This is a genomic window from Brevibacillus panacihumi W25 (assembly GCF_000503775.1).
GTDB classification, from domain to species: domain Bacteria; phylum Bacillota; class Bacilli; order Brevibacillales; family Brevibacillaceae; genus Brevibacillus; species Brevibacillus panacihumi_A.
Genome location: NZ_KI629782.1, coordinates 1,578,073 through 1,635,743, shown reverse-complemented (window position 1 = coordinate 1,635,743; position 57,671 = coordinate 1,578,073). Strand labels below are relative to the sequence as shown.

55 protein-coding genes, 1 pseudogene, 2 riboswitches and 1 other annotated feature (1 of these 59 running past the window's edge) are annotated in these 57,671 nt (G+C 50.1%); of the genes and pseudogenes, 39 read left to right on the top strand and 17 right to left on the bottom strand.

Going from position 1 to position 57,671, the window contains the following annotated elements; translation table 11 throughout:
• Positions 1–134: 134 nt before the first annotated feature.
• Together T458_RS37150 and T458_RS37145 are read left to right on the top strand one after the other, a co-directional pair.
• Positions 135–425 carry a YiaA/YiaB family inner membrane protein gene (locus T458_RS37150; protein ID WP_023556111.1) on the top strand — a complete coding sequence of 97 codons (291 nt, stop codon included), beginning with the start codon at positions 135–137 and terminating at the stop codon, positions 423–425.
• A gap of 43 nt (positions 426–468) precedes the next feature.
• Positions 469–750, top strand: a complete 282-nt coding sequence (locus tag T458_RS37145) for a hypothetical protein (protein ID WP_171819361.1) — start codon at positions 469–471, stop codon at positions 748–750.
• A 49-nt stretch (positions 751–799) separates the two neighbouring features.
• Here T458_RS37145 and T458_RS37140 read toward each other — a convergent pair whose 3' ends face one another.
• The 3 genes from T458_RS37140 to T458_RS37130 all read right to left on the bottom strand — a co-directional run bounded on the left by T458_RS37140 (position 800) and on the right by T458_RS37130 (position 2,922).
• A complete protein-coding gene (locus T458_RS37140) occupies positions 800–1,498 on the bottom strand; it encodes a L,D-transpeptidase family protein (protein ID WP_023556109.1) in 699 nt (232 codons plus the stop codon).
• Between the two features lie 123 nt (positions 1,499–1,621).
• Positions 1,622–1,981: a VOC family protein gene (locus tag T458_RS37135; RefSeq protein WP_023556108.1), complete on the bottom strand. Its 360-nt coding sequence runs from the start codon at positions 1,979–1,981 to the stop codon at positions 1,622–1,624.
• A gap of 104 nt (positions 1,982–2,085) precedes the next feature.
• Positions 2,086–2,922 carry an MBL fold metallo-hydrolase gene (locus T458_RS37130; protein ID WP_023556107.1) on the bottom strand — a complete coding sequence of 279 codons (837 nt, stop codon included), beginning with the start codon at positions 2,920–2,922 and terminating at the stop codon, positions 2,086–2,088.
• 201 nt (positions 2,923–3,123) lie between these two features.
• Here T458_RS37130 and T458_RS37125 point away from each other — a divergent pair, with 201 nt between their 5' ends.
• Entirely contained in the window at positions 3,124–3,870 is a 747-nt protein-coding gene (locus tag T458_RS37125) for a hypothetical protein (protein WP_023556106.1), read from the top strand.
• A gap of 33 nt (positions 3,871–3,903) precedes the next feature.
• Here the strand turns inward: T458_RS37125 and T458_RS37120 are convergent, their stop codons facing one another.
• On the bottom strand, positions 3,904–4,722 hold the full coding sequence (locus T458_RS37120; RefSeq protein WP_031305564.1) for an SPL family radical SAM protein: 819 nt from the start codon (positions 4,720–4,722) through the stop codon (positions 3,904–3,906).
• Positions 4,723–4,735: 13 nt separating this feature from the next.
• Positions 4,736–5,314, bottom strand: a complete 579-nt coding sequence (locus T458_RS37115; protein ID WP_023556104.1) for a bifunctional transcriptional activator/DNA repair enzyme AdaA — start codon at positions 5,312–5,314, stop codon at positions 4,736–4,738.
• A 193-nt stretch (positions 5,315–5,507) separates the two neighbouring features.
• Here T458_RS37115 and T458_RS37110 point away from each other — a divergent pair, with 193 nt between their 5' ends.
• From T458_RS37110 to T458_RS37100, 3 genes are all read left to right on the top strand, one after another.
• Positions 5,508–6,329: an amino acid ABC transporter substrate-binding protein gene (locus tag T458_RS37110; protein ID WP_023556103.1), complete on the top strand. Its 822-nt coding sequence runs from the start codon at positions 5,508–5,510 to the stop codon at positions 6,327–6,329.
• Positions 6,330–6,469: 140 nt separating this feature from the next.
• Entirely contained in the window at positions 6,470–7,129 is a 660-nt protein-coding gene (locus T458_RS37105) for an amino acid ABC transporter permease (RefSeq protein ID WP_023556102.1), read from the top strand.
• Between the two features lie 14 nt (positions 7,130–7,143).
• Positions 7,144–7,890: an amino acid ABC transporter ATP-binding protein gene (locus T458_RS37100; protein WP_023556101.1), complete on the top strand. Its 747-nt coding sequence runs from the start codon at positions 7,144–7,146 to the stop codon at positions 7,888–7,890.
• Positions 7,891–7,995: 105 nt separating this feature from the next.
• On the opposite strand, the gene T458_RS37095 is transcribed toward T458_RS37100, so the two are convergent.
• Positions 7,996–8,847 carry a transporter substrate-binding domain-containing protein gene (locus T458_RS37095; RefSeq protein ID WP_023556100.1) on the bottom strand — a complete coding sequence of 284 codons (852 nt, stop codon included), beginning with the start codon at positions 8,845–8,847 and terminating at the stop codon, positions 7,996–7,998.
• 95 nt (positions 8,848–8,942) lie between these two features.
• The gene (locus tag T458_RS37090; RefSeq protein ID WP_023556099.1) at positions 8,943–10,916 is read right to left on the bottom strand and encodes a methyl-accepting chemotaxis protein; all 1,974 of its coding nucleotides are present in this window, start codon (positions 10,914–10,916) and stop codon (positions 8,943–8,945) included.
• Between the two features lie 72 nt (positions 10,917–10,988).
• Positions 10,989–11,089, bottom strand: a riboswitch (cyclic di-GMP riboswitch).
• A 278-nt stretch (positions 11,090–11,367) separates the two neighbouring features.
• On the opposite strand from T458_RS37090, the gene T458_RS37080 reads away from it, so the two are divergent.
• From T458_RS37080 to T458_RS37060, 6 genes and pseudogenes are all read left to right on the top strand, one after another.
• Positions 11,368–12,516, top strand: coding sequence for an alpha-hydroxy-acid oxidizing protein (locus tag T458_RS37080; RefSeq protein ID WP_023556097.1), 1,149 nt, complete (start codon positions 11,368–11,370; stop codon positions 12,514–12,516).
• A 49-nt stretch (positions 12,517–12,565) separates the two neighbouring features.
• Positions 12,566–13,012, top strand: a pseudogene (locus T458_RS57570) (GNAT family N-acetyltransferase); the annotation flags it as partial.
• Entirely contained in the window at positions 13,001–13,480 is a 480-nt protein-coding gene (locus T458_RS57565) for a GNAT family N-acetyltransferase (RefSeq protein WP_354702687.1), read from the top strand. The pseudogene T458_RS57570 and the gene T458_RS57565, both read left to right, overlap by 12 nt.
• Before the next feature lie 398 nt (positions 13,481–13,878).
• A complete protein-coding gene (gene ybaK, locus T458_RS37070) occupies positions 13,879–14,334 on the top strand; it encodes a Cys-tRNA(Pro) deacylase (protein ID WP_023556094.1) in 456 nt (151 codons plus the stop codon).
• Positions 14,335–14,338: 4 nt separating this feature from the next.
• A complete protein-coding gene (locus T458_RS37065) occupies positions 14,339–15,082 on the top strand; it encodes a hypothetical protein (RefSeq protein ID WP_144083820.1) in 744 nt (247 codons plus the stop codon).
• 168 nt (positions 15,083–15,250) lie between these two features.
• Positions 15,251–17,368 carry a sensor domain-containing protein gene (locus tag T458_RS37060; protein ID WP_023556092.1) on the top strand — a complete coding sequence of 706 codons (2,118 nt, stop codon included), beginning with the start codon at positions 15,251–15,253 and terminating at the stop codon, positions 17,366–17,368.
• A gap of 59 nt (positions 17,369–17,427) precedes the next feature.
• On the opposite strand, the gene nadD is transcribed toward T458_RS37060, so the two are convergent.
• On the bottom strand, positions 17,428–18,069 hold the full coding sequence (nadD, locus tag T458_RS37055; protein WP_023556091.1) for a nicotinate-nucleotide adenylyltransferase: 642 nt from the start codon (positions 18,067–18,069) through the stop codon (positions 17,428–17,430).
• A gap of 19 nt (positions 18,070–18,088) precedes the next feature.
• Complete coding sequence (locus T458_RS37050) at positions 18,089–18,994, bottom strand: cysteine hydrolase family protein (RefSeq protein ID WP_023556090.1); 906 nt, start codon at positions 18,992–18,994, stop codon at positions 18,089–18,091.
• A gap of 184 nt (positions 18,995–19,178) precedes the next feature.
• Here T458_RS37050 and T458_RS0128610 point away from each other — a divergent pair, with 184 nt between their 5' ends.
• The 17 genes from T458_RS0128610 to T458_RS36975 all read left to right on the top strand — a co-directional run bounded on the left by T458_RS0128610 (position 19,179) and on the right by T458_RS36975 (position 40,620).
• A complete protein-coding gene (locus T458_RS0128610; RefSeq protein WP_144083819.1) occupies positions 19,179–20,318 on the top strand; it encodes a glycosyl hydrolase family 8 in 1,140 nt (379 codons plus the stop codon).
• A complete protein-coding gene (locus tag T458_RS37045) occupies positions 20,299–21,168 on the top strand; it encodes a GGDEF domain-containing protein (protein WP_023556088.1) in 870 nt (289 codons plus the stop codon). Before T458_RS0128610 ends, T458_RS37045 begins: the two co-directional genes overlap by 20 nt.
• Positions 21,134–22,906, top strand: coding sequence for a polysaccharide deacetylase family protein (locus tag T458_RS0128605; RefSeq protein WP_023556087.1), 1,773 nt, complete (start codon positions 21,134–21,136; stop codon positions 22,904–22,906). The genes T458_RS37045 and T458_RS0128605 overlap by 35 nt, the downstream gene beginning before the upstream one ends.
• The gene (locus tag T458_RS37040) at positions 22,899–24,185 is read left to right on the top strand and encodes a glycosyltransferase family 2 protein (RefSeq protein ID WP_023556086.1); all 1,287 of its coding nucleotides are present in this window, start codon (positions 22,899–22,901) and stop codon (positions 24,183–24,185) included. Before T458_RS0128605 ends, T458_RS37040 begins: the two co-directional genes overlap by 8 nt.
• Positions 24,186–24,191: 6 nt before the next feature.
• The gene (locus tag T458_RS37035) at positions 24,192–26,438 is read left to right on the top strand and encodes a cellulose biosynthesis cyclic di-GMP-binding regulatory protein BcsB (protein ID WP_023556085.1); all 2,247 of its coding nucleotides are present in this window, start codon (positions 24,192–24,194) and stop codon (positions 26,436–26,438) included.
• A gap of 121 nt (positions 26,439–26,559) precedes the next feature.
• Positions 26,560–28,014, top strand: coding sequence for a DHA2 family efflux MFS transporter permease subunit (locus T458_RS37030; RefSeq protein WP_023556084.1), 1,455 nt, complete (start codon positions 26,560–26,562; stop codon positions 28,012–28,014).
• Positions 28,015–28,184: 170 nt separating this feature from the next.
• The gene (locus T458_RS37025; RefSeq protein ID WP_023556083.1) at positions 28,185–29,489 is read left to right on the top strand and encodes a hypothetical protein; all 1,305 of its coding nucleotides are present in this window, start codon (positions 28,185–28,187) and stop codon (positions 29,487–29,489) included.
• 343 nt (positions 29,490–29,832) lie between these two features.
• Positions 29,833–31,371, top strand: coding sequence for an AbgT family transporter (locus T458_RS37020; RefSeq protein WP_023556082.1), 1,539 nt, complete (start codon positions 29,833–29,835; stop codon positions 31,369–31,371).
• 39 nt (positions 31,372–31,410) lie between these two features.
• On the top strand, positions 31,411–32,670 hold the full coding sequence (locus T458_RS37015; protein WP_023556081.1) for an amidohydrolase: 1,260 nt from the start codon (positions 31,411–31,413) through the stop codon (positions 32,668–32,670).
• A 59-nt stretch (positions 32,671–32,729) separates the two neighbouring features.
• The gene (locus tag T458_RS37010) at positions 32,730–34,133 is read left to right on the top strand and encodes a M20 family metallopeptidase (RefSeq protein WP_023556080.1); all 1,404 of its coding nucleotides are present in this window, start codon (positions 32,730–32,732) and stop codon (positions 34,131–34,133) included.
• 80 nt (positions 34,134–34,213) lie between these two features.
• Positions 34,214–34,460 (top strand) — a binding site (T-box leader).
• Positions 34,461–34,534: 74 nt separating this feature from the next.
• Entirely contained in the window at positions 34,535–35,035 is a 501-nt protein-coding gene (locus tag T458_RS37005) for an Lrp/AsnC family transcriptional regulator (RefSeq protein ID WP_031305559.1), read from the top strand.
• Positions 35,032–36,216, top strand: a complete 1,185-nt coding sequence (locus tag T458_RS37000) for an aminotransferase (protein WP_023556078.1) — start codon at positions 35,032–35,034, stop codon at positions 36,214–36,216. The genes T458_RS37005 and T458_RS37000 overlap by 4 nt, the downstream gene beginning before the upstream one ends.
• A gap of 419 nt (positions 36,217–36,635) precedes the next feature.
• Positions 36,636–37,490 (top strand): aminoglycoside 6-adenylyltransferase, encoded by an 855-nt coding sequence (locus tag T458_RS36995; protein ID WP_023556077.1) that lies wholly within the window; start codon positions 36,636–36,638, stop codon positions 37,488–37,490.
• Positions 37,491–37,524: 34 nt separating this feature from the next.
• Positions 37,525–37,965 carry an NlpC/P60 family protein gene (locus T458_RS36990; protein WP_023556076.1) on the top strand — a complete coding sequence of 147 codons (441 nt, stop codon included), beginning with the start codon at positions 37,525–37,527 and terminating at the stop codon, positions 37,963–37,965.
• 197 nt (positions 37,966–38,162) lie between these two features.
• Positions 38,163–38,702, top strand: a complete 540-nt coding sequence (locus T458_RS36985) for a sigma-70 family RNA polymerase sigma factor (protein WP_023556075.1) — start codon at positions 38,163–38,165, stop codon at positions 38,700–38,702.
• Positions 38,695–39,762, top strand: a complete 1,068-nt coding sequence (locus T458_RS36980; protein WP_023556074.1) for a DUF4179 domain-containing protein — start codon at positions 38,695–38,697, stop codon at positions 39,760–39,762. The genes T458_RS36985 and T458_RS36980 overlap by 8 nt, the downstream gene beginning before the upstream one ends.
• A gap of 399 nt (positions 39,763–40,161) precedes the next feature.
• Positions 40,162–40,620, top strand: a complete 459-nt coding sequence (locus tag T458_RS36975; protein ID WP_023556072.1) for a DinB family protein — start codon at positions 40,162–40,164, stop codon at positions 40,618–40,620.
• Positions 40,621–40,695: 75 nt separating this feature from the next.
• Here the strand turns inward: T458_RS36975 and T458_RS36970 are convergent, their stop codons facing one another.
• From T458_RS36970 to T458_RS36950, 5 genes are all read right to left on the bottom strand, one after another.
• The gene (locus T458_RS36970) at positions 40,696–41,613 is read right to left on the bottom strand and encodes an amidoligase family protein (protein WP_023556071.1); all 918 of its coding nucleotides are present in this window, start codon (positions 41,611–41,613) and stop codon (positions 40,696–40,698) included.
• 198 nt (positions 41,614–41,811) lie between these two features.
• On the bottom strand, positions 41,812–42,738 hold the full coding sequence (locus T458_RS36965) for a macrolide 2'-phosphotransferase (RefSeq protein WP_023556070.1): 927 nt from the start codon (positions 42,736–42,738) through the stop codon (positions 41,812–41,814).
• 335 nt (positions 42,739–43,073) lie between these two features.
• A complete protein-coding gene (locus tag T458_RS36960) occupies positions 43,074–44,513 on the bottom strand; it encodes an amino acid permease (RefSeq protein WP_023556069.1) in 1,440 nt (479 codons plus the stop codon).
• Positions 44,514–44,636: 123 nt separating this feature from the next.
• Positions 44,637–44,825: riboswitch (Lysine riboswitch) on the bottom strand.
• Between the two features lie 81 nt (positions 44,826–44,906).
• Positions 44,907–45,257, bottom strand: coding sequence for a VOC family protein (locus T458_RS36955; protein ID WP_023556068.1), 351 nt, complete (start codon positions 45,255–45,257; stop codon positions 44,907–44,909).
• Positions 45,258–45,335: 78 nt separating this feature from the next.
• Entirely contained in the window at positions 45,336–45,824 is a 489-nt protein-coding gene (locus tag T458_RS36950) for a DinB family protein (protein WP_023556067.1), read from the bottom strand.
• A gap of 150 nt (positions 45,825–45,974) precedes the next feature.
• On the opposite strand from T458_RS36950, the gene T458_RS36945 reads away from it, so the two are divergent.
• From T458_RS36945 to T458_RS36920, 6 genes are all read left to right on the top strand, one after another.
• A complete protein-coding gene (locus T458_RS36945; RefSeq protein ID WP_023556066.1) occupies positions 45,975–46,532 on the top strand; it encodes a CGNR zinc finger domain-containing protein in 558 nt (185 codons plus the stop codon).
• Positions 46,533–46,724: 192 nt separating this feature from the next.
• The gene (locus T458_RS36940; protein WP_023556065.1) at positions 46,725–47,465 is read left to right on the top strand and encodes an alpha/beta fold hydrolase; all 741 of its coding nucleotides are present in this window, start codon (positions 46,725–46,727) and stop codon (positions 47,463–47,465) included.
• 109 nt (positions 47,466–47,574) lie between these two features.
• The gene (locus tag T458_RS36935) at positions 47,575–48,189 is read left to right on the top strand and encodes an RNA polymerase sigma factor (protein WP_023556064.1); all 615 of its coding nucleotides are present in this window, start codon (positions 47,575–47,577) and stop codon (positions 48,187–48,189) included.
• Positions 48,146–48,730 carry a hypothetical protein gene (locus tag T458_RS36930; RefSeq protein ID WP_023556063.1) on the top strand — a complete coding sequence of 195 codons (585 nt, stop codon included), beginning with the start codon at positions 48,146–48,148 and terminating at the stop codon, positions 48,728–48,730. Before T458_RS36935 ends, T458_RS36930 begins: the two co-directional genes overlap by 44 nt.
• Before the next feature lie 158 nt (positions 48,731–48,888).
• The gene (locus T458_RS36925; protein WP_023556062.1) at positions 48,889–49,677 is read left to right on the top strand and encodes a hypothetical protein; all 789 of its coding nucleotides are present in this window, start codon (positions 48,889–48,891) and stop codon (positions 49,675–49,677) included.
• A 344-nt stretch (positions 49,678–50,021) separates the two neighbouring features.
• Entirely contained in the window at positions 50,022–50,486 is a 465-nt protein-coding gene (locus T458_RS36920) for a hypothetical protein (protein WP_023556061.1), read from the top strand.
• A 56-nt stretch (positions 50,487–50,542) separates the two neighbouring features.
• Here T458_RS36920 and T458_RS36915 read toward each other — a convergent pair whose 3' ends face one another.
• The gene (locus T458_RS36915; protein ID WP_023556060.1) at positions 50,543–50,980 is read right to left on the bottom strand and encodes a Dps family protein; all 438 of its coding nucleotides are present in this window, start codon (positions 50,978–50,980) and stop codon (positions 50,543–50,545) included.
• A gap of 88 nt (positions 50,981–51,068) precedes the next feature.
• On the opposite strand from T458_RS36915, the gene mobA reads away from it, so the two are divergent.
• Positions 51,069–51,692: a molybdenum cofactor guanylyltransferase gene (gene mobA, locus T458_RS36910; protein WP_023556059.1), complete on the top strand. Its 624-nt coding sequence runs from the start codon at positions 51,069–51,071 to the stop codon at positions 51,690–51,692.
• A 63-nt stretch (positions 51,693–51,755) separates the two neighbouring features.
• Here the strand turns inward: mobA and T458_RS36905 are convergent, their stop codons facing one another.
• Together T458_RS36905 and fdhD are read right to left on the bottom strand one after the other, a co-directional pair.
• Positions 51,756–52,229 carry a GNAT family N-acetyltransferase gene (locus T458_RS36905; RefSeq protein ID WP_023556058.1) on the bottom strand — a complete coding sequence of 158 codons (474 nt, stop codon included), beginning with the start codon at positions 52,227–52,229 and terminating at the stop codon, positions 51,756–51,758.
• 20 nt (positions 52,230–52,249) lie between these two features.
• Entirely contained in the window at positions 52,250–53,065 is an 816-nt protein-coding gene (gene fdhD / locus T458_RS36900) for a formate dehydrogenase accessory sulfurtransferase FdhD (protein WP_023556057.1), read from the bottom strand.
• A 413-nt stretch (positions 53,066–53,478) separates the two neighbouring features.
• Between fdhD and T458_RS36895 the strand changes: the two genes are divergently transcribed.
• From T458_RS36895 to T458_RS36885, 3 genes are all read left to right on the top strand, one after another.
• A complete protein-coding gene (locus tag T458_RS36895) occupies positions 53,479–54,753 on the top strand; it encodes an L-lactate MFS transporter (protein ID WP_023556056.1) in 1,275 nt (424 codons plus the stop codon).
• Between the two features lie 50 nt (positions 54,754–54,803).
• Positions 54,804–55,169 (top strand): Na-translocating system protein MpsC family protein, encoded by a 366-nt coding sequence (locus T458_RS36890; RefSeq protein ID WP_023556055.1) that lies wholly within the window; start codon positions 54,804–54,806, stop codon positions 55,167–55,169.
• A 216-nt stretch (positions 55,170–55,385) separates the two neighbouring features.
• Positions 55,386–57,671, top strand: the 5' portion of a protein-coding gene (locus T458_RS36885; protein ID WP_023556054.1) for an FdhF/YdeP family oxidoreductase. The gene runs 63 nt beyond the window's last position; 2,286 of the gene's 2,349 nt are visible here — the first part of the coding sequence; it begins with the start codon at positions 55,386–55,388; its stop codon lies off the right edge, out of view.

Genomic DNA, 57,671 nt, shown 5'->3' with positions numbered 1-57,671 from the left:
TCAACCGGACGAGCCAATCGTCCAGTTGATTTATGGAACGAAAGGCCTTGTTGTGTAAAAAATGGGAAAATATTAAAATGTAGGAATATGCACTTTGCGTTTCATAATAGAAATAAACCAAAAGGAGGTTTACGATGTATCCACAAAAGCATCGCAAGCGCAACACCGCAGCCTTCACCTTCTTGGCCTATTTTACTTTAGGTGCAGGCGTACTTCTGTTTTCGATCGGTCTTTACAATGCAAGCACGCTTGAATTGAATGAGAAGGGGTACTATATCGCATGCATGCTGCTTGTTGCAGTCGGGGCGATTCTGACGCAAAAGGTAGTGAGGGATAACGAAGAAGATAAAGCCATCATTGAGGAGCAGGAAAGAGAATTCAACTTGAAGGTATCGAAAGTGGAGAAGGAGACTTCTTCGAAATAGCAATCATTCGGTTTTACTAATGGAAAGATATATGGGAGTATTTATGATGGGAACACCAGACAAATGCGGTTATGAAAGATACCTGGTGAAGACGTTTCGATTTCTTTCACCATGGAATGATGATCATGTGCAAGATTTTGAATGGCAAACGGAGTCTTTAGAGGAAGCTATGCAAGCGGCCCATCAACAAGCTGAATTACATAAAGGTGACAAAGATAAATATGTAGTTTGTATTCATGCTTATGTAGCTGATGAGCGGTGTGGATATGTACATGTTGACGGCCAGCGAAAGAAGGAAATTCAAAACTGGGTAGAAGTGTTATAAAAAACGCCTGAAACCGCTTGGCTGCCTCAAAGCCCAAGCGGTTTCTCTGTCATTCCACCAGTCCAAACTCCCGGTACATCCTCAGTGATACCACGCCATTCTCCGGAAGGCCGCGGTCACGTTGAAATTTTTTGAGGGCGGCCGTGGTGCTGGAACGAAATTTTCCATCGCAATCTCCGTGGAAATATCCTGCACTTTTCAAACGAGATTGGATCAACTGCACATCTCCACCGACGTCGCCCTCTGCTAAATTCCTCGGGTGATGGCTGGGATGCCCCAAAATATGCCCATAGATCGTGACTATTGTTTCGACCGGAATCATATCGAATAGCTCCATCACATCCCGGTTGTGCATGCGTATACAGCCATGGCTGAGGTGTTGTCCGATGGAATAGGGCTTGTTCGTTCCATGTATGCCGTAAATACCCCAAGGAACGTTTAATCCTAACCACCGCGGGCCAAAGGAAGGACCCCAATCTTTCCCTTTGTAGATGATTTTGTATTCCCCTACAGGTGTTGGTGTGGACGGGTTGCCGACCGCGACTGTATACGTTTTTACTTTTTGACCATGTTTTAGCACGATTAATTGGTGTTTTAAAGGATAAATCTCTATCGAGAAGATCCCCTGCTCATCGACAATAGGCAGCGACGTATCCGCATAAGCGAGTCCCGGCCTTATGCTAAATAGGAGCAAAAAAATGGTGGCAGCCCAAAAGGTAAGGAAATGCAGCCTGCGATTTGGATTCATTTTTCATACCCGATCCTCTATTTTTCCTTTAGTGTGCGCTGGCAAGGGTATCTTATTCCTTACTAGCGGCAGTAGGTGGGAGGACTTAGGAAGTGGGAAACTGCGGGCGCAGCCATTGTGAGCTTATTGGGAGGGCATGTGGGTAAGAATGTTGACGAGTTTGCCGAATGGATCGCGAACGAAGAATCGTCGAACTTCCCAAGGTTCGTCGGCTGGTCCGTATTCGATCGGATATCCGGCATTTTTCACGCGTTTGAGGGCAGTATCGACATCATCCACTTCTATGGATAAATCAGGAGTGGGGGTATCAGACCCTCCTTGTGAAGCGAAGCTGATCTGGACCGTCATTTTTTCATTCGTGCCATAGGTAGTAAGCCAGGCATGATCCATGATGGGGTGCATACCTAGCACATCCTGATAAAAGTGCTTTGCTTCGTCGATTTTATGTGTCTCGATATTGGCGACGATTCGTTTGACTTTCATAGAAATCCTCCATTTTTTGGGATTTCCCTTCATTATATGGTTGCTTTGCTAAAGGCGTCAATCAGCCCGCTGCAAGAGGGAGTATCTTTTTCGAGTTAAATCTATCATTGGTGAACCGGGCTGTATTTGCCGTAATCGGGAACGGCGACCTGATCAAAATGCTCGGTAAGCCAACGAAGGCCTGAAGAGAGCTGCTCACCAGACAGAGAAAGCCCATGGCCAGTCACGGCAACCGCCGGGTGCAAGGCTTCCAGTTTTTGTACCGACTCTCTGGCCGCCTGCCAATCAGTTGTGAAGTATCGAGGCGGGCCATTGATCTCCTGGGCCTGCAAGAGAACGTTGAACAAGGAATCTTGCTTGACATTGATGAACGCATCTCCAGCGATGAGAGAACGATCAGCATCGCGGAAGAAAGAGACATGTCCGGGGGAGTGCCCCGGTGTATGGATCCAGCGCCATCCGGGCATGTCTGGAATGCTGCCGTCGGAGGGCAATGCTTTGACACGATCCCCCAGATTGATCGCTTCATTCGGGAACATGCGGGACATTTTGGCGACAAGACCACCTTCTACCGTAGGGTCGGGTTCGGGGTATGGGGATTTTCCCGTCAAATAGGGAAGTTCCCTTTCGTGCGCATAAACGGGTACATCCCAGTGCTTTGACAGCTCGAGGACGGCTCCTACATGGTCAAAATGCCCGTGAGTCAAAAGGATGGCGGCGGGGGGATGGTCTTGACCGAATCGCTGTTCTGCTTCCGACAAAATGACATCCGCAGATTTCGGCATTCCGGTGTCCACGAGGAACCACCCCGTCTTTTCTCCCGGTTTGCCTGCAAAACAGACGTTGACGACCTGAATGCAAAAGCAGTAGATGTCGGGCCTGACCTCCTGCCCAACGCCACTGTCGATTGAAGTGACGGGAATAAAATCCTGATGCTCCATTGGGGGTCCTCCAGTCCAATCAAAAATTTGGTGAGAGCAGCTAGAATACGAATCTCTCTTTTGGGCAAAACTGACAGATGTACACTGTTCATAACCTTTTTCAACCCTCGCAGCCACGAGGGCTTTTTTTTCTGTACGGGACCAATCTGAAAATGGTAGACTCGATGGATACTACCATTTCTCAAAAATGTGGAGGAAAACATGAGAGCAGCGATTCCCTTGATTGTATTCTTCCTTGTCTTTTTCACGATAGGTTGTGTAAAGCAAGGGGAGGATATGCAAGAAACAGCGGCTTCCCCCAGTCCCGCAGCAGAAGAGAGGCCCGCAGCTGTCCCGGTACATGAGGAAAAAAGCGTGGAGTGGGCAGCCAACCGATTGCTTGAGATCTCGAACCGCTATTTTGAACGATTAGAAGCGGCTCAAGCTGCCGATCTCCCTTTTGAAAAATTTCGCATTCAAATATCCGGCGACATGACAGACCATTTTATTTCTGAGGAAAAAATGGAGGAATTTTATCAGGTGCGGGTCGGATTGACAGCCTTGTACCTGTTTCACTATGAGCCTGGTGCGCTGGCTGCGCGTACGACCATCCTGGAGCAGAATGCAGAGCGGATCGTGGTGAAAACGATGTGGTTCGCCAATGAATTAAACAGCGGCTATTATGAAATCAGCACGCTCATCAATCAAGAGGGAAAATGGCTGCTGGATGAAAGGCAGCGTGAAGAATTGACGGAGAAAGGCTTCCAGCTCTCCATCGAGGAAGCGACGATCTATATGAAGGCCTTTCCGTTTTATGAAAAGCCGGTAACCACTGTAGACACCATTCAATTGGAGGATGTTCCAGGAGAGTATGGGCGTTTTTATCAGTTCATGTGTGACGGTAACCCCTACTACATCTCTCCGGTCGATGGATATGTGTTGCATAAAAAAATGGAAAATGTCAGGTGAACGAAACCAGCCAAAGCATGGCTGGTTTTTTCATTAAGGGGCGAACCCTTTCTGGCTGACGAGCACTTGCCCTGGGGCAAAAACCTCTGTCAGTCTGTCGTACACGAGCTGATAGGCTGACGGATCATACCATTCGGGCAGGCCCAATTTCTCATAAAGAGAGGAAATGCCGAGCTTCTTGGTTCTTTTGCCGCCGCTGCCGTCACCCATAAAAAAATCATCGATGCACACCCGGTCTGCCACAGCACGCAGCTTGTGAGCAAAAGCCTCACTGCTAGGCAAGACGGGGGCAATGGTGGCTTGTGTCGGAATGTCCGCGGCTGCCAGAAGTTCAAGGGTCTTGAGGCGAGCGGCAATCGGAGGGGCATTTGGGGTAAACGCTCTCTTGATCTCCTCCAGATCCGTCTCTACGGTCATGCTGACGCGCACGCGGTCCTTCAACTCCTGCAGCAAGTCTATATCGCGACGGACGAGCGGACTGCGGGTTTGGACGAGGAGAAAATCAGGCGGGTCTTCTGCTATGACTGTCAAGAGAGACCGCGTCACCTGTTCGGAGTATTCAACTGGCTGGTAGGGGTCCGTGCTGGAAGACATAAATATCGTGACGGGTCCCTTTGCCTTGGCCCGCGCAAGTTCCTTTCGCAGCAAGGCGGCGGCCTCCTGTTTGATGTTGACCCAGGTTCCCCATTCTTTTTTATGAAAAAGCGATACGGGCATTTGGCGCACATAACAATAAGTACAGCCAAATGAGCAACCGGAATAAGGATTCAGGGAGTGGGTATAATCGGTCAGAAATCCCGTACCTTTATTCAGAAGGGACTTCGGGTATGTGGCGAAGCATTCATAACCCATCTTCTTGACCTCGCTAGCTTCCATGATTTGTAGAGACAGCAGGCTGCTCCCGATGGTTTTGACGAAACGCGGTAGGAGTTAGCCCGGTGCTTTTGCGAAACAGGGTGATGAAATACGGAGTGTTGGCGATGCCGACAGAACGGGCGATTTCCGCGACAGATGTATCAGTATGGGCTAAACATGCCATGGCTTTGTTTATTCTCTTCTGCTGGATGTAGGCCACCGGAGTCATCCCCGTGATTCGTTTGAATGTGCGATGCAGGTGATACATGCTGCCATGGCACATCTCTGCCAGCTTATCCAGAGTCAGCCTCTCGGAGTAGTGGGCATCGATGAAACGAGTGATCTGCTCAACCCAGTCGCTGTCCGGCAATAGCTGACCAGTCGGCTTGCAGCGCTTGCAAGGGCGAAAGCCGGAAGCCGATGCTTCATTTGCATCCGAAAAGATCCGCACATTTTCGATGTTGGGCGGTTTGGATTTGCATGAGGGTTTGCAAAAAATACGTGTCGTTTTAACAGCGTAAATAAACTGATTGTCATAGCTGGAATCATTGTGAATGATTGCCTGCCATTTTTCATTCGTCATTTCCATTGGCCTCACCTCTACAAACAGTATACCTCGCAGGGCGCCCCACTGTACGGAAGGGAGAATAAAAAAGCAAGATTGCGAAAAAATCTGTGTTTTTTCAATCCTATCGACTCTTTTGAAATCATGTGCTATCATGATACCTTGTTAACGTACTACCACTTTAATAAGATAAAAAGAAGATTTGAGGGGGATATTCATGAAAAAACTGGCAGCATTCTGTCTGATGGTAGGAACCGTATTTTCACTTGTAGTCGGCTGTTCCAGCGCGCCGTCTGCTTCCGGGGGTTCTGAAGCAAATGCGCCTGCAGATGCCGGGAAGAGCCAGGAAGCAGCAAAACTGGTGATTGGAATTGATGACAAATTTGCGCCGATGGGATTCCGCGATGACAACAACGAATTGGTCGGCTTCGATATTGATTACGCCAAAGCGGCTGGCGAGAAAATGGGACGCGAAATCGTCTTCCAGCCCATCGATTGGAGCTCCAAGGAGTCCGAGTTGAACAGCGGACGCATCGACTTGATCTGGAATGGCTACACGATTACGGATGAACGCAAAGAAAAAGTCTTGTTCACCAAGCCATACCTAGAAAACGCACAGGTAATTGTGACAGTGGCGAACTCCGATCTGCACAAAATCGACGATCTGGCTGACAAGACAGTAGGTCTGCAAAAGCTGTCTTCCGCCTTGGATGCTTTGAACGCACATCCGATCAAAGACAAGGTAAAAACCGTCTCTGAATTCGCTGACAACGTGCTTGCTTTGAATGACCTGAAAATTGGCCGCGTCGATGCTGTTGTCATTGACAAAGTCGTAGCAGACTATTACATGGCAAAAGATGAGGGCACCTTCAAGTTCCTCGAAGATTCGCTTGCGCCAGAACAGTACGGCATTGGCGTGAAAAAAGGCAATGAAGCGCTGCTGGAAGAATTGCAAAAAGCGCTGGATGAGTTGAGCGCTGACGGCACAGCCGCGAAAATCTCGGAAAAATGGTTTGGCGAAGATCGTGTGTTAAAATAAGACAATCAGTACATCGTAAGCAAAACCGGATCGTGGGCAAAGCCGGTTTTGCTTTCGGCTTTTAGAAGAGGGCTTCCGGCTGTTGCAAGAGCTGTTAAGCTCATATGCAAGCTCAAGTTTTTGAAATAGGAGATGCGAGGATGAGCATTGATTATCTGATCAAAATAACCATACCCATGCTGCAAGGGGCGCAGATGACCGTTCTTCTGTTTTTCATCGCGATCATCGCCTCGATTCCCCTGGGCTTTCTGATAACGCTGATGGCAAAAAGCAGCAATAGGGGACTGGCTGCAATCGCCCACACCTACATCTATGTGATGCGCGGCACGCCTTTGCTGCTGCAATTGCTGTTCATCTGTTTTGGTCTGCCGCTGCTGCCTGTCGTCGGGGAGTACCTGGTCATGGATCGCTTCGTCGCTGCCTGTGTCGGATTTATCCTCAACTATGCGGCTTACTTCGCAGAAATCTTCCGCGGGGGGCTGCTGGCGATCGACAAGGGTCAGTATGAAGCAGCACAGGTATTGGGCTTTAGCAAATGGCAGACGACTCGCAAGATCATCTTGCCGCAGATGTTTCGCGTAGCTCTTCCGGCTGTCGCGAACGAATCGATTACTCTTGTGAAGGATACCGCCTTGCTGTATGCCGTAGCGGTGCCCGAGCTGTTGCACTTCGCCCAGACGGCCGTGAATCGTGATTTTACGATCATGCCTTTCTTTGTGGCGGGGGTCATCTACTTGCTGATGACGCTATTGTTGACGCTCTTCTTTAAGTGGTTGGAGAGAAGATCCAAATTCGAATAGAGGGAATGGCAAATATGGCGATCATGCGTGTTTCAAATCTGAAAAAGTCCTATGGCAATCTGGAAGTTTTGAAAAAAGTGACCTTTGAGATCGAGAAAAACGATGTGGTTGCGGTCATTGGCCCCTCTGGCTCGGGTAAAAGCACCATGCTGCGAAGTCTCGTCCACCTGGAGCAGATCGACGCAGGGAGCATCCAAATCGGCGACGAGTTTTTGGTGAAGGACGGCAAGTATGCCAGCGTGCAGGAGATCAAACAGATTACAGCCCGGATGGGAATGGTTTTTCAGCACTTCAATCTCTTTCCTCATCTCACGGTAAAAGAAAATCTCGAACTGGCGCCGCGGATCGTCAAAGGAGAAGCGGAAGCTGAGGTAGACAAAAGGAGCAAAGAGCTTTTGGCGAAAGTCGGGTTGTCGGACAAAGCGGACGCGTATCCGTCCAAACTGTCCGGCGGTCAAAAACAACGCGTGGCGATCGCGCGTGCCCTGATGATGAAGCCGGACATCTTGCTGTTTGACGAGCCTACCTCCGCTCTCGATCCGGAATTGACCGGCGAGGTGCTGCAGGTGATCAAGCAATTGGCGGAGGAGCATATGACCATGATCGTGGTTACGCACGAGATGGGCTTTGCTCGAGAGGTCGCCAATCAGGTGATGTTTATGGACAATGGAGAGTTCATTGAGTCTGGCGAGCCAGAGTCCTTTTTCCGCAACCCGCAATCGGATCGGGCCAAGGCGTTCCTGCAGCGGGTCTTGTCTTGATTCACGTTCGTATGAAAAAGCAACCAACTTCTGCTGCGTAGCTGAGGCTGGTTGCTTTTTTTAGCCCCGTTTGGTCATCCAAACAGGGCTTGTGTGTTCATTGTCTTATTGAATCCATTTATGGAACAGCTCTTCGAATTTTCCTTGCAGCTTCATTTCATCCATCCATACATCCAGGTAGCTTGCGAAAATGAAATCTCCGCGCGGAATCATATAAGCTTTTTCACTCTTGGTAAACGGATTGTCTGTCAGAGCCGCATACAGGCGGGAATCTGCCTTGGAGTACACCATAGCTTCGATCGTATCGGTAATCATGACGTCATAGGTACCGTTTGCGACCAGCCCTGGAATGTCGAGATTGTTTTCGACGACCGTGACAGTAGCGTTGGTCAGATGCTCACGCACGAACTTTTCGTTGGTTCCGCCCGGATTTACTCCAATGCGAACGGATGGCTTGTTGATATCCTCGACGCTTTTGTACTTGTCCTTGTCTACCGCACGGATCAGCGGCGCTTTTCCGAATTGGATGTAAGGATCGCCCATGTGAGCTGTTTTTTCGCGGTCGGTGTTGCGGGTCACGCCGCCGACGGCAATATCAAACTTGTCTGCCAAGAGATCGTTCATCATCGTCGACCACGAGGTTTGCACAAAGCGCACTTCGACACCCAGGCTTTTCGCAAATTCCTTCATGGCATCGATATCGTACCCTTCATATTCGTTCGTTTTCGGATTCAAATATGTGAACGGTTTATAGTCCCCGGTCGTACCCACGAGAATGTACCCCCGCGCGATGATGGCGTCCAAACGGGACTCAAACTTTTTGTTTTCCTGTTTTTTGGCGGCTTCTGCGGCCGCGGTTGGAGCTGCCTGGCTCGTTGCGGCAAACGCTCCTGTTCCTGTCATCAGCATAGTAGCAGCGAGCCCCCCCGCCATGATAGTTTTTACGTACTTTTTCATAAGTTTCTCCTCCTGGTTGTAGATATGAACTCAATTCAGACAAGCAAACTGCCTCATCCCTTGCATCGCATCCCCCCTTTCAAAAGGGAATGGTCTTACAGTGTGAACTTGCCTACTCCGTGCCGCAGCTCTTCCGCCACCGCATTCAACCGTTCGGCCGATGCAGCGATGTCCTGAATCGCCTGGAGCTGCTCTGCTGCAGCTTCTACTACGGTCTGGGAATCCTCGGAAGCACGCTTGGCAATCTGGTGCATTTCATCTACAGAAGCGCTGACTTGCTGGGAGCCTGCAGACATCTGTTCGGATGCTGCCGACACCTCCAAGATGTGTCCGGCGACGTTGCGGGACGACTCGAGGATATGGTCAAAAATGTTCCGCACTTCCTGGATCAGTTGAATGCCATCCTGCGCATTTTGATTGCTCTCGTTCATCACGTCGACTGCATGTCGGGTATCCTGCTGGATTTCTCCGATCAACTGCGCGATTTTGGATGCCGACTCTTCTGACTGGTTCGCCAATTTTTTTACTTCTCCAGCCACTACGGCGAATCCGCGCCCGTGCTCGCCCGCTCGTGCGGCCTCAATCGAGGCGTTCAATGCAAGCAAATTGATTTGCGAAGTCAACTGACTGATGGTATCGAGAATGCCCTCAATTTCTTTGGAGCGGCCGTTCAGCCGTTCGATTGCTTCTGCCGCTTTGCTCGTCCCATCGCCGATGCTGCCCATTTGATGGACGGCTTGCTCTACAACAGCTGTTCCTTGCTCGGCCTGTTGGGCTGCCTCACGAGCCGATTCAGAGACATGAGACGAGGTTTCTGCGATTTTTACGATTCCGGAAGCCATTTCGTTCATGGACATAGCCACTTCCTGGGAGCTGTTCGATTGTGCCTGTGCCCCATTGGAAATCTGGGCAATGGAAGCGCCGATCCGGTTTACGTGTTCGGTCGCATGCTCAATCCCGGCTGAGACTTCCCGCGTAAACAGCAGCACTTGCTCAGACGACAGAGAGACTCCCTCGATCAGGTTCTTCAAGTGGGACACGGTCTGGTTGAAGTCCCGAGATAAAACGGCAATCTCGTCTTTTCCTTCCACGGTCACCGTCTCTGTCAGATTGCCTTGTGCCACGACGTTGACTGCTTGATTCAGACACTGGATTGGTTTGACCAGACGGACTGCCAGGAAGTACACCAGCAAGATCCCGACGATCAATACAGCCAGCGAGATGACAATCAGTTTGATCGACAGCTCATTGACAGGCGCATGCAGCTCTGTGGTCGGAGCCGTAATGAATACGCCCCAGTTCAGCTTGGTGCTGGCAAACGAGGCAAAGTGGGCTGTTTGGTCCTGCTGGTATTGGATGATGCCGTGGCCGCCCACTTGGATCGCTTCAAACGCTTTTTGCAGCTCGGCAATATTTGCATCCATCACCGACTCCTTCAGGATCAGCTCTTCGTTCGGATGCCAGATATACGTCCCTTTTTTACTGACCAGCAGGGCGTATCCGCTTTGGCCGAATGTTTCTTCAGAAACGGTTTTTTGGATTTCATTGATGGGAATGGTGGAACCAATATAGCCGTACTGGCGATTGTCCTTCATCAACGGTACGATGACGGTCACGATGTTGTTGCCCGTCCGCTGGGAAACAACGGGCTCGGAGACGATGATTTTCCCTTCTCCCTTTCCGGCTTCCTGAAAATGAGGACGGTCAGACGGATTGGTCACCTCTCCTTTGAAGTTAATGACCTTTGTGCCGCTTAAATCATAGGAAAAAAAGAATGTTTCAAATTGCGGATTTTTCTTCTGTGCCTCCTGGATCAACCTCAGGTCATGGTCGAAGTTGTTATCCGCCGACATGATTTTTCCTATGGTTTCAACGACCCCGATTTTTTCCTGAAAGAAACTGTCGATGCGGATGGAAAGATTGTTCGCTGCCAATTCCGCTTCTTTGTCCAAGCTGGAAGCCAACAGCCTCGAAGAGCTCCAGTAGCTGGCACTGCAAACAATAGCCAAACTGAAAACCAGGAGCAGGCACATGACGACAATCAACTTTCTTCGCAAGCTAGCTTTCATCGATAATTCGTTCCTCCTATCCTTTTGGTGCAACAAAAACAACTGCCATCCGACAGCCTTCTGAGCTTGCGGTATGGCAACCCGGCTATCTTAGCAGCAGTCTTGCACGTCTGCGCTGCCTTAGACCCGTGGCTTTGCGTCCCTGTTTTTCAACAGGTTTGCCTTTGTCATTTTTTGTCGTTCTCAATGTGCAGTATGAAATGTGATAGCCATGAACCTGATCGGCTTGTCCACCGTTTTTTTTTGTACCCCCAATTCTATGGATGTAAACATTTTTCACGAAAATGAAAAATTCCGTTTTTTCAAGCAATACGGTGTCTTGAAAGAAAGCAGGCAGAGGAATCTTTTGGCAGCGAAGTATAAAAAAGATTGGTGCAATTCCAACAGAGAGGTGTAACATGAAGTGGATAAGGAATGTAACATCGAAGAGGAAGAAAAGGAGTTGTCACATATGTCTTTTGTTGAGAATAAGGAATCCTTCTTGTTTACCAAGGTAGATAAATCGACGGAGTCCCTTCCCATCTCATTTGAAGACTGGGAAAGACTGGCGCGTGAACGGGTTCCTGCTGGACCGTTTGATTACACGGCAGGAGGGTCTGTGGAGGAGCAGACGCTGGCTGCCAATCGCGCAGCTTTTTCCCGCTGGGCGATTGTACCTCGGATGCTGCGTGACGTAACGAATCGGTCAATGGCGATCACGCTGTTTAACCAGCAGCTGAAAACCCCTGTCCTGCTGGCGCCAGTAGGCATGCAGGCCATCTCTCACCCTGAAGGAGAGCTGGCGACAGCACGTGCTGCGGCGCAAGCAGGTGTACCGCTTGTGGTGAGCACGGTCTCCTCCCACTCGATGGAGCAGATCGCAGAGGTAATGGGGGACGCCCCCCGCTGGTATCAGCTCTACTGGTCGACAGATCGTGAAGTGAGTGCAAGCATGGTCAGAAGAGCTGAAGCGGCTGGATATTCCGCCATCGTCTTGACCGTCGACACCATCATGCTGGGCTGGAAGCGGCGCGATTTTAAAAACGGCTATTCCCCGCTGCGGGAAGGCAAGGGAATGGCGAACTACATCAGCGATCCCGTTTTCTGCTCCCGCCTGTCGGAAGTGACGCCTGAGAATGCGGTAGAGGAAATCCTCCGCACGATCTACACCCCGGCTTTGACCTGGAGCGATATCGATTATTTGCGCGAGCATACCTCCCTGCCGATTCTGGTCAAGGGCATCCTGCATCCTGACGATGCCAAACTGGCGGTGGAGCACGGGGTGGACGGCATTATTGTCTCCAATCACGGCGGACGTCAAGTGGACGGAGCGATTGCTACCCTCGATGCCCTGCCAACGATCGCTGAAGTGGTGCAGGGGCGGATTCCGGTATTGCTGGACAGCGGTGTTCGGACGGGCCCAGATGTAGTGAAGGCTATTGCGCTCGGTGCGAATGCTGTCCTGATTGGGCGTCCGTTTGTCTATGGGCTGGCAGTAGCCGGGGAAAAGGGCGTGGCAAGTGTAGTGGATACGCTGCTTCATGAACTGGATGTTACGTTGGCTTTGTCAGGCTGCGCTTCCCTTGCCGATGTGAACCGAAGCATCCTGACACGTCAATAATTATGGATCATGGCTCAGTTGCATGAAGTCAGCGGAAGGGCGGTATATGATGGATATTCGATTCATGCCGGTGACAAGGGGCAATTGGGAAGAGGCGCTGCTGCTTCGGGTGACGGAGGAGCAGGCGAAGTTTGTGCCGACAGTTGCGATTTCGCTGGCGAAAGTGTCTATCAAGCCGGACGGGGATCAGGTCGAGTATCTGCCGTTTGCCATTTATGACGGAGAACGCATGGTTGGGTTTATCATGCATGCTTTTGAAGCGGATACACGCGACAGCTTTTGGATCAACGGTTTTCTAATAGATGCTCGTTTTCAAGGGAGGGGTTATGGAAAGGCTGCTTTTGCCGCCATGCTCCGGGATATTCAAAAGCGGTCGCCTCACTGCGAGGAAATTCGTTTGACGGTGCATCCAGCCAATGGAACAGCGAGAAGACTCTATGAAGGCTTTGGCTTTCGGGATACGGGCAAGCTTTTCGGGGATGAGATGCTGTATCGGCATCCACTGAAAAAAGAGCAGCCATTCTGCTTGGAGCGTGTAAGTGAGCTGTTCACGACTGAAATCCAGCATCTTGTGACGGAAGCAACGGCCGAAGGGCATTTGTTCATGCAGCGGCTTATCGAAGAATATGAAAGCGGGCAAAATCGTTTTGACAAGGCTGGCGAGGCGCTATTTGTCGCACGCTTGGATGAGCGGATCGTGGGGGTCTGCGGGCTCAATCTCGATCCGTACGAGAGAGATCCGGATGTAGGGCGCGTTCGCCATCTATTTGTAGAACAGTCTGTTCGGAAGATGGGAATTGCCCGAACCTTGGTCTCAGAGGTGGTCAGGGAGGCAGCCAATCACTATCGAATACTTTTGCTGCGCACGAGAAACCCTGCAGCCGACCAGTTGTACCGTTCGCTTGGCTTCTCTACCCCAACCGTTTATCACCATGCAACTCACCAGATGCGATTCACAAGATAGAAAAGCACCAGGTGATCCGACGAGATGCTCCATGAGAAGCCCAAAAAAGTGAGGGAGCAGGAAAAGCTGGTCGAGGAAAAAGGAGAGAAAAGCGAAGGCATTTGGGATCTTGACCCAGGCGTAACGGAAAAGGCGGAACACGCATTCAGCGGCCAACCTTGTACAACATCTTCGAACTGGCTGCTTTTGGCCGCGGTTCCGCCTTTGGAGTGGAGACGGACAGGTCGACCCCCAGCGAAGATCCCACCCCGCCTAAGCGTTCTCTCCTTTTTCCTCTGCTTGACTACAGCTGGAGGACCACAAAAACAAAAGGATGCGGGTGATCTTCCCGTGTCTTTTTTACTTCCAGGGAACTGGTAAAATGAAAAGGGATAAAGCCCAAGAGCAAGGAGTATCTCATGAAAACCGGAAAAACAAATGCCATGCGGATTTTGGACAAGGAAAAAATCACATATACCATGCTGACCTACAGCGCCGATGACGGTGAAAAAATCGGCAGAGAGCCGGGAGTCGTGTACAAAACCCTGATCGCCCAAGGTACCGGAAAGGGATATTACGTCTTTGTCATCCCTGTCGAAGCAGAACTGGACCTGAAGAAGGCTGCCAAGGCTGTCAGCGAGAAAAAGATCGAAATGATTCCGGTCAAAGATATCACAGCAGTCACGGGATATATACGCGGCGGCTGCTCGCCGATCGGGATGAAAAAGCAGTTTCCCACGATTATCGATCAGCATGCGCAAGCGCTGGATGTGATGATTGTCAGCGGAGGACAAATCGGTGTCCAGATCGAAATTCACCCAGAAGCGCTCAGGAAAATGACCAAAGCAGTTTGGGCAGATGTTATATTGGGGTGAAAAAATGAAATATTTGGTTGCATGTCTAGCCATTTCGTTATCCCTATTTGGAGTTACATCGAGTCATGAGGATAACTCAGCAACAGCTGATTCAGCTAACCAAGATCAAGCAAGAATCATCTCGCTTCAATTCGAACCGATAGTCAACGAGAACGAAAAAATCACATTCGTACAGGGACAGGACAAGGGAGAAGTCATAGAAAGGAGGAAGATTGCTGACGATGAGTTTTTCCTCTATAAAAAAGCGAATGATCTGTACGAAGAATTGTACGGCGGGCTCCGAATCGGCGAGAAGGACTATCACTTCGGTCAAATCGGCTACGGAAACGACACAAGCGCAATCACGATTGAGTCCGTAGAAGCCCTGGGAAGGAAGCTCCTAAAAGTAAATGGATTCAGGGGAGCCAATTATCGGGTGACGTATTATCTTCACTTGCAAAATCAAGTCCCAAGCGTGTTTCTTTACGTTGACGGGGGTGCCCATTATGAAGGAGAGTTGGACGGGGATCCCGTAATCATCGGCTCACACGCGGCGAGTACTTCTTTTCAGACGATCCTGTACAGGATGGAAGGCGAGAAGCTGGTTTTCGCCGATCTTAACAAACAACTGCATGAGGCAGACAGCGTGCGTGTTACGGACAACCTGCTTTTTGAAGTACGCCATCAAGCTGACTCCATTCCCCAATTGTACACGTATCAGAATAAAAGACTCCTCCCGTTGACCCGTACAGCACCAGTATCCGAATAATAGCTTTGCTCTGCCTGTTTTTCCAAAGTTTACAAAACTGTCAGCAATTTTCGGAGGGTTCGCGTTCCACCTCTCCTTTTCCGTGATACAATCGAATCGATAGTTCTTTCGGATCATACATAAAGAGAAATGCAATTACATGCGTATTTTCGAAGAAAGGATCTCAACATGGCTAATGATATGATCGTTCAACTTTCTGACCAGGACTGGGAAGAATTGCTGCACGAAAAAGATGAAAAGCTGAAACGGGCATTGCGGGAGTTGGCTGATGTCAGGTACGCGCTGGATCAATCCACCATCGTCGCGATCACCGATCAACGAGGCAAGATCCTCTTTGCCAATGACCAGTTTTGCCGAATTTCCGGGTACGAGCGTAATGAATTGATCGGACAAGACCATCGGCTGCTTAACTCCGGGACGCATCCGAAAAGTTTTTTCAAACAAATGTGGGCGACCATTGGCGCGGGGCAAATCTGGCGCGGAGAAGTTCGCAATCGCGCTAAAGACGGAAAATTTTACTGGGTGGATACCACAATCGTCCCATTCGTCAACCAGCAGGGAAATATCTATCAGTACGTCTCCATCCGCAGTGACATCACGGACCGCAAGCTGATGGAAGAAGAAGTAAGAAAAAGCGAGGAGCAGTACCGCATCATCGCCGAAAATACGTCCGATATCATTTCCATGATCGATAAAGCCGGAAATTGCCTGTATCTTTCTCCGTCTCATCGGACTGTTCTCGACCATGATGTGCCGGAAGAGAAAATCCAGAATCTGTTGGATTGGGTGACCAAAGAGGACCGCGGCATCATGGAGTACGCGATCGAGCATGTATGCAGCACCCGTAAGGAATATACGGCAGAGTGCAGGCTCACATCCGGCGGCAAACAAATCTGGACAGAGACCAAGCTCAATCCCATTCTCGATGAGAGCGGGGAAGTTCATACTCTCCTCCTGGTCACGCGTGATATCACCGAGCGCAAACATTCGGAAGAGACGATCCATCATCTGGCCTACCATGACGCTTTGACGGATTTGCCGAATCGGCGCATGTACATTCAACATCTGGGGCGGGAGATCATTTCGGCCAAGCGCTTTCAGTCCAATCTGGCTGTTTTATTCCTCGATCTGGATCGGTTCAAGGATGTCAACGATTCCTTCGGCCACGATGTCGGGGACCTGCTTTTGATCGAAACAGCCAGGCGTTTGAAAACCTGCGTCAAACAAGGCGATATCGTCGCCAGACTAGGCGGAGATGAGTTTACGATTCTGGTGAGCCAGTTATCGGGAAGGAAGCATGCGGAAGAGATTGCCAACCGCATCATCCAGGAGTTGGAAAAGCCTTTTGTGTGGAATGGTCATGAATTCAATATTTCCTGCAGCATCGGCATCTCGCTATTCCCTGATGACGGGGAGCAGGCGGAGGATTTGTTGAAGCGGGCCGATACGGCATTGTATACTGTCAAGTCGCGCGGACGCAACGGCTACGATTTCTTCGATCCGACCATGGAAACCAAGTCGCTTGAGCGGATTCTGATGGAAAACGAGCTGCGCAAAGCGATCGAGCAGAAGCATTTTGAAATCTACTACCAACCGAAGATGGATATCGGTTCGAAGCAGCTTGTGGGCATGGAGGCTCTCGTCCGCTGGATTCACCCCGAGCTGGGCATGATCCCGCCGAATCGCTTCATTCCGATCGCAGAGGAGACTGGGATGATCCTGCCGCTTGGCGAGTGGATTTTGCGGGAGGCTTGCAGGCAGAACAAGGAGTGGCATGAGCAGGGGTATGAGCTGAAGGTGTCCGTCAATCTGTCGGCAAGACAAATCTATCAAAAGGATCTGGTAGAGAACATCCGGCAGATTCTAAACGATACGAAATTGGATCCAAAATGGCTGGAGCTGGAAATTACCGAAAGCATTTTCGTGAAAATGGAGGAAGCAACGCCCGTTCTGCAAGAAATCAGGGAAGAGGGCATTCAGATCTCTATTGACGACTTCGGTACAGGATACAGCTCCTTTAGCTACATCAAGAGCCTACCCGTCGATACGATCAAAATCGACGCCTCGTTCATTCGCGATGTACACCACAATCAGGAGAGCCAGGCAATCGTGAAGGCGATCGTGACGATTGCGGAAAGCCTCAATATGAACGTCGTCGCCGAGGGGATCGAGTTGACGGATCAGGCAGAGGCTTTGCAGTTGAACGGCTGTGATCAGGGACAGGGATATTTGTTCAGCAAGCCGTTGGCAAAGCAAGATTTTGACCATTACTTAAAAGCAAAATAATCATGAAAAAACAGAGTGCTCCAGAGGTAGCGTCGCTACATGGGGCACTCTGATCCTTTTCAACCATCTACAATGCTTTGATACAGCCCGTGTTCATAAATGTATTGCAGGCAGGCATCCGGCAGCAAAAAGCTGGGATCTCCTCCTTTGCGAATCTCATCCCGAATGTAAGTGGAGCTGATCCCCATATTGATGCCCTTGCTCATGATGAGAAAATGCTCGTCGTTGTTGCGCAAAAGCGGATCATCTGCGATCAGGTCGGCAGAAGGATAGCCTTCCCGCGACATGACGATGAAGTTGAACTGTGAGATCAGCTTCTGGGCATTCCCCCAGTTGGACATTCCTCGCAACAAGTCCGATCCCATAATGAAGAACAGTTCGTCGTCCGGGTATTTTTTGCGCATGTGGACCATTGTGTCGTAGGTATACGTCTCGCCAGGCAACGCATCCATCTCGACAGTCGAGATCTCGAACAGCGGTTCGCCGAAGCGATTTTTTTTGTGTGTGGACGTCGATAGCGCAATACGCAGCATTTCCAGGCGATGATGATCCTGGGTTTGCAGCTTTTTGTCGTGACGCAAGGAGGAGCAAGGAACAAAGATCACCTTGTCGAGACGCTTGCGATGCGCCACCGTAGCTGCTGTAAACAGATGGCTGTATGTGATTGGGTCGAAGCTGCTCCCGTAGATGCCAATCCGCATGAGATTCATTCCTTTCGAGTTACCATCTGTAGTCCGTGCTTCGCGTCACAGTAATTTCATAGGCGTCCTGCCAGGCAGCGAAGGTTTCTTCCGTCGAAGCCTCGAAGCCGGGAATGCTGCTCATGCAATCCGCAAGAACCACGATCCGCGAGGTCATGTCTTTATCTTCGCCAAAATAGTCCAGGATCTGTCGCAGAGATTCCAGCACGCAATGGGATTTTGCTTCGCCTGCGATAAAGATTCTTTCATACGCTCTGAGGCTTTCCAGGAAAGCGTGCGAAGCTTCGTCGCCGGGACCGAATTCCGGTTTGATGATGCCGTACATTTCCGTGAGCGGGTCCTTGCCCTTGACGATTCGGATGGGCGCTGATTGACGCACGACAGAATGGAAGTAGACCATATTGGCGAATTGTCCTTCCAAAGCAGCGCCGAAGCTTCCCTCCAGGCAATGGTACGGCCAGATGCAAAGCTCCTTTTTGCTGTGCTGCGCCAGGTGGCTTACGTAAGCCAGACTTTCTTCCGGATGGCGAACCGCCCGCCATTTTCCGCTCCGCACATCTTCCTCCGTAATGATGGTGAAGGGAGCGGGATGCTGCCCTGCCTCGTCAATCCACCAACTAGGATGGAAGATCTGTTGCGGTTGGTGAGTGTCCAAGGAGACGGCGACCTGCGTGATTTTTTCCATATGATCATACAAAAAACGGGCCGCGCGCAGGACGTCCTGATGAGAACCCGGGACACCCAGCTCCCCATGCTCCATGAAATCATTTTGCATATCGATGGCGAGGAACAAGGTTTTGCCCTTATCGCGTTCGGCGGCAGGGATGTTCTCCTCTGCGGCAAGCGCCAACAACTGGTTGAGACGAATCTGCGACACCTGCCCGATCGCTGATTCCGCACATAGCTCATGAAAAAGCGTCTTCATGCTCGTGCACTCCTTTCGATGAAGCTGCTCTTACTAAGTATTTAAGCCAAAATGGGCGAAACATTCAATACACTGTCCCCTAAGTTCTCCAGAAGTTCCAAATTAGTAACAGAAAAAACCATTGTAATGACCAATAGTTATGTTAGATTGATACAATGAAAGAAAGTGAAAAGGCGTGAACAAGGTGAAATCAATTCGCATGCTGACTATCGTATTCGGTCTGCTTGTCCTGCTGATAACGGGGTGGATGTGGCCCGGACTGCCATTTGCCCAAAACGGCAAGGAGCTGGCTGGCGGCGCAACGGGCTACGCCAGATTTTTGCCAGGAGAGCTTTTTATCCGGGAGCATCTGACGAATACGGACCATACACTGAAAACCAATCTGCAGCCTGCTGAACCAGACGACGCCAATATTGCGCAAGGCGAGGAATCCCTCTCGGAGTCGCTCGGCTTGTGGATGCTGTATGCCTTGGAAAAAGGGGACTCTGGTTTGTTTGCACAAAATGTGAAAGTCCTTCAGAAGCATTTTTACCAGAATGGCTGGATCGTCTGGAAAACGGGCGGCGATCAACCCCAGGTTACAACGAACGCTTTGGTAGATGATCTGCGGATCGCCGAAGCTTTGTATCTCGCCGGAGAAAAATGGAATGAGAAGTCGTATATCCAGATGGCGAATGAAATTGCAGACAGTATCGGAAAGCATCAGATCCGCGACGGGATGCCGGTTGATTTTTACGATCGGCAGCACGGCGTGAACAGTGATACATTGACACTTTCTTACCTGAATGCTGCGACTCTTCACAAGATGCGTGAGCAAGGAAGGATTGAGGAAGTGCTGGATGGGCAGGCATCTGCCTTTTTGCAGAATCTCCCGACGGACAACGGCTTTTTCCCCTTTTCCTATCATCTTCCCAGCAAGCATTTCACGTACCAGCGTGAGGTGAATCTGATCGACCAATTGTATGTCGCCCTGCATCGTGCACAGGCAGGCATTGCCTCACCGGAACTGTGGGCGTTTTTAAAGGAGGAATTCGCTCGCCGGCAGCTTTTGTTCGGCAGGTATGACGCTGTTACGAAGCAGCCCCTGGTCCAGTACGAATCTCCTGCTGTGTACGGCTTGGCAATCGAAACCGCAATCGAGCTAGGCGATGCGGATTTCGCTGTGGAATTGTATGAGCGGATGATTCGCAAGCAGATTCGCCGTCCCGAGAGCCAGCTTTATGGCGGGTACATCGATATGAGCAGGATGGATACCCACTCCTTTGACAACCTGATTCCGCTTTTGGCTGAAAGGAGGCTCTTCAATGAGGGGATTCTCCAATAAAAAGGGAAGATTCATTGCATATCAGACGGTCTTCCTGTTCTTTCTACTGTTTCTGTCTTGGTATGCTTTAGGTTTGCCAGCCATTCCTCTCGTACAAGCCGTGCTGTTGGGCGTTGCCCTTATCATCGGTTTGGTCGGCATTTTCTTCGGACTGTTGGCCAGCTTGGGTCTCAGTCTGTTGGCTTTGTTTCTGTTTGGCAGCTTGTTGATTTGGGGGATGGTAGCCAACTGGACCTTCCCATTGTCTGTCCTGGAGATCGCCGTATGGATGTTGATCTTTCTGGCGGCGGCCATCATCACGGGATTGATTCAAAGGCTGGTCGCCCAGACCGTCGAGGAGCATCAGGAGATGGTAGGGAAATTCGATGAGCTGGTCACTATCGATGAGGTGACGGGATTTTCCAATGAAAAAAGGCTGCTGTTTGATTTGGAAGAAGAGCTTAGTCGGTCACGACGGACAGGGGTTCCTTTTTCCCTGATGCTGATCGAGGTCAAATATCTGGACTCCTTCTCTCAGCTGTATGGCCGCAATGAGACGGATTACCTGCTCAGCTCGCTCGCAGCCATCCTGCGGGAACACACCAGGCTGACCGACCGCAAATTTCGCTTGGATCAGGGAGACCAGGGCTCTGGCACCTTCGCTGTGATTCTCAACAACAGCCTGGAAGAAGGAGCGGAAGTCGTGCATGCGAAGCTGGAAAAACTGATGCAGACTCATATCCTGGAAAACAAGAAAAAACAGGTCACCCTGACGATCGCTTTTGGAATCAGTCAGTATGCTGATGATGTAAGTGACCATATGGAGCTGGTGAAACGTGCCAAGCAAGAGCTCGATCAGTACATACAATAAATGGGTGCGAACCGCCGTATCGCTGATCATGCTGCTGACTCTGCTGACCGGAACGGCGGACAAGCTCCTTGCAGCCGGGGGAGATGGCGCAGAGGAGCCGAACATCCTGGTGGTCTACACGACCGAGACAGGTACAATCAACGAGGATGTTCGCATGCTGGACCTGGTGCTGGGTCATTTCAGCACTCGTCTTCATTATGTAGCGGACGCGGAATTGACAGCCCGTGATCTGAATGGAGTCGACTATCTGGTCTATTACGGGGATTTTTCCCAACATTTACCCTCCCATACAAAAGAAGTCATGCGCAGCTTTACAGGCACGCTGCTGGCGATGGGCAAGAATGCCGAGCAGTTGGGTGAGCGTTTTTCATTTTTGACCTGGAATGAACAAGTTAGCATCCAGATGGTTTCGAAACCACAAGGAGTCGATCCGGTGCAGCTCGACATCAATATGCCGATCGAGGGCGTATCGATGGAGCAAGGAGAGGTGCTGCTGGAAGGATGGAAGGGAATCTACGCGTATCCTCTGATGATGAAGCATGGGAATACGGCGTATTTTGCCAGTACCAGCTTCTCTTCTCCGCTCTCTCTGTTTGCAGCGGAGGCTTTTCATGACGTATTCGGAATCCCTCACCAGCCAGGGCATTTGGCGTTGCTTCGACTGGAGGATGTGCATCCGCAGTCAGACCCCAAGCTGGTGCTGGAAGCAGGAAGCTATCTGGCTGACAAGGGAATACCTTATGTGATCGCGCTGATTCCCGTCTACACCAATTCGGAGACCAAGGAATTGGTTCACCTGAAGGACCGTCCGGAGCTGGTCGAGGTTTTGCGTACCCTGCAGCGAAGAGGGGCAAGCATTACCCTGCACGGGTACATGCATTACTATCGGGATTCCGAGACAGGCGAAGGTTCGGAGTTTTGGGATATGGAGAACAATACACCGATTTCAAAACCGCCAGAGGATACGACTCCTATAAAAGAGCGCTATGAATGGCCTTCACAAGAAGAGTATGAGCAGTACCAGGCGTCGCTTGCGCAGTATGAAGAGACGTATATCAAATCGCGCATCGAGAGCGGAATCAAGGAATTGACGGAGCTGGGATTGGTTCCTGTTGCCTTTGAAGCGCCGCACTACAACATGAGCCAGTCAGGGTACCAGATTACGTCCCGTTACTTTTCTTACCTGTTGGGGCAAGTGCAGTTCAACCAGACAGACTGGCACCAGATGGGGGCACCTCCGTTTATTTCCAAGCCGGCGTTTCTTCACGGCATGACCCTTTTGCCGGAGACGGTCGGCTACTATGATCCCCATTCCCCTACGCCGATGCAGGACATTCGGGAAAATGCCCAGCAGGTCCGCTTTGTCCGCGACGGTGTGATCGGCATGTTCTTTCACCCTTATCTGGGCGTAGAGCCGTTGAAGGAACTGATCGCTTACGTGGAAACACTGCCAGACGTGACGTGGATCGATGTTCGCAAAATGGCCGGGTACCATGTCGAAGAAGAAGCCCCTGATACGGCAATCGCACAACCAGAAACAGAACCCGCCCAATCGATCGAAGCTGAACTCATCGAGAAGATCGCCACCTTCCTGCGCGAAGACAGCTGGACCCAGCGCATTCTGTGGGGCATCGTGGCCCTTGTGACGTGCATGGTGCTGCTTTTTACCCTCTATACCTGGCGAAACCGTGCCAATTTGCGAAAACAACTTTTCTTGGAGCGTGATCTCGATGGCTAATCTGTTGTTCTATTTATCCTTGACCGTCATTTGGATCATGCTTCTGTACCATATGTTCTTGATGCAAGGCGGCTATTTTCATTACCTGCGCTATGCCAGATCCATCCCCGACTGGGAAAAAAACGAGCTGCCCAAGCCCATGGTGAGCATTCTGATCCCTGCCCACAACGAAGAAGTGGTGATTGAACGGACGATCAAGGCGATGCTGCGGCTGGAGTACCCTAAGGAAAAACTGGAAATTATTGTCATCAACGACAATTCCAGCGACAGGACGGGGGAAATCTGTGACTCCTATGCAGCCAAATATCCGTATGTGAAGGTCGTGCATACCAAGCCGCCCCATGCCGGAAAAGGAAAATCGGGCGCGCTGAACCAGGGCTTGGCCCACTCAACAGGGGAGATCATCGTGGTCTATGACGCAGACAACACTCCGGAGCGCAAAGCCGTCCATTATCTCGTTCTGGCCTTGCAAAACGATCCCCAGGCTGGTGTGGCAGTAGGCAAATTTCGAGTCGTGAACGCGGCCAAAAATCTGTTGACGCATTTTATCAATATCGAAACGATCTGTTTTCAGTGGATGGCGCAGGCCGGCAGGTTCTTCTGGTTTCGGGTGACGACGATTCCCGGCACGAACTTTGCCATCCGCCGCTCGATCATTGAGAAGCTGGGAGGCTGGGATGAAAAAGCGTTGGCAGAAGATACGGAATTGACGATTCGCGTCTACAATGCAGGCCATTACATTCGTTTTTTTCCGGCTGCGATTACCTGGGAGCAGGAGCCGGAGAACTGGAAGGTATGGTGGAAGCAGCGGACACGGTGGGCGAGGGGCAATCAGTACGTCGTCCTCAAATTTATGGGGCGGTTGTTTTCCTTGCGCAAGAAAAGCATCATGTTTGATCTCGTCTACTTTTTCTTCACGTACTTCCTGTTTTTTCTGGGCGTGATCGTGTCGGATGCTTTGTTCGTCACCAATCTGTTCGTTGATCTGCATCTCGAGGTAGGCATTGTCGCCATGATTTTATGGATTCTTGCCTACTTTTTGTACGTGACTGAAGTGATGATTGCCTTGAGTATTGAGCGAACAGAACTGAACGCCAAAAATTTCTGGATCGTTCTGCTGATGTATTTTACCTACTCGCAGCTGTGGATCGTCCTCGTGCTCTATGCATTGTATCTGGAGATCAAGCGAGTTGTTTTTCGACAAGAATTGAAATGGTATAAGACCGAGCGTTTTGCAGCAGAAAAAAAGTCGGTCCCGCCAACAGAAAGACAGGTGTAGAAAACCATGAACAAAAACTGGAAACCAGCCTTCGCGGTCCTGACGATCACGGCTCTGCTTTTTGGTGAAGGAATCGGACATGCGTATGCCCAAGGTGCAATGGCAGCGCCAGCCAGCCAAACCCAAACAGCGGCAGCAAGTGCGCCAGTCTACAGCTTTGCGAGCCTGGCAAAGCAGAAAAATGCGATCTACACATCGAATGGATTGGGGCAGACTCCGGGGACAGTCGTCCGGTTTATCAATGAATCCATCACGCTTGGCGGCGTACAGGGAGCGGCGGATTATTATTACAGTGTGCCTCGGACATCGATTGGGGCCAACAGCTATCTGGAGATCAATTTTAGCCACTCAGAGCTGCTGCTGGCTGCACGGTCCACCCTAACGATCAGTGTGGATGACAAGCCGCTCAAGAGTATTTTTTTGACCAAGGAGACGGCGGCGGCAGGCAGTATCCGGATTCCGCTTGGAGCAGAAGAGACGTCCTCGGGCTTCCATAAACTGACGATTTCCAAACAGAGCGAGCTGACGGACGATCTCTGTGATGACCAGTCCAATCCTGCCAACTGGGTGAAGATCGGGAGAAGCTCGCATGTATTTATTGACTCGCATGCAACCGCCTCTTCTGCCGATCTTTTGCAGGACTTTCCATTGCCATTCGTAGAGCCGGGCAATCTGACCGAGGTCTACAGCACGATTGTCGTCCCCGACGCAGCTGATGCGGATGTCGTGGCGGCAGCTTTGCGAGTCGCCACTTCCCTGTCCGCACAAACAGCGACACATGCTTCGATCCCCATCCTGACGGAAAGCGAATGGAGTTCAAAAGGCACCCTGACACACGTGATTGCGATCGGCGGCCCGGAGGCATGGAACGGCCCGCTCAAGACATTGGTCGCAGAACAGGGAATCGCCGCCCGTGATCAAAAGCTTGGCATCGACACCTTCCAGATGCGGATCAACCAGTCCGCGACGGCCAAACTGCTGATGCTCGTCAGCCGGGGGAAGGATGCCAATCTGGAGCAATCCATCCACGTACTGACCGATCCTGCTTTGAACAAGCAATTGGCAGGCAATCAGATCGTCTTGCAAAACGTGCCTGCACTTCCCGGACATCAGAACAAAGTAGGCGGGCAAAAGCTTACACTGGAGTCTGCGGGCTATTCGGATATCTTGCTGAAGCAGGGGGAGGACAGCGAGCAGCAGGTCGTAATGAGCCTGCCATCCCACTGGAAAGTGACGGGAGACGTCACCCTGGATCTGAAGCTGAGAGTCTCGCCATTGCTCATGCAGACGGAGGGAAGCGAAAAAGAGAAGAAACCGCAGCAGCATTTGACCGTCATGATCAATGGCGTCCCGCATACCGTTCTCCTACAGGAGTTAAAGGCAATAGACAAGAACGACGGCTACCTGCTTCGCCTACCGATCGACCCCTCCTTGCTGGAGGAAGGAAATCGTACGCTGAATCTCGCCTTTTCGGCTTCGCTTGAAGGGAAGGAAGCAGCGTGCTTGCCTGTGAGAGATTCGGGCAAATGGGTGTTTGTAGATAAAGCGAGCGCCTTGAACGTGCCGCATGAAACGCCGTCGCTGCGCAGCTTCCAGTACTGGCCCTCCCCCTTGGTGCAGGAGCAAGGGCTGTCACAGACGGCATTCCTGCTCCCGGAGAAGCTGACTGGAACCTATCTATCCCATCTTTCCCTTTTGCTCAATGAAATGGTAGACGGGAAAGAACTGCAAGCCAATGCGTTCACGATCTTCCGAGAGCCCTTGCAGCCGCAGGATCTGCAAAAAATGGCGGCATATCATGTGGTCGCAATGGGAGATTTGCAGCAGTATCCGACCTTGAAAGCGGCCCAGGGGCAACTGCTCATCCATCAGCCCAAGACGTTGGAACGCTACCATGTCATCAACGAAACGACCCGATTCGTCGCCTGGATTCAGCCTTCGCTGTGGAATCAGCAGCGGACATTGACCGTCTTTCAATCGGCCGAGGAAGGGGAGGCCGCTTTCGTTCATCCCACCTTGTTGTCCCACCTCAAAAGCGCACATGACGACGGTCAAATCGTCGTGATGAGCAAATCGAACGAGGTATTCACGATCCGAGTGGACGACGAGGAGGAAGAAACAGGCTTGGACAAGGCTGTCGGCAATATTCCCGTGTGGCTGATTGGAGTCGTACTGCTCGTTTTCTTGATCCTTCTCGGCATTTATATCCGGATGTTGAAAATCGAGAAGAAGAAGGCCAAAAGAAGAGGATAAGATGTGAAAGGCGTCAGACTGTCGAGTTGATCTTGACAGTCTGATTTGCCATAGAAAAAAAGATCGCCTACAATAGGTCAAATACAGATAGAGGTTAGTAGGAGAGGAGCTTGGAAAAACCATGTATGCAGAAGGAATCAGTCTCGAGAAAGAGGCAGATGCGGCGAACAGAAACGAGGAAATCAGAACGGTTCCGATTTTGATTTCGTTTTTGATCGCCGGTTTTGTCGGTTTGTTTGGTGAAACAGCGCTCAATATGGCTTTGAGCGACCTGATTCAAATCTTTGCCGTATCCCCGTCGACCATTCAGTGGCTGACAACCGGATTTTTATTGACACTAGGCATTTTGGTACCCGTTTCCGGGTTTTTGCTGCAATGGTTTACCACCCGGCAGCTGTTTGTAGGTGCGCTTTTATTCTCCATCGTCGGGACGTTTATTGCAGCCATCGCCCCATCCTTTAGCGTATTATTGCTGGCTCGCTGTATTCAGGCCATGGGGACTGCGCTGCTTCTTCCCTTGATGTTCAACACGATTCTCGTCATTATTCCTCCGAGCAGACGGGGAGCGACGATGGGACTGATTGGGCTCGTCATCATGTTTGCTCCGGCAGTAGGTCCGACCTTGTCCGGGCTCATTATCCAATCGCTGTCCTGGCACTGGATCTTTTGGATCTCCCTGCCGTTTTTCATTCTTGCACTGGTGTACGGCATGGTGTACATGCAAAACGTCACCACGCCGACCAGACCGAAAATCGACTTGCTTTCTGTCCTGCTGTCCACGCTCGGCTTTGGCGGAATCGTCTTTGGATTCAGCAATGCCGGCGAAGAGGGCGGCTGGGGCAATCCGGTGGTACTGACATCGCTGGTGATTGGCGGGATCGGTCTGCTCCTGTTTGTTCTTCGCCAGTTGAAGATGGAGCAGCCGATGCTGAACATGCGGGCATTTACCTATCCGATGTTTGTCATTGGCCTGCTGTTGGTTTTCGTCGGCTTCATGGTGATCCTCTCTTCGGTGATCCTGCTGCCGCTGTACTTGCAAAACTCGCTGCTGCTGACGACGTTCGCCGCCGGACTGATCCTGCTTCCGGGCGGGTTGATCAACGGGCTTTTATCCCCGCTGATGGGACGCCTGTTTGACAAATACGGTCCCAAGTGGCTGGTGATCCCTGGCCTGGTCGTAGCGGTTATTACGATGTTTTTCTTCCACGGCTTGTCTACCGAGACTCCGATCTGGCTGATTGTGGCTTTGCATATCGCGCTGATGGTCGGAATCGCGATGGTGATGATGCCGGGACAGACGAACGGTCTCAACCAATTGCCGCCGGAGCTGTACCCGGATGGTACCGCGATCATGAACACCCTGCAGCAGGTGGCAGGCGCGATCGGAACGGCAGTCGCAATTTCGATCATGGCTGCCGGACAAAATCACTACCTGTCTGCGGTTGCGGATCCGCAGAACCCGGTGCATACGCCTTTTGCCTATGCCGCAGGTGTGCAGGAAGCCTTTCTGTTCGGTTTGGCCGCAGCGATTTTTGGCCTGATTATCTCGCTTTTTATCAAAAGAGTGAGGGTGTAGCCAGAAGGTTTCAGATGACAAGCGGGCAAAAGCAACCGTGACTGCGATCGATCGCCTCGGCGATCGGAACTGGGAGTATGCCCGGTCCGATTGCCGGGGCGATTTTCCTTGGAATCTTTGCTATGATAGGATTATCATTTATAATCCCATCAGATCAGGAGCTTCGAACTATGTATAAAATAGGTGTCGTTGGACCGCCGCCTTCCGTAGAGCGGATACTGGAAGTTGCAGATGAATTTGAGCACGAAATCGAATTTGTTCCGATTCCGTACGATGATGCCAAGTCTGTAAGCAGCATCGTCCTTGAATACAGCCGGGAATGTGACGGGTGGTTTTTTTCTGGGCCGATCCCGTACACGATTGCGAAAAGCGTACTGAGTCCCGATGCGAATATTGTCTATTGTCCGCCAACGGGATCCAATTTGTATCGGTGCTTTATCCGGATGTCCATCGATTGCGGCGAGGTTGTAAAGTGCGTTTCTGTCGACATGATCGACTCCGAGCGAAAATACTTGCACGAATCCTTGCATGAGCTCGATATTCCTTTAGAGGATCATCACATCCTGACGTATGATGAAAATTACGATGCCCAGAAAATTACACAGTATCATCTCGACCTATGGAAAGCCGGGAAAACACAAGGAGTATTTACAACCCTTTCTTCTGTAGAACGCGCACTGAAAGCCGAAGGTATCCCTGTCTATCGCGTCTTGATGACGAAAATGGAAATCAAGCAAGTGATGAAGATTGTGATAGAGAAGGCGAAAAGCTCTTATTTCAAGGATACGCAGATCGGTGTGGAAATCATCGAGCTTGAGGAAATGGACAAGATCGCGGAGAGGTCGAAAACACGGTTTCATCTGCAGCATCTCGAATTGAAAATCAGGCAGACTTTGCTGCTTTTGTGCGAAAAGCTGGATGGATCGCTTCTGGCCAACGGGAACGGACGGTACCAGATCTTCAGCACGCGCGGCGCGATTCAACGAGAAATCGAGATGCTTCGTAACACGGTCCGGCAGCTGTCACTCGATGCGGATGTACCCGTGGCAGTCGGGGTCGGATTCGGGGAAACGGCGTTCTCTGCTGAAAACAACGCACGAAAAGCGATCCAGCACGCGAAGGAGAGGCCAGAATTCGGGATCGTCATCGTCCAGGATGACGGGGTCATTTTGGAAGCAGTCGGGGAAGCGGACCAGCTGTCGTATTCTTTCCGTTCCAATGACAAAGAGTTGTTGGAAAAACTGAACAAGGCCAATGTTAGCATCAAAACGTACAATAAGATCGAGGCGTTGGTTCAGCGAATGGGCTGGGGTGCGTTTACGACGACAGACATCGCGGAGTATTTGTCCATGACTGTACGGAATGCCCAGCGAATCATGGGCAGCTTGTGCGAATACGGCCTGGCCGAATTAATTGGCGAAGAACAGCAGGGAGTTCGAGGCAGGCCGAAAAAAATGTATATGCTAAAGAATTGAGGAGCACCCGAAATTATTCGGGTGTTTTTTCTATTTCATAAAGTCGAAGACGAATGAAGCATTTGTATTTTGCAAGAAGTCTAACAATTGTATTGAAATGTTTTTAACTATACTATATAATCCAATTAAACGAAATTGTCTTTTTATGTTCGTAAAATGACGAACGAACTTTACGGGAGGAAAGGGGAGCGTTTTTCAGTCAAAACTGAAACAGAAATGAAAGGGCTTTCAATTTGTGATTGAAAAAGACTGATCACTCACTCAGCGCTGTATTATTTCCCGAAAGAATAATACGACGGCATGAGGAAAAGAGGTATAAAACGACGCTAAGGGGGGTTCTCATATGAGTGCACATCCAATCCGAACAGACCAAATCGATCAGCAGTCAGAAGGAAGGGGCCTTTTGAAGTGGGTCGAGAGAATCGGGAACAAGCTGCCCAACCCATTCATGCTTTTCCTTTACCTGATCGCCATTTTGATGGTCGCCACCGCTCTCTTGTCCTGGTTCCACGTAACAGCGATGGATCCGATCAAAAATGAACAAGTAGCGGTGAAAAATCTGCTTAGCCAAGAGGGCCTCCAATGGCTGCTGCCCAACATTATCAAAAACTTCTCCGGATTCCTGCCGCTCGGGGCGATTCTGACCTTGATGCTTGGGGTCGGGTTGGCTGAAAAGGTAGGGCTTTTGGAAGCGGTTATCCGCAAAATGTCCCTGAAAGTAAGCGCCCGCTACGCCAGTTATCTGGTAGCATTTATCGCCTTTTTCAGTCATGTGTCTTCTGACGCAGCTTTCGTGATTATGCCTCCACTGGGAGCCATGATCTTCATGGCAGTAGGGCGTAACCCGATCGCCGGTCTTTTGGCTGCGATCGCGGGTGTTGGGTCCGGTTTTACCGCGAATATCCTGATCGTGACGACAGACGTCTTGCTTTCCGGTATCAGCTCGGAGATTTCAAAAGGCGTTGATCCGAACGTAACGGTCAGCGTTTTGGACAACTGGTTCTTCATGGCGGCTTCCGTATTCTTGCTGTCCGCAATCATCGGCTTTATCACCGATAAATACATCGAACCGAGGCTGGGTGTCTACAAAGGGGATAAGGTCGGCAAACTGGAAGATCTAAGCGATATCCAAAAGAAAGGTCTTCGCGCTGCAGGTGTGGCGGCATTGGTGTTCATCGCTGTCATCGCAGCATTAGTGGTTCCTGCCAACGGTATTCTTCGCGATCCGAAACTGGGTACTGTCGTTCCATCTCCTTTCATTTCGGGAATTGTACCTGTTATTTTGCTGTTCTTCTTCACGGTTGCGATTACGTACGGCTTGAAAGTCGGGGTAATCAAAAAGCAAAATGACATTCCTGCCTTGCTGACTGATCCGATCAAAGGAATGGCTGGTTTTATCGTCATGGTGTTCCCGCTGTCGCAATTCGTCGCGATGTTCAACTGGAGCAACATGGGCAGCTTCCTCGCCCTGTCTATTACAGACGTGCTGGAAAAAATGAACATGACAGGCGCTCCAGTCTTCATCGGCTTGATGTTTTTGTCCGCGTTCCTCTGTATGTTTATCGCCAGTGGTTCTGCGATCTGGTCGCTTTTGGCACCGGTGTTCATTCCGATGTTCATGGCGTTGGGCTTCCACCCCGCATTCGCGCAAATTGCATTCCGGATTGCCGACTCGTCCGTCATTCCGTTCGCGATTGTGTCGCCGTTCATCCCGTTGTTCCTGGGCTTCCTGCAGGAATACAATAAGGATGCCAAGCTGGGAACTTACTATTCCTTGATTCTGCCTTACCCGATCGCGATTTTCATCATTTGGACGCTGTTCTTTATCGCCTGGTATTTCCTAGGTTTGCCAATTGGGCCTGGGGTATACCCTCACCTGTAAGCATAAAGATGCTCCAAAGAGAATTAGGAGGTATAACTGATGATGGATTTGGTTTCTATACGAAGAGATTTTCATATGCATCCGGAAGTAGGCTTCACTGAATTTCGCACCGCTGCCAAAGTGGTGGAATTGCTGACTTCTCTCGGATACGACGTGATATACGGACAAGATGCAATGGACGGCCCCTCACGCAGGGGCCTGCCATCACAGCAAGTACTGGACCAAGCATACGAACGGGCGCTGCGTGACGGCGCCAATCCTGCCATTGCAGCAAAAATGCGCGGCGGCTACACAGCTGTAATCGGTGTGAAAAAAGGAAAGGCGGACGGACCTACGGTGGCGTTTCGCTTCGATATGGATGCCCTGCCCGTGCTGGAGAGCAAAGAAGAAGATCATTTCCCCAAGGCAAATGGCTTTCGCTCCCGCTATGAAGGCAACATGCACGCATGTGCCCATGATGGACATACCACCATCGGTCTGGGGCTGGCGGAAAAGCTTGCAGACGGAGACTTTTCCGGCACCGTCAAACTGATATTCCAACCCGCAGAGGAAGGTGTGCGTGGCGCTTATTCGATCGTGCAAAAAGGACTTTTGGACGATGTTGATTACATTTTCTGCCATCATCTCGGAGTCAATGTCCCGCTGGGTGAAATTCATGGCGGTTCCCACGGGTTTCTCGCGACGACGAAAATGCTGGCTCATTTCCACGGTGTCTCCTCCCATGCCGGCGCATCGCCTGAGGTAGGGAAAAATGCTTTGCTGGGGGCAGCTACCGCTTTGCTTAACATTCATGCGATTACCCGATTTAGCTCCGCCGATACCCGCATCAACGTCGGCGTGCTGGAAGGCGGAACGGCAGCCAACATCATCCCTGCCTATGCGAAAATGATTGTGGAGACCCGCTCTGAGACAGAAGAGGTCAATGCCGAGCTCGAAAAGCGGGTGCGCAACATTATCGCCAGCAGCGCTGCCATGCACGATCTCAACTATGAAATTGAAGTCATCGGAGGAGCCATTCCGATTGATTATGACGATGAGATGGCCGAACTGGCTTTGGAAGAGGCAAAAAAGGTAGAAGGCTTTCACTCTTTTAAAAAGGGCGAACACAACTCAATGGGCAGCGAGGATGCCAGCTTTATGATCAAGCGCGTGCAGGATCGCGGGGGCAAAGGGACGTACATGTCGATTGGAACCGATATTCCGGCACCTCACCACCATCCGAAGTTCGATATTCAGGAGGAAATTCTTCCGCGCAGCGTCGAGTTGCTGAATCGAATTGCGAGACGAATTCTTGCCTAAGGGACTCTTCGATTGATCACAAGAGGTGTCAAACTGCAAAATAGAGAGGATGTTTCTATATGCATACACAACGGATTGCAGAAATGATCGAAAGCAAAAGAGAGTCGTTTATCAAAGTGAGCGACCGCATCTGGGAGTTTGCAGAGACTCGTTTCGAAGAATTCCAGTCGGCCGAACTGCTCGCGAGCACCCTGGAGAGCGAAGGGTTTACGGTAGAGAAAGGCGTCGGCGGAATCAAGACGGCTTTTATCGGAAGTTTTGGAAGCGGCGGTCCGGTTGTCGCGATCTTGGGAGAATATGACGCCCTCTCCGGCATGAGTCAAAAGAAAGGTCAGGCGAAACAGGAAGCCGAGGTGCCAGGCGCAAACGGACATGGCTGCGGCCACAATCTGCTCGGCACCGCCTCCCTGGCAGCAGCCGTCGCGGTCAAACAATACATGGAAGAAAACAATCTGCCCGGTACGGTTCGCTACTACGGCTGCCCTGGGGAAGAAGGCGGCTCCGGTAAGACCTTCATGGCACGTGCGGGATTGTTCGATGACGTCGATTTTGCTCTGTGCTGGCACCCGATGGGCTACAACAGCATCATGGCGATGAATTCGCTTGCCAACTACCAAGTGTATTTCAAATTCCACGGGAAAAGCTCCCACGCCGCTGCCAGCCCACATCTCGGACGCAGTGCCCTGGATGCTGTCGAGCTGATGAATGTCGGCGTGAACTACCTGCGTGAGCACATCATCCCGGAAGCTCGTGTACACTACGCAGTTACCAACACAGGCGGCTTTTCGCCGAACGTTGTGCAGTCGTTCGCAGAAGTACTGTACCTCGTGCGCGCTCCAAAAGTGGAACTCGTACAGGAAATTTACGAACGTGTCTGCAAAATCGCCCAAGGTGCTGCGCTCATGACCGAAACCGAAGTGGAGATCGTCTTTGACAAAGCATGCTCCAACCTGGTGCAAAATCAAACGCTGGAAGAGGTTATGTACCGCAATTTCCAACAACTGGGTGTTCCGGTCCACGACGAGGCAGAGCTGGCTTTGGCCAAAGAGGTACGTGCCACTTTGACTGAGTCAGAACTGCGCACCTCGGAAAAAGAGACGCCAGACGGCCCGGATGTAGATATGGTTACCTGGCTTAATTCGTATAACGGCGAGCAAAGACCGCTCAACGGCTCCTCTGATGTAGGGGACGTAAGCTGGATCACACCAACTGCCCAATGCACGACGGCCTGCTTCATCAATGGCTCGACGCTGCACTCCTGGCAGTGGGTCACGCTCGGTGCAACTTCCATTGGTCATAAAGGAATGCTGCATGCTGGTAAAGTCATGGCTGCAACAGCCGTGGATATGCTGAAAAACCCAGAGCTGATCGAAAAAGCCAAAGTCGAATTGAAACAACGTCTGGGCAAAGAGAAGTATGTATGCCCGATTCCGGATGATGTCATGCCATCCGTGAAAAAATAGAAGAGTGTGACCAGCAGGTTTCAGTTGACAAGCGGGCAAAAGCTTTCTATAATCTGAGTCATTCAAGCAAAGCCATACTGAACAACGCTGTGAAAAGGAAAGTAGAAGAGAGCTTTGACGCAAAGAGAGCGGCCTGCATGCTGAAAGGGCCGTCGCAAACTCTTTTTGAACGCCACCTTGGAGCACTGCCTTTGAACCTGTTGCGCATTTCGTAGAAGGCAGCGGCTGGCCCACGTTATCGGGCGCACGTCTTAGTTGACTGCATGAGTTTGTCTTTTGTGAGAGGGACAAAAAAGCTGAGTGGTACCGCGATCGTTCGCCTCAGCAATCGGAACCAGGTGTATGCCCGAGTCCGGTTGCTGGGGCGTTTTTGATTTGACAAGGAGAATGGAGTGGTGAGAATGAACCGTCAAAAACAGATGGAGCTGCTGCGTCTTTTGGAAGAGGACAGCAGACAGGATGTCGAACAGCTGGCGAAGATGCTGGCGGAGCCAAAAGAAGAGATAGAGAAGGCGATCGCCGCTCTGGAAGAGGAAAACATCATTGTGAAATATCCCGCCCTGATCAACTGGGAGCGGGTTGATGATCATCCGTATGTCACGGCCATGATCGATGTAAAAGTAACGCCCAAGCGCGATGTGGGCTTTGATGAGGTAGCCAAGCGCATCTGCCGTTTTCCCGAAGTGCAGGCAGTCTATCTGATGTCGGGAGCCAGCTACGATCTCTCGGTGGTGCTGGAAGGAAAAACGATGCGTGAGGTGGCGTCGTTCGTCTCGCAAAAGCTGGCGACGATCGACTCTGTCGTATCGACAGCTACGCACTTTATCCTGCAGCGCTACAAGCATGACGGCATCGAGCTGGAGGATCGCGATGAAGATCGCAGGATGGTGGTAACCCCATGAGTACACAATCAACCTTGACTGCAAAACGTCGTCTGTCTGCTACTGTAGAATCCTTGAAGCCATCGGGAATCCGCCGCTTTTTTGATCTGGCGGCATCCATGGAGGGTGTCATCTCGCTCGGGGTAGGGGAGCCGGATTTCGTCACTCCATGGCGGATGCGGGAAGCGTCGATCTCGTCGCTGGAGCGCGGCTATACCGCCTACACCTCCAATGCCGGGATGCTGGAGCTGCGCGTGGAGATTCAGAAATATCTGGAGGAGCGCTTTGCCGTCAGCTATCATCCCGAAAAGGAAATCCTCGTGACAGTCGGGGCCAGTGAAGCGATTGACATTGCCTTGCGAGCGATCCTCGATCCGGGCGATGAGGTATTGGTCGTCGAGCCTTGCTACGTCTCCTACGAGCCGGTAATCCGTCTGGCTGGCGGGGTGCCCGTCTTTTTGAAAACGACGATGGAGAACCAGTTCAAGCTGACACCGGAGGAACTGGAATCGCATATTACTGCTCGGACCAAAGCCATTATCTTCTGCTATCCGAACAACCCGACGGGAAGCACGATGAGCGCTGCGGAATGGCAAGCCTTGCTGCCGATCTTGGAAAAGCATGATCTGCTGGTCATCTCCGACGAAATTTACGGGGAGCTGACATACGGACGCATGCACGACAGCATCGCCGCATTGCCAGGCATGAAGGAGCGGACGATCCTCATCTCTGGCTTCTCCAAAGCTTTTGCCATGACAGGCTGGCGCCTCGGCTACGTCTGTGCAGAGCCAGAGCTGCTGGCCGGGATGCTGAAAATTCATCAGTACACGATGCTGTGCGCCCCGACGATGGCACAGATGGCGGCGCTGGAAGCCCTGCGCCATGGACAGGGCGACATGGAGCGGATGGTGGAGAGCTATCGGCAGCGGCGCAATTACGTCGTAGACGGCTTCCGTCAGATCGGTCTTGCTTGCCATGAGCCCGAGGGTGCTTTTTATGCCTTCCCGTCCATTGCTTCTACGGGATTGTCCGCTGCGGATTTTGCTGAAAAGCTGTTGATGGAGGAGAAAGTAGCGGTGGTTCCAGGGGACGTGTTTGGGGAAAGTGGGAATGGTCATATCCGCTGCTCCTATGCCACCTCTATGGAGCAGTTGAAAAAGGCGCTGGATCGGATGGAGCGTTTTGTAAGCCGTTTGTCTTAGGCGTTGCCAAGGGGGCGTTAAGACGATCAGCGGCGCTCAGGGGCGATGGGACGGCAATGGCTTGGAGCCGACTCCGTAATTCGCTCAGCAACAACTGCGTCACCCCGGTGAGGCTTCAGGATGGCAGAGAAGCCGTCCTGAAGCTGGGGGTGCCCCGAGTATGAATTCAGCTTACACAATATCGTTGTATAGAGAACTTGCCGACAGGGCAAGTTTTTTCTTTTTGCAAAAATGTAAGAGCCTGATGGAGGGATAATTTATCCTACATATCGAAAGAACCTTATAGATTGCAATTGCAGTAAGGGCATTTGTGACCTCTTTGTACAATGTGGGGGACGGCTGTACGATCGCTAATCCTGACATGCCACATCGTGCCCTTTTGATAGAAAGTTAGAGTCATCAAACAAAGGAGGTTGCAAGTGAGAACAGAGTCTGAAGTTATCGATCAACTATTACAATTCGCTCATGCTGACGAGAAGGTAAGGGCCGTTATCCTGAATGGATCACGAGTTAACCCGAATGTGACGAAGGACATCTTTTGCGATTATGATCTACTATTTGTTGTCACCGAGCCTAGACATTATGTGGATCATCAGGATTGGATTAGAACGTTTGGCGAACTGATTATGATGCAGCTAAATGATAGTAAGACGGATGGCGAGGATGAATACATTTTTCTTATGCAGTTTACGGATGGGGTAAGAATCGATCTTTCATTCCGCCGAGCTAAGACCGTCAACGAGCACATGGAAGATAGTCTGACCAAAGTGCTTCTGGACAAAGATAATGTTCTAAAAGAGTTTCCTCCTCCCTCAGAAGCCTCCTATATAACCGTTAAACCTTCGGCTGATGAGTTCTACAAGAACGTGAATAATCTCTTATGGTGCTCGACGAATGTGGCCAAGGGTTTGTGGAGAGACCAGCTGCCATACGCAAAGTTTATGTTGGATATCGTTGTAAAACAGGATTTGATGCAACTGTTAACCTGGTATGTTGGAGTGGAGAATAATTGGGAAGTAAATCTGGGATTTGCCTCGAAATGGCTAAAAAACTATCTTCCTGAAGAACTATGGCACTTATTCGAGCAGACATACAGCGGTCCAGCTTACTCGGAAGTATGGGAATCCCTTTTTGCGACGCTGCAACTTGCCAAAGAAGCAGGGCAACTGCTTGCGGACAAGCTGAAATATGAATATCCTGCTCGCGACCATAGCAATGTGATAGCCTATTTGGAGAGAGTACGGGGGCTTCCGATAGACGCGACAGAGATCTAGAGAACAACAGCTTAACAACATGGGAGGGAAGTTATTGAAATTTGAAAAGGAAATTGAAAATGCCATAATTTGGGCAAGAAATCACTTGAATTCTAAGGATTATCGCCTGAGATGCCTTGCATTTGTTGAAGACGCTTATGAAAGAAGCAACGAAATTGAAATGTGGGGCGGCGCCGATGCCCAAGAGTCAGCAGAACTGTATGAGGCTCACAACCATATAGGGTTTCCGCCAAAAGGAACTTTTGTTTTTTATTCATGTTCTGGTATGGTCGAAGGCGAAATAAAAAATTGGGGACATGTAGGTTTATCTCTTGGGAATGGAGATGTAATACATGCCTGGGATAAAGTTAGAATAGATAACTACTTAGAAATTGAGAGTCTCACACCAGCTCCGGGATGGAGCCAACCCAAATTAATTGGATGGGCTCCTGTTGAAAGGATATTAAAAGGAATACAAAAAAAGCATTGGGATTAGAATTTGCCAGTGGAGCTAATGGATTCGGTAGTTCAAATAAAAAGGGAGGTAGCTGAGTATCGTTTCTCGGCTGCCTTTTTTCAACTTATATTTAGTTATAAATGATGAAAGTGATTTAATTATAACAATATGAGAACCGAACCGCTCTATCATTGTGTCTATCATAGAGAGACTTCAAACAGGATGTGAAGAATTGAATGAGAGAACCAATGAATAACTGCGACGAAGAGCTTGCTTGTTCAGGAGATGTGGAAGCTTTTACGAGGTTGATCAAGAAAAACGAGCGAAGCATGTATCGAGTAGCCCGTACCATATTACAATCCGAAAACGAGTGCCTGGACGCTGCGCAGGAAGCAATTTTAAAAGCGTATCATTCATTGTCTACATTACGTGAGCCCCGTTTGTTCCATTCATGGCTGATGCGGATCCTTGTGAATGAATGCCACCGTCTGGCCCGCAAAACCAGCAAACTTATGTTACTAGACGATTGGCAAGAGCCAGCATCACCCTATCGTTTTGAAGAGAATATCGAGCTGCAAGAAGCGGTTCAGTTCTTGGAGAAAGAACTTCGACTCTGTATCGTTCTTTACTACTTTGAAGATATGGCGATTAAAGATATGGCGGTCATTCTGAGGCAACCAGAGGGAACCATCAAATCTCGATTGAGTCGCGCTAGAAAAAAGTTGGCTGCCTATTTCACTTCGGAGTCTACGGAATGGAGGAAAGGTTATGAATGAACAACAAGTGGATCAAGAGCTTCGACAAATTGCCAAGAGAGCGACTGGGGATGTTCCGGCACAATTCTCCGCTGGAATTGATCAAGTCCTAGAATCGCTCCCACTTCCCAGTCGCCATGTACAAAAAAAGTCACACGTACGAAAGAACAATTGGCTGATCCCAGTTGCTTGCCTCATAGCAGGTATGTTTTTGTTGATCGGTACGGGGTTCGTTTCCCCAACCATGGCCCATATGCTCAAAACATTGCCGTATGTGGGCTCAATCTTCGGATTTATAGGGGATTCGGGGGTAAAAGAAGCGAATCAGCAAGGGTTGACTCAACCACTGGATCAAACGGAGACAGACCAGGGGATCACAGTCGCACTCAAAGAAGCCTATTACGATCGTCTGAACCTCTCTATCGGCTTTACAGTTACATTCCCACCGAATGGGAGCGGGTTTCAACATATAGAAAAATTAAGCTACAACTGGGGAGGTCAGTCAATCACAAGAACGTTTACGGCAGAGGAAGCCAAAAAGAACTACCTACTGCATTGGCGTCACGTTGGTGGAAATACGTACTACGGAACATTCCAGCCGTTTTTCATGGAGGAATTGCCTCAAGAATTCACGCTGCAATTGGGGCTGCAGAAAATGGGGGGCGTAGAAGGCAACTGGTCATTTGAGATTCCGCTTTCCCGAATGTCGGCAGATGAGGTTACAAAAGTAATGCAGCCAAACGTCTCAGGTCAATCTAGAGGTTACACACTAACGGTTGAACAAATTGTTCGGACCCCTAGTGCAACTAGAATTGTTTTTGGGGTACAGGGTGAAGGCGAGTCTCCCAACTTGAGCGATGACGAAAAGTGGAATCAGATCATGCTTTTGTCGAATGCGATTCGCGTTTTCGATTCAAATGGTGTTCCTCTTTCCAGCATTACTGACGAAAAGGGAAATAGACGAGGCGGCATTGTCGGGGAATCCCGGTTTACGAAGGATTTCCATCCCATTTCGGCGAACTCAAGCTCCATTACGATCGCTGTTGACCAACAATTGCGGTTTGAAATCCCCCTCGACTGACTAGGACATAATATCTGGAGTACAGATTTAAATTTGACAGGTATCTTTCATTCAAGATCGGTTTGAATGGAAATAATAGTAAGGATCATTCATAGAAAGAGTAAGTCTATGCCTGATATTGAAGCCACAATTACTTTTCTTTCACCCGAAGCATATCCTCGAACTTTATGGATCGGAAAAAAGATCAGAATTCAGGAAGGATCAAGAATTGTCGGCTATGCTGAAGTAACACAGATTTTCTATGAGTTAGTAAGAAAACAAGATTAAGTTAACGGGTTCGCTAGTAAACGGGTCAATTATTATTGGCTAAAACCATGCAGGTATTTGTTCCATAATCAAGAAAATATGTATGTATTGAATGCTCCCTGCCACACAACCAATGATAGAGGAGGGAATCGAATGGAAAAGTTGATCGAGGAGTACAGCCAAGACTATTCGCTGCTGCGAGAAGCCATCGAAGGGTTGTCTGAGGAAGAGCTGCGTTTCCAACCTGGACCAGACAAATGGAGTATCCATCAGATTGTGATTCACGTGACGGATGATGAAATCCTGGCGACACACCGGCTGAGAAAAGTCTTGGCGGAGGAAGAACCGCTTCTGCTGTCATTTGATCAGGAAGCTTGGACGGATAACCTGGGATATGAACGGTTGAACCGCGAGCAGCATCTGCTCCTGTTCCAAATGCTGCGGGCCAGCATGCTTCCGATTCTGGAAAATCTGACTCCCGAGCAGCTTGAGCGGATCGGGAAATATCCCGATGGAGTGCGGTACACGTTCAAAGAGCTGCTGGAACTGCGCGTTCGGCATGTCCGTGACCATCTTGCCCAGATCGAGCGGGTAAAGCAGGCACTTCGCTAGTTGAATCAATCAGAATTGAAAGAAAAACGCATGTATGATAAAGCCCCCCAAATCGAGGGGGGCTCTAAAGCAATCTTATGAATCTGGGAGCTTACCTTCCACTTTCCAGCCGTTTGAAGATAAATGGAAAAGGTATTTTATCAGCTTGCCATCGGGATTCTCGATGGCAACCAATAAACCATCTGGCCTAGGCAGTATATGAAGGATTTCGCTATCTGGGACGAGGCTGGTGGCTATAGGGGTTAATATCGGTACTAACATATTTTCCAACCATATTCTCTCACGATACCAAAGTGGGGCAGGAATGGGCGGAGGATACCCAGTGAGAGATACTCCGAGGTCATTTGCCATTTGTTTGGGATCACATGAAAGCTTGCGTCTTGCACCAACGGCTGCAACGAAGCGAAGGCAAAATTCGACGGTAGTGATTACTTCATCGTATTTCAAAGTGCCGTTAGCATAACGAATTTCTACTGTCCTGTTATCGAACCATGCAGCAATGTTGATGCCACACCGATGGGATTGAGGACGCCCTCTATGTCGAAGAGCCGCATCCCCTGGGTCGGAAACAAACTGATCCCGCATTTCCACGGTGACAGGAGGGCAGTATACCAGCCGATCTTCACTAGTATGAAATACGTATTTCACTGATTCCTGATATTGCAACGCAGCATCGATAAAATCGGGAATTGCTTCTTCCCCCCAAGGCTCCATGCTAACGTGGACGTGAAGTCCGCAATTCCAATTTACCCTCGCTCCTGTCGCAATGAGCCTTTGCAACATCTCGTTGATTTTTTCCCGATCTTTCCACTGAATGGGGGGACTTTGAAGCTCGCTGCCGGACTCTTCGCCAGTATCATCAATTTGCCGTTCATCCAACGCCATTGTCCAGCCTGGCAAAAGCTCGACATCTTCTGGTTTTCCCCCAACAAATTCAATCTCGACGCCAAAATAAAGGTCTTTCCAATCCCGAATAATAATGGGCTTCATCATTCGCCATCCTCCCTCGTTGTGATAGTCACATCATGTAGGGAAGAAGGCGGCGGAGCACGGGATTAACGAGGGACTTTTTTTCTTGTCAAGAAAAACGCCTCCTGAATAACAGTTTATAAAGTATAGATATTATAATCCGAAAAGAATCGGAATCACAAACCTGATCACAGAACACTTGCAATTAGAAAAACGTCATTCTCACTGAAAGCTTGCAATCATGCCTTTTGCCATCTCCCTATCGGATTCCTTCCCTGTGACAAGGGCGAATTTGGCGACAAGGGCCGGATAGGCAACCCACTGCTCGACGATATGCTCATGCATGCGAGGCCATACTTTGCCGCCGAACTTCTCATAACGGCCCAGCAAATCGCGAAGTCTCTCCTCGCCGAAGAGAGCAAAAAGAATCACAAAATCCTTGCCGTGATCCGCACATTCGGCTTCCGTCCAATCGATCAGACCCGTTACTTTCTGTGAACCATTCACAAGGATGTGGGGAGGGTGGAGATCGCCGTGATTCAATGTCGAATGTTCAGGCCAATAGGAGTCTTCAGAAAGCCATGTCTGCCACCGTGTGTAGAGCTTCTCGGGAATCTCGAAGCTTTGCCTGATCTCTTCGATATTATTTGAGAAGGCTTCACGCGCTTCCTGCGGGCTTTTGACCCGCACCCCAGCCGCAGCCGCTTCTTTCAAGTCTGCCTGGTGAAGGGTAGCGAGAGCCTGGGCAAGTGAGTCAAAAAAGGTGTCGGTCAACGAAGCTTGCTCGAACTGCCAAACATAGCCTGCTCCTCCTGGATCGACAGTCGCGACCGGATTTCCGTCAAGCAATGGATAGGCAATCAGTTCGGATGTGAAAATACGCCAATCTGGCACCTCAACGGACAATCTGTCACGTACAAATGCCAAAACGTTTTGTTCGTTACACGCGCGCTCCCAGACGTCGGGACGTCTCGGCTTACGCAAGATCCATGCCCCTTCGTTGTCGTCTGTGGCCATGGCCACGAGAAAATCCATGCCGGATTCGTTGATTGTTATCCCCTCAGGGTTTAAGCGAATACCGTGCTGTCGAGTAATGGCAAGCATCTCTTCGATCACTGCTTGATAGTCATGAGAAGGTTGGATCGTCATACGTACAAGCACTCCTTTTTCGAGAAAATAAAAAAACACAGGCATATCAGGCCTGTGTAAAACGCATCGAGAAAGGAATGCAGGACGGCTATTTTTGGAGAACACCAAAAATAGCACCATTTGACTTCATGGGCATCCGTGTATAGGCAGACCAATCCCGATTACGCTGCACACAGGCAGAAAAGAACGCGCATTATGCAAATTGCATTGCTGTCTTTTTATCGGGAAAAATTTGCCACACGTAACCCTCCGATCATCTTAGATGAATACAGCGTAACATGGTTGCCCCTCTTTGTAAAGAAGACATGGAATGCAATTGCACCCCATGTCTTTGTCTATTCCTGACGCAAGTCTACTTGCTCCAATGCCACCACTTTCGTCTTCCTGCTCCATTTATACCCCAGCCAGACGATCAGGAAGAGCGGCAGGCCGATGTAGGAGACAGCCACGTCGTACCAGTCGATGGTGTCGCCGAGGAATGCCCCGTAGTTCTGACCGATAATGACGATCAGACAGATGATGAAGGCAAAGATCGGGCCAAACGGAAACCACTTCGCCTTGTAAGGCAATTCCCGCAGGTCGCGTCCTTGCACCAGAAAAGCCTTGCGGAAACGGTAGTGGCTGATGGCGATTCCCAGCCAGGCGATGAAGCCGGACATCCCGGAAGCGTTTAGCAGCCAGACGTAGACGACGCCATCTCCGAACAAGGAGGACAAGAAAGCAAATGCGCCGATCAGGGCCGTCAAGATCAAAGCGTTGATCGGTACGCCGTGGCGTGTCAGCTTGGCAAAAATCTTCGGTGCTTTGCCTTCCTTCGCGAGATTCCAGAGCATCCGTGTAGAAGCGTACATCCCCGAGTTCCCCGCAGACAGGACGGAGGTGAGAATGACTGCGTTCATGACGGAAGCAGCGAAGGCAAAACCTGCTTTTTCAAAGACGATGGTAAACGGACTGATGGCGATGTCGGTCAGATCCCCGCTGATCAGATTCGGATTGTCGTATGGGACGAGCAGTCCGATAATGAAAATCGCCAAAATGTAGAAGAGCAGGATGCGCCAAAAAATCTGGCGGATGGCGCGTGGAATGTTGCGGGCAGGATCTTCGCTCTCCCCGGCTGCGATCCCCACCAGCTCGGTCCCCTGGAAGGAGAAGCCGGCGATCATGAAGACGCCAAGCATCGCCATGAAACCGCCGCTGAAAGGAGCATCACCCTTGGTGAAATTTTGGAACCCGACCGATTCACCGCCCATGATGCCAAAAATCATCAGAATCCCAAAGATAATGAAGAGAATGACTGTCACTACTTTAATCAGGGAAAACCAGTATTCTGATTCACCGTAACCTTTTACGGATAATAGATTTAGTCCGAACATGAGCAGCAGGAACAAGGCGCTCCAGATCATCGACGGCACATCTGGCAGCCAGTATTTCATGATCAGCGCGGCGGCGGATAGCTCTACCGCAATCGTGATGGCCCAGTTGTACCAGTAATTCCAGCCCAATGCAAAGCCGAGAGATGGATCGACGAACCGGGTGGCATAGGTGCTGAAGGAGCCGGAAACCGGCATAAAGGCAGCCATTTCCCCCAGGCTTGTCATCAAAAAGTACACCATGATGCTGATCGCGATGTAAGCGACCAAGGCACCGCCCGGACCTGCGGAATGAATCGAGCCGCCACTGGCGAGAAACAATCCTGTACCGATCGATCCGCCGATGGCAATCATCGTCAGGTGGCGGGCTTTCAGACCGCGCTTGAGTTGCTGTTGGTTAGACATGATGCGTAAGCACGACCTTTCATAAGAGATATTTTTGGTGAAAGGAAGGTCGGAGAAACGAAAAAACCGCCCTTAGCCCAAATATAGGCCAAGAGCGGTATATTCAATCCCCACCAAGCCTTCACGGAAGATAGCACAACACGTCAGCGCAGGCTCGCCAACGTGACAGTTCTGTCCCTTTCGAGTACAGCCCCAGCCCGTTTGCACAAAAGATGCAGTGCGGGCTTCGGCAGCTTTTCCCTCTTCTGTAGTCCTCGATATCTTTTGTATCTCGTACAGATTCCTATAAAAGCCGCGACCTCTATCCTCATCGTGAAAGATGAGGATAACATGTATGAGATTATGTTACTCATCAAGTATAGTAAAAATTTGATCGAAATCAAGTATTTTGTCCTATTTATGTTGGATCAAACCGATGCCAAGTCCTACCGGATCGACGAGATACGCGAGATAGAAGGCATCGAACTCCATTTTATCGCGTACGATTTGCGCGCCGTTTTCAACCGCTGCCTTGATGGTTTCATCAATCGATTCCACTTCAATCACGACCCGCGTGCCATGGGGATAATCAGCTGGCCCCAGCGAAATCCCGCCATTGATTCCCGGCTGGTTGTCAGAGCCTGTCGCCACCTCCCGATAGCCCCAATTCGGCGCTGCCACCTGCCAGCCAAAGACAGAAGAATAAAAAGATGATGCCCGCTCCGGGTCCTGGCTGTTCATTTCAAATAGTACCACCCTCGACATACGATCGCCTCCTAGAAAAATTTGGATCCGAATTGATAGGAATATTCGTGAGAGTGGGATTCATGTCCTGCAAAAAAATCAGGAACGTTGAGCGGGCCAGGTTCCCCGCAGCTTGCGCAATTGCACGATTTGACCGGTGTGAAAAGCGTCGTGCATCACCAGGCTCATGGCGCTTTGCTGTACCGAGACCTGAGGCAAGGGCTGCTGAAGCTCCTCCATGGTCAGGGAGCCCAGTTTTTCATAGAGGAGATGATGAACTTCTTCCAGACGCTGGACGGTTCGTTTCCAAGCTTCTTCGTCGTCACTGCTTCCCTGCGGGATAAAGGTATCTTCATTGCTCTGCGCATCGGAGACAAATTCTGTGCCCGATAGACGATGGAGGAAGCGTTCTTTGTAGTACAGCAAATGGCTGACGGTCTCCCAGATGGTATTGGCTGCTGCTCCGTCTGCCCTCCAGCTTGCTTCCTTCGCATCTACGCCAGATAAGGCAGCACGCAAAGGCGGATACCAGTCTTCCTCGTCATACGTCCATCTCCACTCCTGCAACAACAACTCTTTCACATCCATACGAATCCTCCTCGTCCGTTCAAGCGTTATTTGAATTGGGTTTGTAACCATCAAAATATACTTCGTTGGTTACAGTTGGAATGTACCATATGTTGGTATATCATGCAAGGTACAGATTAGTTTTTTGCTTTAATAAATGGAGGAATGTAAGTGGAGTGGCTCTGTGTAGACTTTTTAAATAGTGATTGGAGAGATTGGCGCGGTTCCGGTCGTCGGGAAAATCGCTTGGAGAAGGCCGAATGGATGGAAGCTTTTCTGCATAAATGGAATCTGACCGCACCACAGCCTGCCCCGCAATCGGAGCTTGCATCGTTGCTCTCCTTGCGCCATTTGCTGCGGCAGATGGTCGAAGCTGTGGTCGAGGGCAAGGCCATCTCTGTAAAGGATTTGGATGCGCTGAATCAAGTCCTGGCTTTGTCGCCGTCACATCTGCGCCTGTCCCTAGCAGAACAGGATTATCGGCTGGAGCAGGTAAGTGCGTCAGGGGGCTGGGACAACGTCATGGGAAGGATTGCGGAGTCTTTTGCCGATCTGCTGGTTCATCAGGATCGTCGGAGGCTGAAAATATGCGACAACCGGGATTGTCAGTGGGTCTTTTTTGATGAGAGCCGCAACCGGGTGCGCCGCTGGTGTGATGACAAAGCGTGCGGGAATCTCATGAAAGTTCGTCGGTTTCGAGAGCGGCAAAAAGAGAAGGGAGAAGCGTAGAAAAAGCGCTCCTCCCTTTTTTGCAAGGGGGAATGATTAGCCTCAAGCAGCAATCAGCTGGAGCAACTGGGGATGAAGGGATGTCCCGGAAGCCAGAATTCCTCCTGTCAAGAACCGTTAAACTTCCTGAAAGGACGAGGAAAATAGAGGCATACTAAGAAAACGTGCAACAGGATAAAGGGAGGGTTGACGATGAGTGACAGAAGGCGCAGATTCAAAAGAGGGCTTCTCCTGTTGTTGTTGATTGCTGCCTGTACGGCGATCTGGTTCCTGCGTCCGTTTCCGCCAAATGAGACGGCATTGAAGGCGATGCAGGGAGGAGAAGGCATCACTGTGACGGACTACGGAGAGTGGGTTGTTTTTGAAGGGGGCCGATCCTTCGATCCTTCTGTGATTTTGTACCCGGGAGCGAGAGTCACGCCTGAGAGTTATGCGCCGCTTGCCCGCCTGCTCGCGGGATATGGTCATCGCGTCTATATCGCCCGAATGCCGTTCAATCTGGCTATCGCTGACATACAGCGTGCGGATGAATTGCTGAAAAACTTTCCTGACCAGCCCTTTGTCATTGGAGGGCATTCGATGGGGGGCGCGATGGCTGCTCGCTATGCCGCTTTCCACCCGGACCGGTTTAGCGGTGTGTTTTTTCTCGCTGCTTATCCAGACAAGCGCGGCGATCTCAGCCAGACACAGCTCCCGGTCCTTTCCTTGCTTGGCACGCGGGATGGCATCGTCAATTCGCAGAAATTCGAAGCTGGTAAAAGCTTTCTGCCCACCCAGGCGGTCTATATGAGTATAGAGGGGGGAAACCACTCCCAGTTCGGCAGTTACGGGATGCAAGAAGGGGATTACCCGGCGATTATTTCCGCTCAGGACCAGTGGCAGCAGACAGCCGCTGCACTGGAGCAGTGGATGCTGCAGACCATGTTGCGTTGAGGTGCGAACTTTCATCTCCTTACGAAGCTACTTTCTTGAAAAAAACTGAACCGATCTTGTTTCGCATGCCTCTATACTGGTAAGAAAGTCAGAAGAAAGGAAGTTGATCGTGGACGATGCCGGATTGGTAATGCGCTGTCAGCAGGGAGATATTACCGCTTTTGAAATCATTGTGAAACGATATGAAGCAAAAGCCAAACAAACAGCATTTTTGATTATGCGGGACAGACAGTTGGCTGAAGATCTTGTTCAGGAAGCGTTTTTGCAGAGCTACTATCAAATTCAGACGATTAAAGAGCCCCAGTTTTTTTCTTCCTGGTTTTACCGTACTTTGGTCAGGCGATGCTTGCGTGCTCGTTGGAAAGAGAAGTGGAAATCTATGTTTCTCTCTACCAAGGAAGTGACTGAGTATGCAGACGAAACGGATATTTACAAGGATATGGAACAAAGCGAGGTCCATCAGGCACTGCATCATACAGTTAACAGGCTAAGCGACAAATTACGAACGGTCATTATTCTTTATTATTTCAACGAGTGGAGTGTAAAGGAAATTTCCCGCATATTGGATATCTCCGAAGGGACCGTAAAGTCTCGCCTCCACCATGCGAGAGAACGTATCGAAAGGTCGATGACAGCTAAGGGATATGCTCCTCAAAACAAAGAAATGGAGGGTCCAGACCATGTGGGAAAGACTATTGAAAACCACTTTGAGAAAACAAGCTGAGCGGATGGAAAGTAGCGTTGATTCCTGGGAACGATTGCATGATCAGATAAAAGAGCGAGCGAGAGGGAGAAGACAAATCATGAGAAAACCAGCTTTTGTCGTAGGGATCATTTTTTCCATGCTATTAGTAGGCGCGGGAGGCGTATATGGCACGCAGACATACATTTTTTTCAAGGAACCACGAAATGAAAGAGAGGAAAAAATCAGTCAGGAGATTGACCAGATGCTAATTGAACAGAGAAAGAGGATTGATTCTACGATTGAGGAAGCATTCGGTTTGGACCTGGAGGAATACGAGCGTAAAGACGTTACCGAAATGTGGATAAAAAAAGAGCCAAGACCATTGCTTACTTTAGTAAATAGCATAATGGATAAACAACAAAATGGCGACATGAAGCCAAGTGTATACATCAGTAAGCTCGATGACACAAAGGGGTATATATTGGAAAATAAGGTGGAATCGTATGTACTTTACATTATTGAACTGAACAAAGAAGGGGATTGGAATATAACAAAGACAGAACAATTACAAAAGAACTAATTAAGGTATCAATAAGCCCATTATCAAAGTACGACTGATAATGGGCCATTCGTTATTTGTGAATATTGTGTGAAATAAATAATGGATTAATTGTAATATAAGTAATATTTTGGTAATGTCGTGATTGTAAATAAATCTATTAAAGGGATGTGTGTGGATTGATTAAACTCAGTAAATCACTCATTATGTCCGTATCAAGTCTTGCATTGGTAGCAGGTCTATTTACATCTAGTGCATACGCAAGTATAAAAACCGCTACAGCCTATATTGACATTGGTACCATTGGGTCGAGCTCTTACAATGTAATTTGGGAGGCAGAAACAAAAACAGATGCTATCTATCCCCAAGTGGGTGTTTCAGCAAATGTGTATTTTAACGATATAAGAAAAGATAATGATAGTAGCTATCCAAGAAATTCTAGAATTGCTGAAATTGCTGGAGTAGTTTCAGGAAGTAAAAGTATTAGGGGATTATGGGAGATAAATTCAATTCATACTCAATACAATTCTAGTGGTAAAGTGACTGATCAATTGGAGGATTATGATAAGGTGAGATGGGACCCAGCGGCATTTACCACATCTACTTCCGAAGATATAGAGGAAACACTTTCTACTTTTCAAAAGGATGTAGTTGAAGATATTTTAATCAGTTTTGATTTAGAAATAGAGGACTATGACTTCTTTAAGGCCGTAAAGGTAAGCGAAACAAATTATTCAGATTCTTTAAAGCAAATCGTAGTTGACGTTATGGAGAAGCAGCAAGAGAATGACATAATGCCGTATGTTTATATCCACCAGTCTAATCAGAATGGATATATTCTCGAAAAAAAGAAAAATGGAACAAATGTTGTTCATACCCTAGTAGCTGACAATGATGGGAAATGGACCGTTGATGAAGTGAACGAGAAAAAGGGGAAGAAAGTAAAACTGTTAGAAGAGGATAAATAAGTGAAGTAAAATTAAGAAGTCGATTATCGGCTTAGAACCCTAGTTCAAGACGAATTATGTTATATGGTGGCATTAGCCAGTTACATTTCAGCCCATTTGACTATCATTTTGGATAACCAGTATCGAAAAAAATCATTCTACGAATAAGAATTGTTTATTCACTGGTTACATTTAACAGGTCTATCATGGTCAAATCCCACGATACACCTGTTTTTTTATTTTCTTCTTTACTTTTTTAAAAACATCCAAAATAAGCAAGAAAATTACCGGGAGAAAGTGGAAACAAAGCCGTCTTATGTATTATGATGAAAGAAGTATTCTGAATAATAAAGGGGAACAACGCAATGTTTAATGAGCGAAAAGCGTTGCAGATGACATTACAGGCTTTATTGGAACAAAGAATGGCGTTGCGCAGGCAATATGTAGACCAGGACAAGCAGCTTGGCGGGGAGATCAAGCAGGTATTGTCACGGATTCGGGAATTGGATGCGGAGGGTGGAGAAGATCCGGGCCAGTTTTTCCAGGAGGCTGCCGCATCCTCCGCGGAGGAGATTCCAACCGAGATGCTGCAAAGGGTAAAAGTGCGTAAGACGCACATCCGTCATGATTACCAGCAGGTCGCAGATCAAATCAGGGAAATATTGCGCGAGCGCATGTCGCCGACGTCACTGGCGGAATTGTGCGAAGAGTTGAAAGAGCGGCATGGTGTTGAATTTTCAAGTGAGTACATCGGCATTCAAAAAGCGCTGAAGCTGCTCCCAGAGGTGAAGGTGGGGAAAACGGGAAGAAAGCTGACTTTTTCCTTGTAGAGAATAGAAAAAAAGGGCAAAGTGGTTTCCCGCTTCGCCCTTTCTTTTTTGGCCTGTTATTGCAGAAATGCTTTCAGCATCCAGTTGTGTTTTTCCAGTTGTGCCCGAATCGCCAAGAGGATATCATAGGTTTCTTCATCACCGGCTTGTTCGGCGATCTCCATCGCCAGCTTCAGCTCGTCCACCATGATGCCGAAATCGCGTACAATAGATTCAACCATTTGCTCGGCTGTTTCCTTGCCAGATGCCTCCTGGATGCTGGCAGCCTGCAAAGAGCCGGATAAAGTAGCGACAGGTTGCCCTCCCAAAGTCAAGACGCGCTCGGCCAGTTCGTCGATATGCGCGGCGGCTTCTGTGTAGAATTCCTCGAATTTCGGATGCAAGGTAAAGAAGTGAGGACCTTTCACATACCAGTGATAGTTGTGCAGTTTGGTGTAGAGGACGGTCCAGTTGGCTACTTGTTTATTTAAGGCTTCAAAAAGTTGTTTTTCCATGTGGGTTTCTCTCCTTATTTAGAATTATTATTTGTTTATACTTATTATAAACTGTACACAGAAAATGTCAACCATTCTGGAGGAAAAGATGAGCATTTTTTCGATTGGCGGTGTCATTCTTGCAGGAGGAAGCAGCCGTCGCATGGGTTCGCCCAAGGAACTGCTCCCCTGGAGAGGAGGAACCATGCTCTCTGAACTGGTGGAAGCGATAACCGCAACGCAGTTGCCCTGTCTGATCGTGTCCAATCATGGGGAGAGGCTGCCGGAGGAAGTGAGGCGAAAAGGCGACGTGACCATTATTCCCGACGCTGTTCTCTCTGCCGGTCCTGTCAGCGGCCTGGTCACTGCTTTTCGCATGCGCCAAGAGGAAGTGCTGCTTGTCCTGTCCTGCGACCTTCCCTTTATGGACCGGGAACAGATCGAAAGGCTGATCCGGTACGCACAGGGAGTCGAGGATTGGGATGTGATCGCGGCTCATGAGCAAGGCAGGCTTCATCCGCTCGTGGCCCTCTATCATCGGCGCACACAAAGCCGCTGGGAGAAAGCTTTGGAGCGAGGAGAGCTGCGCCTGATGCAGACGCTCGCAGAGTTGCGTGTCCATCCGACGCCTGAAGGTCTGCTGGACCCGTGGGCGGTATTCAATGCCAATACGCCAGAGGAGTATCAGGCAGCAGTGGAAGAGGAGCAGCGGCGAAGAAAGGGACAACTGTAAACAAAGAAAAAGGCGCTCAGATCATCCTCGATCCGAGCGCCATGTTTTTTAAGCACCATATGCTTATTGCACTGTTTTCACAAATAAGACTCTGTCCTGATTGGGTCCGTCGTAGTCAGCAAAGACAGAAATCCCGTCCACTTCTTTGTTGCCTTTTTCGATTTCAAATCCCATCTTCGTATGATACGCAATGGATCCCTTATTGACGGGTGAAGTAACCGCACGCGCGATACTCCTGCCATTCTCTCGCATGACAGCAAAAAAACGATGATACAGCTCCCGGCCAACATGATGCTTGCGATAATCAGGATGAACCCCGACAAAATGGATGTACCCTTCATCCTGATACGCGGGAGATAAAAAACCGATTAAAAAACCGACCATTTTGCCATCCAGCTCGGCAATAAAGCTGGTCGTGGTGAAATGAACAAAGAACAGCTTCGGCAGCTTGTCCGCCATTGGCCTGCCTCCCCACCACTCATTGATGATGGGGGAGATGACATCATAGTCTGAAACTTGGACAGAGCGAATTTTCACTTGGCAAGCACCCCCTGTGGCTAATCGGCTGTTTCACGCTCATCCAGCTGAATCCGCTGCGCGTGCGTATAGACATTCATTTTGCCGTTGCGGACGAAGCCAACAGCCGTAATGTTCAGCTCTTCGGCCAACTGCAAGGCAAGCTCCGTAGGCGCGGATTTGGAGAGAATGATGCCCGCACCGATCTTCGCCGCCTTTAACAGGACTTCCGAGGAAATGCGGCCGCTAAACACGAGAATTTTATCCTGCGTGGAGATGCCTTTTCGCAGACATTCTCCGTAGATTTTATCCAGCGCGTTATGGCGTCCGATATCCGAGTATTGCAGCACAGGGCCGTCCGGTGTGCAAAGCGCCGCGTTATGGACACCTCCCGTCTGGCGATGAATCTCAGATGTGGATTGCAGCTCCTGCATCAGGCGTATGCCTTGGGCAGGGGTGATCGTAGTGGTCCCTTCCACGGGCTTGGCTGTGCGCGCATCGCTGAAAAAGTAAAAAGACTGCCTGCTTTTGCCGCAGCAGGAGGTGATGCGCCGCTTGGAAAAAAAGCTCTGCGACAATTGGGTTTTCTGATGCAGGTCCACATAGGCGAAGCCCTGCGCTTCATCGATGGTGAGCTGCTTGATCTCGTCGTATTGCTTGATCGCGCCTTCCGCAGCCAAAAAACCGATTACCATCTCTTCCAAATCCGCCGGTGTACAGACGATGGTGGCGAACTCTTCGTCGTTCAAGAAGATGGTCAGGGGATATTCCGTGACGATTTCATCCTCTTCCCAGGCGTGCTGGTCAGTCGATATTTTGAGAACGGGTCTGCTGATTGTATGGGTCAGGTCTGCCATGTCTTCCTCCTTGCTCACAGAAAAGCACTGTATTGAGTGGGTTCTTCTTAATTTTGATCCAACATTTTTTAGTAAGAAATATTGTCGAGTGAACGCTTACATGGTAGTATACTATGTAAGGTTGGGGTTGTCACAATACTTTCATGATTTCCCCACTTATTGGACACAAATTGACGCGGGATAGCGTTCCTGTCGCCGGTTCTTTTGTGGCCAATCTGAATTGAATAGGCAACATAACACTTGTCTGTTGATGCTGAGGTAGCGTTCCTGCTGATGATTAACTGCTGTGTTTCACCCATTTTCCCTTTTTTCCTTTGCTTTTGGAAAAAAGATGGGTGAACTCAGCAGTTTTTCTTTTTGCAAGAGAGCCGTATAGGCTTCTCTTAGAACTTATACGAAGGAGATGAATGTTTATGGAGCAAAAAGTGAAAAACCGTTGGCTGATTGCCTTGGCTGCGGTAGGAATTCACCTCTCCATCGGTTCGGTATACGCCTGGAGCGTATTCACCAAACCCATCCAGCAGCAATTTGGCTGGGAATTGCCAGACATCCAGTTTACGTTTAGTATCGCAATTCTGTTCCTGGGATTGTCTGCAGCGTTCCTGGGTCATTACGTAGAAAAACACGGCCCGAGAAAAGCGGGTATTCTGGCTTCGATTTTCTTCGGTACCGGGATTGTGGGTGCCGGGCTGGCAACCAGCATGGGAAGCCTGCCGTTTCTGTACATCACGTACGGGGTCCTTGGCGGGATCGGGCTTGGTGTCGGCTACATCACACCTGTATCGACACTGGTAAAATGGTTCCCTGACCGCCGCGGTTTGGCGACTGGGCTTGCGATCATGGGCTTCGGGTTCGCGTCGATGATTGCCAGTCCGATTATGAATATGCTGATCGATAGCGTAGGGATTGCGAATACATTCTACATTTTGGGTATCATCTATTTTGTTGTGATGTTCGCTTCTGCGCAATACCTCGCTCCGCCTCCAAAAGATTGGGTTCCGGCAGGCTTTTCTGCCGATGCGAACGCGGGCAAAAAGCAAATCAAGAAAGATCTGTGCCAACTGACTGCCAACGAAGCAGTGAAAACACGCCGCTTTTATCTCTTGTGGCTGATGCTGTTCATCAACGTAACCTGTGGGATTGCCGTCATTTCCGTAGCGTCGCCAATGGCGCAGGAGATGGTCGGGATGTCTGTCGCGACTGCAGCTCTCATGGTTGGTCTGAATGGATTGTTCAACGGTGCTGGCCGCATCGGCTGGGCTTCCTTCTCTGACTATATCGGCCGTCCTAATACGTATACGGCATTCTTTATCATCCAGGCAGTTCTGTTCTTCCTGCTTCCTGCGTTGACCAATCCGATCCTGTTCATGGTGGCGATGTTCATCATCATGACTTGCTACGGCGGGGGCTTCTCTTCGATCCCGGCGTACATCGGCGACTTGTTTGGCACGAAGCAATTGGGTGCCATTCATGGGTACATCCTGACGGCTTGGGCTGCGGCTGGTCTGGCAGGTCCGATCTTTGCCGCTTGGGTACACAAAACGACTAGCAGCTACACAGGCACATTGTCGATCTTCGCAGCGATGTTCGTGGTAGCGCTTGTGATCTCGTTGATCATCCGACTGGATATCAAAAAACTGCAAGAGGAAGCGAAACGAAACGAAAACGCTGTTGAACTCGCGAGTTGATCAATGGTAAAGTCATAGTAAGAATGAAAATATAAAGGTGACTTGCCGCGATGAATAAATACGAAGCAGAATTTAGCAATCTGGTCAGAGCGTACCGAAAGCGTCATATGGGAAAGGGACCAAGCAAGATCAATACCACCTTTTGCAAAAACTGGGCTATTTGCGAAATGGAGGGCAACCTCTCGCCGGTGGAAAAGTTCATTGCTACTTGGGAAGACGGAAAGCAGACCCTGCGAGCGGCACGGACTGAGATGGTCAAGGAAATGTACCGCAATAATCAGCCAGTAGACATGGAAGAATTCCTTGGAGCAAAATTCGTCGAACTATTCCTCGATATTGACATTGAACGCGACTTTGGGATGTCTATCTTCGTGTTTGATCGGGACATTGAAAAGAAATTTAAAAATGAGCCCTAGAATCTACACGAAGCAGCGGTCCTGTTCACCGGTTAGACAATGGGGCTTCGCAACAGACAGACACGCTGAGGAGACTAGGTAGCGAACCTGCCGTAGCAACCACCGTGAACGCACTCTTATCCTTTGGACAAGGGACGTCTCATGGTGGTTTTTTCGCGCCTCAGGAATTAGGAGAAGAAGGGTGGAAGAGAAGCCAGGGGAGAGGAGCGTTGCGTTATGGGAAAGACGAGACATCAGGGACCGATCAAACTGGACACTTCATGGAAGCCATCGCTATGGGCGTCGTGGATGCCGATGGGAATGGGCAAAATCAAGCCCCACCATATCCGCGACACGATGAAGGTCGTGTATGAGAACCGGGATAATCTCGGATATGCCTATCGGATTTTGACGCAAGGGGTCTGCGATGGTTGCGCACTCGGCGTATCGGGCTTGTACGACCAGACTTTGACAGGACCACATCTGTGTTCCACGCGGCTCAATGTCCTGCGGCTCAACACCATGCCCGCCATCGAGCCGAAATGGCTGGAGGACGTTGATGTGCTGCGCGAGATGTCCAGCGTGGAGCTTCGCCAGCTGGGACGGATCCCGTATCCGCTGTCGCGCAAGCCGGGTGAAAAGAAGTTTACGCGTCTTGGCTGGAATGAGGCGCTGGACCGCATCGCCAGCAAAATCAAAGGAATCAACCCCAAACAGCTCGCTTTTTTCCTTACTTCTCGGGGAATCACCAATGAAGTCTACTATACAGCGGCGAAAATGGCCCGTTTTCTGGGCACGAACAACATCGACAACGCTTCCCGCATCTGCCATTCGCCGAGCAAGACAGCTTTGAAGCGCTCGCTGGGGATTGGGGCGTCCAGCTGCAATTATCAGGACTGGATCGGGACCGACGTCCTCGTCTTCTGGGGATCGGTGCCTGCCAATAACCAGCCTGTCTCCACCAAGTACATGTATGCCGCCAAAAAGGCCGGGACGAAAATCATCCTGATCAATCCCTACAGGGAGCCTGCGATGGAGAAGTACTGGATCCCGTCCATCTCGGAAAGCGCCATGTTTGGAACCAAGATCGTAGACGAGTTTTACCAGGTGAACATCGGCGGAGACATCGCTTTTATGAACGGTGTCATGAAGATCTGGTTCGAGATGGAGGACGAGAAGCCGGGATCGGCGATTGATCGCGATTTTGTCAGTCAGCATGCCAATGGGCTGAAAGAATTGAGAGCGCATGTCAAAAGCCTGGAATGGAAGGTACTGGAGGAATCCTCCGGTCTCAGCCGGGAGCGGATGAAGGACTTTGCCCTGCTGCTGGCCCGCTCCAAGTCGGGTGTGTTCGTCTGGAGCATGGGACTGACCCAGCATCGCTTTGGTACGGACAACATCTCACAGGTAGCCAACCTGGCGATTCTGCGCGGTTTTATCGGCCGGAAGCACTGCGGCGTCATGCCGATTCGCGGACACTCCGGGGTGCAAGGCTCCGGCGAGATGGGAGCAGATCCGTTCAGCTTGCCTGGCGGTGATTTTGAAGAGAAAAGCTGGAATCGAATCGAGAAGCTGTGGGGCTTTTCGATTCCGAAATGGCAGGGAGATATTGTCGGTGTCAGCATCGAAAATGCTTTGCTGCCGGAGGGACACGAACGCAAGACGAGGCTTTTCTACACCAGCGGGGGCAATTTCCTGGAGACGATGCCCAATCCCGATTTTATCAAGACATGTCTGGAGAGCGTCGAACTGCGCGTGCACCAGGATATTATCTTCAATACCTCTACGCTGGTTGATGCCCGGGAGGAAGTCATCATTCTTCCCGCGATGACACGCTACGAGCAGCCGGGTGGAGGCACTTCTACCAGCACGGAGCGGATGGTTTACTTCAGCGCTGAGGTGGAAGGGCCGCGGATTGAGGAGGCGCGTGCGGAGTGGCAGATCTATGTCGACCTCGCAGCGCGCGTCTACCCGCAGAAAAAGCATCTGATGCATTTTGACAATGCGCAACAGATTCGCGAAGAAATTGCCAAGGCAAATCCCAACTACGACGGCATCCAGCATTTGAAAAATCGCGGCGATGTCTTCCAATGGGGAGGAGCCTGGCTTTGTGAAGGCGGGATCTGCCCGACAGCGGACGGCCGCGCCAATCTGCTGGCGATCGAAGTACCGGACCTGAAAAAGCCGCAGGGCCACTTCTATGTGACGACGCGTCGCGGCAAGCAGTTCAACTCGATGGTGTACGGCAAGACAGACCCGTTCAACAATGCGGACCGCTACGATGTGCTGATCCACCCGGACGATGCGCGCGAGCTGCGCATTGCGGATGGGGAAAATGTGGTCGTCTACAACGCCCATGGAACCTTCCAGGGACGGGCCAAGTATGAGGCAACAAAACGCGGGAATATCCAGGTATACTGGCCGGAGGGCAACGTGCTGATTCCCAAGGGCGTGTACGAGAAGTACGCTGGAATTCCGGAATACAATACAGCGGTTAAAATAGAGAAGGCCGACAGGTTTCAC

Bases quoted from the DNA above. Each gene is read 5' to 3' on its own strand.
- T458_RS37150 (WP_023556111.1), top strand. From the start codon at position 135: ATGTATCCACAAAAGCATCGCAAGCGCAACACCGCAGCCTTCACCTTC.
- T458_RS37145 (WP_171819361.1), top strand. From the start codon at position 469: ATGATGGGAACACCAGACAAATGCGGTTATGAAAGATACCTGGTGAAG.
- T458_RS37140 (WP_023556109.1), bottom strand. From the start codon at position 1,498: ATGAATCCAAATCGCAGGCTGCATTTCCTTACCTTTTGGGCTGCCACC.
- T458_RS37135 (WP_023556108.1), bottom strand. From the start codon at position 1,981: ATGAAAGTCAAACGAATCGTCGCCAATATCGAGACACATAAAATCGAC.
- T458_RS37130 (WP_023556107.1), bottom strand. From the start codon at position 2,922: ATGGAGCATCAGGATTTTATTCCCGTCACTTCAATCGACAGTGGCGTT.
- T458_RS37125 (WP_023556106.1), top strand. From the start codon at position 3,124: ATGAGAGCAGCGATTCCCTTGATTGTATTCTTCCTTGTCTTTTTCACG.
- T458_RS37120 (WP_031305564.1), bottom strand. From the start codon at position 4,722: ATGGGTTATGAATGCTTCGCCACATACCCGAAGTCCCTTCTGAATAAA.
- T458_RS37115 (WP_023556104.1), bottom strand. From the start codon at position 5,314: ATGGAAATGACGAATGAAAAATGGCAGGCAATCATTCACAATGATTCC.
- T458_RS37110 (WP_023556103.1), top strand. From the start codon at position 5,508: ATGAAAAAACTGGCAGCATTCTGTCTGATGGTAGGAACCGTATTTTCA.
- T458_RS37105 (WP_023556102.1), top strand. From the start codon at position 6,470: ATGAGCATTGATTATCTGATCAAAATAACCATACCCATGCTGCAAGGG.
- T458_RS37100 (WP_023556101.1), top strand. From the start codon at position 7,144: ATGGCGATCATGCGTGTTTCAAATCTGAAAAAGTCCTATGGCAATCTG.
- T458_RS37095 (WP_023556100.1), bottom strand. From the start codon at position 8,847: ATGAAAAAGTACGTAAAAACTATCATGGCGGGGGGGCTCGCTGCTACT.
- T458_RS37090 (WP_023556099.1), bottom strand. From the start codon at position 10,916: ATGAAAGCTAGCTTGCGAAGAAAGTTGATTGTCGTCATGTGCCTGCTC.
- T458_RS37080 (WP_023556097.1), top strand. From the start codon at position 11,368: ATGTCTTTTGTTGAGAATAAGGAATCCTTCTTGTTTACCAAGGTAGAT.
- T458_RS57565 (WP_354702687.1), top strand. From the start codon at position 13,001: ATGCTGTATCGGCATCCACTGAAAAAAGAGCAGCCATTCTGCTTGGAG.
- ybaK (WP_023556094.1), top strand. From the start codon at position 13,879: ATGAAAACCGGAAAAACAAATGCCATGCGGATTTTGGACAAGGAAAAA.
- T458_RS37065 (WP_144083820.1), top strand. From the start codon at position 14,339: ATGAAATATTTGGTTGCATGTCTAGCCATTTCGTTATCCCTATTTGGA.
- T458_RS37060 (WP_023556092.1), top strand. From the start codon at position 15,251: ATGGCTAATGATATGATCGTTCAACTTTCTGACCAGGACTGGGAAGAA.
- nadD (WP_023556091.1), bottom strand. From the start codon at position 18,069: ATGCGGATTGGCATCTACGGGAGCAGCTTCGACCCAATCACATACAGC.
- T458_RS37050 (WP_023556090.1), bottom strand. From the start codon at position 18,994: ATGAAGACGCTTTTTCATGAGCTATGTGCGGAATCAGCGATCGGGCAG.
- T458_RS37045 (WP_023556088.1), top strand. From the start codon at position 20,299: ATGAGGGGATTCTCCAATAAAAAGGGAAGATTCATTGCATATCAGACG.
- T458_RS37040 (WP_023556086.1), top strand. From the start codon at position 22,899: ATGGCTAATCTGTTGTTCTATTTATCCTTGACCGTCATTTGGATCATG.
- T458_RS37035 (WP_023556085.1), top strand. From the start codon at position 24,192: ATGAACAAAAACTGGAAACCAGCCTTCGCGGTCCTGACGATCACGGCT.
- T458_RS37030 (WP_023556084.1), top strand. From the start codon at position 26,560: ATGTATGCAGAAGGAATCAGTCTCGAGAAAGAGGCAGATGCGGCGAAC.
- T458_RS37025 (WP_023556083.1), top strand. From the start codon at position 28,185: ATGTATAAAATAGGTGTCGTTGGACCGCCGCCTTCCGTAGAGCGGATA.
- T458_RS37020 (WP_023556082.1), top strand. From the start codon at position 29,833: ATGAGTGCACATCCAATCCGAACAGACCAAATCGATCAGCAGTCAGAA.
- T458_RS37015 (WP_023556081.1), top strand. From the start codon at position 31,411: ATGATGGATTTGGTTTCTATACGAAGAGATTTTCATATGCATCCGGAA.
- T458_RS37010 (WP_023556080.1), top strand. From the start codon at position 32,730: ATGCATACACAACGGATTGCAGAAATGATCGAAAGCAAAAGAGAGTCG.
- T458_RS37005 (WP_031305559.1), top strand. From the start codon at position 34,535: ATGAACCGTCAAAAACAGATGGAGCTGCTGCGTCTTTTGGAAGAGGAC.
- T458_RS37000 (WP_023556078.1), top strand. From the start codon at position 35,032: ATGAGTACACAATCAACCTTGACTGCAAAACGTCGTCTGTCTGCTACT.
- T458_RS36985 (WP_023556075.1), top strand. From the start codon at position 38,163: ATGAGAGAACCAATGAATAACTGCGACGAAGAGCTTGCTTGTTCAGGA.
- T458_RS36980 (WP_023556074.1), top strand. From the start codon at position 38,695: ATGAATGAACAACAAGTGGATCAAGAGCTTCGACAAATTGCCAAGAGA.
- T458_RS36975 (WP_023556072.1), top strand. From the start codon at position 40,162: ATGGAAAAGTTGATCGAGGAGTACAGCCAAGACTATTCGCTGCTGCGA.
- T458_RS36970 (WP_023556071.1), bottom strand. From the start codon at position 41,613: ATGATGAAGCCCATTATTATTCGGGATTGGAAAGACCTTTATTTTGGC.
- T458_RS36965 (WP_023556070.1), bottom strand. From the start codon at position 42,738: ATGACGATCCAACCTTCTCATGACTATCAAGCAGTGATCGAAGAGATG.
- T458_RS36960 (WP_023556069.1), bottom strand. From the start codon at position 44,513: ATGTCTAACCAACAGCAACTCAAGCGCGGTCTGAAAGCCCGCCACCTG.
- T458_RS36955 (WP_023556068.1), bottom strand. From the start codon at position 45,257: ATGTCGAGGGTGGTACTATTTGAAATGAACAGCCAGGACCCGGAGCGG.
- T458_RS36950 (WP_023556067.1), bottom strand. From the start codon at position 45,824: ATGGATGTGAAAGAGTTGTTGTTGCAGGAGTGGAGATGGACGTATGAC.
- T458_RS36940 (WP_023556065.1), top strand. From the start codon at position 46,725: ATGAGTGACAGAAGGCGCAGATTCAAAAGAGGGCTTCTCCTGTTGTTG.
- T458_RS36930 (WP_023556063.1), top strand. From the start codon at position 48,146: ATGTGGGAAAGACTATTGAAAACCACTTTGAGAAAACAAGCTGAGCGG.
- T458_RS36920 (WP_023556061.1), top strand. From the start codon at position 50,022: ATGTTTAATGAGCGAAAAGCGTTGCAGATGACATTACAGGCTTTATTG.
- T458_RS36915 (WP_023556060.1), bottom strand. From the start codon at position 50,980: ATGGAAAAACAACTTTTTGAAGCCTTAAATAAACAAGTAGCCAACTGG.
- mobA (WP_023556059.1), top strand. From the start codon at position 51,069: ATGAGCATTTTTTCGATTGGCGGTGTCATTCTTGCAGGAGGAAGCAGC.
- fdhD (WP_023556057.1), bottom strand. From the start codon at position 53,065: ATGGCAGACCTGACCCATACAATCAGCAGACCCGTTCTCAAAATATCG.
- T458_RS36895 (WP_023556056.1), top strand. From the start codon at position 53,479: ATGGAGCAAAAAGTGAAAAACCGTTGGCTGATTGCCTTGGCTGCGGTA.
- T458_RS36890 (WP_023556055.1), top strand. From the start codon at position 54,804: ATGAATAAATACGAAGCAGAATTTAGCAATCTGGTCAGAGCGTACCGA.